Genomic DNA, 57,671 nt, shown 5'->3' on the forward strand with positions numbered 1-57,671 from the left:
CGACGACGCACAGCGCGAGTTCGACGACTTCAACCCGTTCTAGAACGTTCAGCAGCCGCATTTCCAGTAAATCGAGGCGATATCGCCGGACGGGTCTGTTCCGTTATCCGTCCGGCGGCCCGAAAATGCTCTCGGTGTCAACCGTTCGGCGAAGCCGCACCCGCTCAAGGGTGATTCACGCCGCTCAACCGTGTGGTTTCGGTCACCCGTCCGCGGGGTGTCAATTCCGGTATTCGCCCTGGTCGCAGGGGAACGCGAGGTTTCCATACGGCATGCTGCGGCCGACGTCCACCTTGCGAGACGATAACGGAGAGTGCAACCATCGCTTTATCTCCCAGCCCCCCGCAAGGTAGGTCGTCCGTGTCTGCTCAGCACATAGCGAAAGCCCGAACCACGGCAGTCGTGCTCGCCGGCGGTACCGGCCAGCGCGTGGGTCTGTCCATCCCCAAGCAGCTGCTGAAGATCGCAGGCAAGGCTGTCATCGAGCACACGCTGTCGATCTTCCAGCAGGCCGACTCCATCGACGACATCATCGTGCTGATGGCTCCGGGCTACGTGCCTGATGTGGAGAAGGTCGTCACCAAGGCCGGACTCACCAAGGTCACCAAGGTGATCGAGGGCGGATCCACCCGTAACGAGACCACCGAGCGCGCCATCGCGGCCCTCGGCGAGGGCCTGGCCGAGGGCGAGGACCGCAACGTCCTGTTCCACGACGCCGTGCGACCGTTGCTGTCGCAGCGCGTCATCAAGGACTGCGTCGACGCCCTGGACCGCTACCAGGCGGTCGACGTCGCCATCCCGTCCGCGGACACGATCATCGTGACCCGCACCCACGGCGGCGACGGCGAGTTCATCACCGATGTGCCCGACCGCTCCCGGCTGCGCCGCGGCCAGACGCCGCAGGCCTTCAAGCTCTCCACGATCCGCCGGGCGTACGAGGTCGCCGCGGGTGACCCGAACTTCCAGGCCACCGACGACTGCTCGGTCGTTCTGAAGTACCTCCCCGATGTGCCGATCTACGTCGTCGCGGGCGACGAGTACAACATGAAGGTCACTCAGCCCGTCGACGTCTTCATTGCGGACAAGCTCTTCCAGCTGGCCTCCACGGCCGTCCCGCAGCCGACCGACGACGCCGCGTACCGCGAACTGCTCACCGGCAAGACCCTCGTCGTCTTCGGTGGCTCGTACGGCATCGGCGCGGACATCGCGACCCTCGCCGAGTCCTACGGCGCCACCGTCTACGCCCTGGGCCGCTCCACCACCGGTACGCACGTGGAGAACCCGGAGCACGTCGACGACGCGCTCTCCAAGGCGTACGCGGACACCGGCCGCGTCGACTACGTGATCAACACCGCGGGCGTGCTCCGCATCGGCAAGCTGGCCGAGACGGACAACACGACCATCCAGGAAGCGCTGAACGTCAACTACCTGGCGCCGGTGCAGATCGCCCGTGCCTCGTACAAGTACCTCGCCCAGACCAAGGGGCAGCTGCTGCTCTACACCTCCAGCAGCTACACCCGGGGCCGCGCGGAGTACAGCCTCTACTCGTCCACCAAGGCCGCCATGGTGAATCTCACCCAGGCGCTCTCGGACGAGTGGGCGAGCGACGGCGTGCGGGTGAACTGCGTGAATCCCGAGCGCACCGCCACGCCGATGCGCACCAAGGCGTTCGGGGACGAGCCCGCGGGTACGCTGCTGTCCTCCGAGGCGGTTGCCAGAACCTCCCTCGACGTCCTGCTGTCCGAGATGACCGGCCATGTCATCGACGTACGCCAGCAGGACCCGACCCGTGGAGCTTCCGAGGCGTCGGGCTTCGAACAGGCCCTGGCCGCTGTCCTTGACCGACAGACCGATGTGTAATACTGCTTGACAATCGACTATTCGGACCCCTGTAGACGCCCGCGAGCGAACTGCAGGGGTCCGAATTCGTGAAGCTCCGGCTTCACATTTCCCTCGCAAGGTAATCAGTCGGCACCCTCGGGAGCGGTACTTCGTGATTTCGAAAGCCATTCGAATGGCTCGTGTGGGCAGCGGTTCGGAGCTGGCCGCCGCTCTTCTCATGGCCCTGGGGTTCCCGTGCGTCATGCTCGCGGCGATAATCCCCAATCTCTGGTTCTTCGCCGGCGCCGCCGCGGTGACATATCTGGCCGACCAGTATCTGCATCACTGCGGCAGTTATCTGCTCAACCGGCTTGCCGCGGTCCGTGCAGGGCTCTCGATCCGCTTCCTGGTCCGCCAGCTGCTGCTGATCCTGCTGCTCTCCCGCATGGGGTACGGAGAGCAGACGCTGTTCTATGTGACGGTCGCCTGTCTGCTGGCTTTCTATGGTCTCCAGGCACCGCAGAGCGCGGCGGTCACCCTCATCAGGCTCCGGCGCAAGCTCCCGGTGATCACGCGCAACGTCGACCTGGAGCAGGTGCGGATCCCGGACGCCCCGCCGTCGCTGTTGGTGAACCGCCCCGCGGAGAAGATGCTCCATCTGGACATCTTCGCGATGGTGGGTGTGCTGGTCGCGGTCGAGACCGATACGAACGGCTTCGCCTACGCCGGCCTGGCCATCACATTGGTTCTCGCGGCCTGCTACCTGGCGGCGCTCCTGCCGTACATCCGCCCGAAGCGGCTCGTGGCGCCCGAGGCCGAGGTGCTGCGCGCGGTGGACACCTGGCTGGGGGAGTACAAGCCGACCGTGGCGCTCTACTTCTCCGGCTCCAAGGACTCGGCCTACCAGGTCAATATGTGGCTGGAGACCATGGCGCAGCTCGACGGGCGTCCGCTCATCCTGCTGCGCGAGCGCGCGATACTTCCTCAGCTGAACACGACGTCGGTGCCGGTGCTCTGCGTGCCCGGCGGTGTGCACCTGATGAACCTGAACCTCTCGTCGGTAAGGGTCGCGCTCTACGCGGCCAACGTCGGCAAGAACATCCACCTGCTCCGGGTGCCGACCATGAAGCATGTCTTCATCGGCCACGGCGACAGCGACAAGCTCGCCAGCGTCAACCCGTACAGCAAGGCCTACGACGAGGTGTGGACCGCGGGCCGGGCCGGCCGTGACCGTTACGCGCTGGCCGATGTCGGTGTGCGCGACGAGGACATTGTCGAGGTGGGCCGCCCGCAGCTGGCCACCATCCAGTCGTGGACCGGCACGCCGAAGAACCCGATCCCGACCGTGCTGTACGCCCCCACCTGGGAGGGCTGGGACGACAATCCGGGCAACACCTCGCTGCTGCTGGCCGGCGAGAACATCGTCAAGCGGCTGCTGAATTCCGAGAAGCCGGTCCGGCTGCTCTACAAGCCGCACCCCTTCACGGGCACCCGCAGTGCCAAGGCCAAGGCCGTGCACCAGCGGATCACCGCGATGATCGAGAAGGCCGCAGTCGAGCGCGCGGCCGACCCCCGCTGGGCGAAGGAATTGGCGGCGCTCCAGGCGGTGCGGACCGAGGCGCGGGCCGAGCTGGCCCGTATCGAGGCGCGGCTCGCGGTGCTGTCGAGCGGCGGCCACGCGGCGGGGGACGAGGCCGAGATGTCTCGCGACTCGCTGGCCGACCCGGCGCGCGAGGCCGAGATCGCGCGGCTCAAGGACGAGTGGAACGCCGCTTCCTGGCGCGCGCTGGACTGGTGGGAGCACAAGGTCATCACGGGCGCCCGGATGCGGCTGTACGACTGCTTCAACGAGTCGGACGCCATGGTCTCGGACATCTCCAGCGTGGTGTCGGACTTCATCGCGAGCGGCAAGCCGTACGCGGTCACCGATTCGGCGGGGCTAGGCGAGGACGAATTCCGTCGGCAGAACACCGCGGTCCGTGCCGCGATCGTCCTGTCCAATGCCGCGACCGAGCTGGACGCCCTGCTCACGGCGGTGGTGGAACCTGCCGCGGACACCATGGCGGCAGACCGGCGCGAACTGAAGGAGTACCTCCTCGGCCCGGACGAGCCCACCTCGATCGTGCAGTTCGACCTGGCCGTGAAGGCGCTCGCAGCCAAGTCGGAGGCCAGGAACGAAGGTCTGGCGAGAAACCTCGGCGAACCCGTGAACAGCTGAGGAACCGCCTGATTCGTATACATGATCCAACTGGCCCGGCGTAACCCCCAAAGGGTTGCGCCGGGCCTTTTGTGATGAAGGTCACTCTTTGGGGGTGCAGTGCCGGGCAACCAACGCCCGAGGGCGACTGTCTTCTGTTGATGTGAACGAGATGCCAATTCCTGACGTAACCGTGATCATTGGCGCATATGAGGCAATGCCCTATCTCAAGCGCTGCCTCGAATCGGTCGAGACGCAGACCATCGGTGCCCAACGGATCGAGATCGTGGCGGTCGATGACGGTTCGACCGATGGCACCGGTGAGTACCTGGAGGAGTTCGCGGCCCGCTCCGCGGTTCCGACCCGGGTGGTCAGGCAGGAGAACTCCGGCGGCCCCAGTGGGCCGCGCAACGTGGGTCTCGGCATGGCGAGGGGGCGCTATGTGTTCTTCCTCGACGCGGACGACTACTTCGGCGACGAGGCCCTGGAGCGGATGGTCGCCATGGCCGACCGGGCGCACACCGACGTGGTGCTCGGCAAGGTGGTCGGGGTCAATCGCGGGGCGCCCCGGTCGATGTGGACAGCCACCAAGGAGCGGGTCAACGTATACAACTCCAAGGTCATTTACACGCTGAGTGCGCAGAAACTCTTCCGGCGTGAACTGCTGGAGCGAATCGATCTGAGATTCGATGAGAAGCTCAAGACCGGCGAGGACGCGCTCTTCACCATGGAGACGTATCTGCGAGGTTCCGGAGTCTCCGTCATATCGAATTACACCTGCTATCACCTGGTCGGCCGGGACGACGGAAAGCACGTCACCAAGAGCGGTACCTATGAATGGCGCTTCGACTCCATGAGGGCCATGATGGCGCTCATTCACCGGCTCGAACCCGCCGGGCCGAAGCGGGACTTCCTGATGGTCCGTCCCTTTACGGTCGGGATGCTGCAGCAGTTCGGTCCTGTCTTCCTCCGGGACTCCGAAGAGGTCCGACGCCACAAGATGGCGCTCGCGGCGCCGCTCATGGAAACGTACTGGAACGACGGGGTGGCCCGCCTGATCAAGGTCGCCGAGAGGCTGCGACTCGCCGCTGTCGCGGCGGGCCGGGCCGACGTGCTGGTGGACATACTGACGTATCTGCAGGCGAAGACTGTTCCAGATGTGGTCGGTTCACGAAAGGGGGACAAGCTCTTCCTTGCGTACCCGCACTTCCGGCGCCGTTCGAGCGGTCTCTCGGCGTCCGATTTCGAGGTCACCGTGCCCGACTGGCACGACGGCAAGCGCATCGAGAAACCCAAGGTCGTGGCCCGCAAAGCGTCACTGTCGCGGCGTGTCGCCCGGCGTATGCGGCGGGACGTACGACGCTGGAAGTCGAGGCTCAGCATGGGCTGAGCGGACCCGACCCGCCTGACTCCGTATGTGCGTTCCGATCTCGCTCGCGAGTTGACGCATGACGAATTGCGCAGTAATTCTCAGTAAAGTCGCCTCGCAGGTCGCAGCCGCGACAAGACCGATATCTCAACCATGAGGACTGGTCACGTGAAGGCTCTCGTACTGTCCGGGGGGGCGGGCACCCGCCTGCGTCCCATTACCCACACCTCGGCCAAGCAACTGGTGCCGGTGGCGAACAAGCCCGTGCTGTTCTACGGCCTGGAGGCCATCGCGGAAGCGGGCATCACCGAAGTCGGCATCATCGTGGGCGACACCGCCCAGGAGATCCGTGAGGCGGTCGGCGACGGTTCACGGCTCGGCATCGAGGTCACGTACATCCCGCAGGACGAGCCGCTCGGTCTTGCCCACGCGGTACTGATCGCACGTGACTTCCTGGGGGACGACGACTTCGTCATGTACCTCGGTGACAATTTCATCGTCGGCGGGATCACCGGTCTGGTGGAGCAGTTCCGCACGGACAAGCCCGATGCGCAGATCCTGCTGACCCAGGTGCCCAACCCGACCTCCTTCGGAGTCGCGGAGCTCGACGCCGACGGCCGGGTGGCGGCCCTGGAGGAGAAACCGAAGGAGCCCAAGAGCGATCTGGCGCTCGTCGGGGTCTACCTCTTCACCCCCGCCATCCACAAGGCCGTCCGCTCGATCGAGCCCTCCTGGCGCGGTGAGCTGGAGATCACCCACGCCATCCAGTGGCTGATCGACCAGAAGCGGGACGTCCGCTCCACCACGATCCGCGGGTACTGGAAGGACACCGGCAACGTCACCGACATGCTGGAGGTCAACCGGACCGTCCTGGAGACCATCGAGCCGTCCCACGAGGAAGCCGAGGTCGACGAGGAGAGCGAGATCATCGGCCGGGTGCGGATCGAGGCGGGCGCCAAGGTCAGCGGCAGCCGCATCGTCGGGCCCGCGATCATCGGCTCCCGGTCGGTGATCAGCGGTGCGTACGTCGGCCCGTTCACCTCGGTCTCGGAGGACTGCCGGATCGAGGACAGTGAGATCGAGTACTCCATCGTTCTGCGGGGCGCGTCCGTCGCCGGTGTCCGACGCGTGGAGGCGTCGCTCATCGGCCGTGATGTCGAAGTGACCCCCGCACCCCGTTCCCCCTCCGCCCACCGGCTTGTGCTCGGCGACCACAGCAAGGTGCAGATCTCTTCATGACCACGAACATCCTGGTGACCGGCGGCGCCGGCTTCATCGGCTCGCACTACGTCCGCACGGTGCTCGGCCCCGAGGGCCCCGGTGACATCGCCGTCACCGTGCTCGACAAGCTCACCTACGCGGGGAACCCGGCCAACCTCGACGAGGTGCGCGACCACCCCGGCTTCGCGTTCGTGCAGGGCGACATCTGCGACACCGAGCTGGTTGCCGAGCTGATGGCCGAGCACGACCAGGTCGTGCACTTCGCCGCCGAGTCCCATGTGGACCGCTCCATCGACGGCGGCGCCGAATTCGTCCGTACGAACGTCGTGGGCACCCACACCCTGATCCACGCCGCGTACCTGGCCGGAGTCAAGACCTTCGTGCACATCTCCACCGACGAGGTCTACGGCTCCATCGACGAGGGCTCCTGGCCCGAGACCGATCCGCTCGCGCCCAACTCGCCGTACTCCGCGGCCAAGGCGTCCAGCGACCTGATCGCGCTGTCGTACCACCGCACCCACGGCCTCGACGTGCGGGTGACCCGCTGCTCCAACAACTACGGGCACCACCACTTCCCCGAGAAGGTCATCCCGCTCTTCGTCACCAACCTGCTGGACGGCAAGACGGTCCCGCTGTACGGCGACGGCGCCAACGTCCGCGACTGGCTCCATATCGACGACCACGTCCAGGGCATCGAACTGGTCCGCACGAAGGGCCGGGCCGGCGAGGTCTACAACATCGGCGGCGGCACCGAGCTCTCCAACAAGGAGCTCACGGGCCTGCTGCTGGACGCCTGCGCAGCCGACTGGGACACCAGCGTCACCCACGTCGAGGACCGCAAGGGCCACGACCGCCGCTACTCCGTCGACTGCACCAAGATCCGCGAGGAGCTCGGCTACGAGCCCCGCAAGGACTTCCGCACCGGCCTCGCCGAGACCGTGCAGTGGTACCGCGACAACCGCGCCTGGTGGGAGCCGCTGAAGGACAGGGCCGCGCTGTGAGCGCCCTCTGGCTGGTCACCGGAGCCGCCGGGATACTGGGGCGGGATGTCCTGGCCCGGCTCGCCGGTGAGGACGTCAGGGCGGTCGCCGCGGACCGGGCGGCCATGGACATCGCCGACCCCGGATCGGTGTGGGCCGGCTTCGAGAAGTACCGCCCCGCCGTCGTGGTGAACTGCGCCGCCTGGACCGCTGTCGACGACGCCGAGTCCCAGGAGGAGGCCGCGCTGCGGGTCAACGGCACGGGCCCCGGGGTCCTCGCCGCGGCCTGCCGCGAACACGGCGCCGTCCTCCTCCAGGTCTCCACCGACTACGTCTTCGCCGGGGACGGCCGGAAGCCCTACGCCGAGGACGGCCCCACCGCACCGCGCAGCGCCTACGGCCGCACCAAACTGGTCGGCGAGCGAGCGGTGCAGGACACCCTGCCGGACACGGGGTACGTGGTGCGTACAGCCTGGTTGTACGGCGCGGGCGGCGGAAACTTCGTCCGTACGATGATCAAGCTGGAGGGCGTCAAGGAGACCCTCGACGTGGTGGACGACCAGCGCGGACAGCCCACCTGGACCGTCGATCTTGCGGACCGCCTGGTCCGGCTCGGACAGGCCGCCCTCGCGGGCACCGCCCCCGCGGGCGTCTACCACGGCACCAGCGGCGGCGAGACGACCTGGTTCGGCTTCACCCGGGAGATCTTCCGGCTGCTCGGCACCGATCCGGCGCGCGTCCGCCCCACGACCAGCGAGGCCTTCGTACGGCCGGCTCCCCGGCCCGCGTTCAGTGTGCTGGGACACGACCGCTGGGCAGTGGCCGGAATCGAACCGATCCGGGATTGGCGGGCGGCGCTGCAAGAGGCATTTCCGGCACTCCTCGCAGCAGAGCGGTCGTGATCGTCGAATGATCGTATCGACAGTCAAGTCCGCAGAATTCCAAAACTCTGAACAATGAAGGTTCACCTAGGGGAGAATGCTTACATCACCGTGCGGTCATGAGGTAACTTCGCCGGGGACCAGACCAGTTGGTTTCCTCCGAAGGGCTGCTCCACGTGAACCGCCATGACTTTCTGCGTCATTTGCATCGTGTCTACCGTCCTCGGAACTATTTGGAGATCGGGGTCAACGACGGAAGAAGCCTGGCTCTCTCGCGAGTGCCGTCCGTCGCCATCGACCCCGCATTCCGTGTGGTGACGGACATCAGCTGCGACGTGCACCTGGTCAAGGCGACGAGCGACGATTTCTTCGCCCGCAAGGACCCGCTGCTGCACCTGCGCAACGGCCGCAACCCGTTCCGCGCCCTGGCCCGTCGTGATCCGCTCAATGTGATCGGCGGGGACCCGAAACTGGAGCTCGCCTTCATCGACGGCATGCACCTTTTCGAGTACGCCCTGCGTGACTTCATGAATGTCGAGAAGCACGCCCGCTGGTCGAGTGTGATCGTGCTGGACGACATGCTGCCGCGCGATGTCGACGAGGCGGCCCGCGACCGGCACACCAAGTTCTGGGCCGGCGATGTGTACAAGGTGGTGCAGGTGCTGCGCCGCTACCGTCCCGACCTGCTGGTCGTCGAGGTGGACACGGCACCGACCGGTGTGGTCGCCGTGTTCGGCGCCAACCCGGAGAGCAACATCCTGAAGCACGCGTACGACAAGATCATCGAGGAGTACGTCGTTCCCGATCCGCAGGACGTACCCGACGAAGTGCTGGTACGGAAGAACGCCGTCCAGCCCGAGGCGCTGCTCGGCGCCGATTTCTGGCCGGCCCTCTCCCGCGCCCGCAACCTGCGCCGCCCGCGCTCGGCGTTCGCGCCCCTGCGTAAGCGCATCGAGGCCGTGACGGGCTGACAGGCGACCGGGTCGTCCGTCCGAGATCAGGCTGCCCTCTCCGAGGCCTGACCGGTCCGAGACCAGTACGAAGCCCCCGTGATCCGTAGGGACCAAGGGGGCTTCGGCGTTCCCGCCCGGGCGCTCAGCCGCGGGCGCGCAGCTCGGCGTAGTACGCCTGGCAGGCCTCGTACGACGGCAGCAGGCCCTGCTTCTCGGCCTCGGCCAGTGAGGGGGCCGCGGCGTCCTTGTCGGACAGTAGCGGGGTGATCCCCTCCGGCCACTCGATGCCCAGCTCGGGATCGAGCGGGTTGATGCCGTGCTCGCGGCCGGGCGCGTAGCCCTCGGAGCACAGATAGACGACCGACGCGTCGTCCGTCAGGGCCATGAAGGCGTGGCCGAGGCCCTCGTCGAGATAGACGGCGTGGTGATCCGCGTCGTCGAGCCGGACGGCCTCCCACCGCTTGTACGTGGGGGAGCCAACCCGGATGTCCACGATGACGTCGAGCACCGCGCCGCGTACACACTTGACGTACTTGGCCTGACCCGGCGGCACATCGGCGAAGTGGACACCGCGCAGGGTGCCCCGGCTGGAGAGGGAGAAGTTGGCCTGTGCGAGCCGCAGCGTGTGTCCGACGGCCTCGCTGAGTTCCGATGCCTTGAACAACTCGTGGAAGCTGCCGCGGCTGTCCGGGAAGACCTTGGGCTCATACACCCAGGCGCCTGGGATGGAGAGCTGCCGCATGCGATCACGTCCTTGTTCGGTGTGTTTGGTGCTGGTGCTGGTGCTGGTGTTGTTGGTAGTGGGCCGCCTCGTCGGGGGAGACGGTGGATCTTGCGGGTATGGATCAGCCGATGAGCCGGCCGGCGAGGCGGCGGGCCCGCTTACGACCCTGCGGGGGGAGCCTGCGCACGATCGGGCTGCCGACGGTGCGCAGCACCCGGCGCAGAGTCGCCTTACGGCGTTGCGCGACCAGACCGGCCGTGATCGTGTGCGCGGCCTCGGGCAGCGCCGGATCCAGCTGGATCCGGCCGCCCCCGCCGACGGTGACGTCGCAGAGGCTCAGCGCTGGGCTCTTCTCGCCGTCCAGCCGGACGGAGAGCTTCCAGGCGCCCGCTGCGACGCCGGGGGCGCGGCTCGGCACCCTGAGATGGGCCCGGCCCACTGCCGGGTGCAGCACCGTACGCACCGTGTGCACGGCCGAGCCGGTTCCCCCGGCCGGACTCAGGACCAGCTGGACGTCGGATGCGGCGGTGGTGCTGGTCGTGAAGAGGTCCAGCCGGAGTTCGGGCCGACGGCCCGCCGTCCGCAGCACGGGGCGGCCGTCCAGGTAGGTGGCAAGCTTCTTGCTGCGGCGGCCCACATCGAGCGTGAGGTTGCCGTGCGGTTCGGTGAAGTACGGGATGACGCCACGGGCCGGCGAGCCGAGCGACGCGGGCAGGCAGGCGGCGTCCACCTCGGGGGCGCGGTCGGCTCCCAGCCTCGCCTTGCGGACCAGGCCCAGGCCGCGCAGCGGCACCCAGACGTCCCAGAAGCCGCGGGAGACCCGGCCGCGGCCCTTGACCGCCTCCGAGGTCACGTGACCGCTGCCGCGCAGGACGATCTCGCAGGCTCCGTCGCCGAGGTCATCGGTCTGCGCGGTGAACTTCGCGGGGCAGGGCCACTCGACGGCCGTCTCGCGGTTGCGCAGCGACAGTTCGGCGGAGAAACCGTCGATGTCATCGGTGACGTCCAGGAGTTCGTCCTGGGCCAGCAGCCCGCCGCCGGTGTCCGGGTGCAGGAAGTAGCGGCCGTCGCGGCGCAGCAGCTTCACCGGCTCCTCGTCGTCGCCCTGGACCAGCCGGGCGGTCACGGTGAGAGCGACGCGGCCGTCCGGCTGCCAGGCGAACTCCTCCAGACGGGCCGACGCCTTGACGGACCCGGCGAACCGGGCGATCCGTAGCAGCCCCTCCCGGTCGTCCCTGCGCAGGAGCGTGGAGCGGATCCGCAGCAGTGGGCCGAGGCCGTCGTGCACCCCGTCGCCCATGAAGTCGATGGCCAGCGGCCTGATCGCGTCGCACATCTCCTGGAAGAACTCGGGCTGGTACTTCATCACCGCGGGCTCGCTGAGCCGGCTCAGCATCTCGACGCGGTAGAAGCGGCGGAGCAGCAGATCCCGGAACTCGCCCGGCTCGGTGTTCTCCATCACGACGTCCAGGACTTCACGGAGGTTCCCGTAGTACTGAGCCGGGACGATCCTGGTGGATCCCGCGTTCTTGCCGTCGTCGCGCCGGGAGTAGTAGTAGCAGGTGTAGTTGCCGAGGATCGAAACGACCTCGGCGGGGAAGTACGCCTGCATCATGTAGAGCTGGTCCTCGAGCCGGCGCTTGCCCTCGGGGTAGGCGATGCCGTTCTCGCGGAGGAACTCCGTACGGAACATCTTGTGCGGTGTGAGGCTGTCGTACAGCGGCGCGTCGCGCAGGTTGCACTTCTCGCGGTTCTTCTTGAACACGCCGTGCGGGACACCGCGGAAGTTGCTGGCCACCTTGCCGATGACGATGTCGGAGCCGTTGCGGTGGCCCATCTCGTACAGCCGGCGCAGGGCGTCGGAGGCGAGATGGTCGTCCTGGTCGACGAACTGGACGTACTCGCCCTTCGCCTCGGCCACACCGATGTTGCGGGGCTTTCCGGGCCATCCGGAGTTGGGGATGGTGATCACCCGGAAATGAGGGTGTTCCACCGCCAGCTTTTCGAGCCGTTCGGGAGTGTCGTCCGTGGAACCATCGTTCACGAAGAGAACTTCGAACTCCGCTGCGGGGAGAGACTGCTTCAGAAGCGACTCGATGCAGGGGTCGATGTACTTGCCCGGGTTGTATACCGGAATGACGACACTTACTTTGACTGGCATCGCTGCTGTCCCATGTCTGGTAGGTCCCTGAAGATGACGGGGGATGCGGGGCCGACACTGCTACTGCCGAAAATGGGGGGAGGGGCCGCCGCCACGCACCCTATCGGCTGTTAGATGAGTGAGACGTTCCGATGGTTGCATCAGCCGGCGGGCACGGGTTTTCTCCACGACTTCGCCCGGTGCGGATGCGCGTCGCCAAGAAGTCAATCATTCGATATGAGTAATGAATGTGAACGCTGACGCGGCGGTCGATCTTATTTACGGGGACACCCGGCCGGAGAGGCCGTGTGCGGGGCCGTCGGCGGACACGCAGGGTGCGGACGGGCCGCGGAGCCGCCCATGCGTCCACGGGGCGGAACGCACAGGCGCCCGTCCGGCCGCTCGCGTAGATTGCGAGGACCGGGCGGAGGCCGAATCATTGGGGAAATACGTGTCAGGGGCAAGGCAGGGCGTCGCAGAGGCCCGCAGGATCGTGGTCAAGGTCGGTTCCTCATCCCTCACCACCGCGGCCGGCGGCCTCGACGCGGATCGCGTCGACGCGCTCGTCGACGTACTCGCCAGGGTGAGGAGCGGTGGGGAGCGCGAGATCGTGCTCGTCTCCAGCGGCGCCATCGCGGCCGGGCTCGCCCCGCTCGGGCTGCTCCGCCGGCCCAAGGACCTGGCCAGGCAGCAGGCCGCGGCCAGCGTCGGCCAGGGGCTGCTCGTCGCCCGTTACACCGCCTCCTTCGCCCGGTACGGCGTGCGCGTCGGCCAGGTGCTGCTCACCAGCAACGACACCAGCCGCCGCGCCCACTACCGCAACGCCTACCGCACCCTCGACCAGCTCCTGGACATGGGCGCGCTCCCGGTCGTCAACGAGAACGACACCGTCGCCACCGACGAGATCCGGTTCGGCGACAACGACCGCCTCGCGGCGCTCGTCGCCCATCTCGTCCGCGCCGATCTCCTGGTCCTCCTCTCCGACGTGGACGGGCTGTACGACGGCGACCCGAGCAGTCCGGGCAGCTCGCGGGTCGCCGAAGTGGCCGGGCCCGAGGACCTCGCGGGCGTCACCATCGGCAGCGCGGGGAAGGCGGGCGTCGGCACCGGGGGCATGGTCACCAAGGTCGAGGCCGCCCGGATCGCCACGGCCGCCGGAGTCCCCGTCGTCCTCACCTCGGCGAGCCGGGCCGCCGACGCCCTGGCCGGACGCGACACCGGTACGTACTTCCACCGCACCGGACGACGGTCGGCGGACCGGCTGCTCTGGCTCGCCCACGCCTCCACGCCGCAGGGCTCGCTGACCCTGGACGACGGGGCCGTACAGGCGGTCGTCGAACGGCACAGCTCGCTGCTGCCCGCCGGAATCGCCGCGGTCGAGGGCGAGTTCACCGCGGGCGACCCGGTGGAACTGCGTGACCTCGAAGGCCGCCCCCTGGCCCGCGGACTCGTCAACTTCGACGCCAAGGAGATCCCGCAGCTGCTCGGCCGCTCCACCCGCGACCTGGCACGCGAACTCGGTCCGGCATATGAGCGCGAGGTCGTACACAGGGACGATCTCGTCCTCCTGCACCCCTGACAGACGCCCTGAAACGGCTGAAAGTCCAGCCTCAGGGCGGAGACCTTCACGAAAACGGCCCCATCCTCGGCCGCGGACTGGTCAACTTTGTCTCGGGGGCACAGCGGGGTACAGCACAGCAAACGCATTCACAGGAGGCCGCCGGTGAGACGAGCGCGCCCGGGGGCGCCGCCCCGAGGAACGGGTGGCCGGGCCCTGACCAGCGTCGGAGCAGGTATCGGCTTCGACGGGAGACGGTCCGACGAGAGACGGTCCATGGACCGTGCGGACGACCGGACCACGCGGTCCGAGCCGGCCGGGGCGGAGGAGGAACGCACTCCGTCGAGACTCTGGCACATCACGCTCAGCGTCTCGGGCACCGCGATTCCGCTGAAGGAGGTCAGACGCGGGCTCGAACAACTCGCGCACGACCACCCCTTCCTGCTGACCAGCCGGTACGCCAACGACCACGCGGAGATCCGCTACTGGGAAGAGGCCCGTGATCTGCACGACGCGGCGGCCGTCGCGCTGCGGCTCTGGGGAGAGCACCGCTCCACCGCCAAGCTTCCGCCCTGGGAGATCGTCGGCCTGGAGGTCATCGACCGCGAGACGTACCACCAGCGCGTCGCCGAGGGATACGGACCGCCCCCGGCCGCCCCGGTCGGCGTTCACCCGTACTGAGCATGGCGACGGTTCCGGGGCGGTCATCCTCGGGGTGGTTGTTTTCGGGACGGCTGGTTTTCGGGACGGCTGTCTTCGGGGTGGTCGTCGCGTGTCGCGGAGCAGTCCCGGGGGTCGTTCTGGAGCGGCCGTCCCGCATCCCGGAAGACGGGCTCGGGGGCAGTTGTCTCGCATCACGGAAACGGCCTCGGGGCAGTTGTCTCGCATCACGGAAACGGCCTCGGGGCAGTTGTCTCGCATCACGGGATACGTGAGGGATGCCCGCAGTGTGCGCACTACTCTGCGGGCATGACCACGTTCTCGCCGTACGACAACATGTCCCCGGTCGCCCAGGCCGCCTACCGGGCACGCTCCGCCGCCGCCGACCTCTCGCCGCTGCCGCGCGCGGCGAAGGACGATGCGCTGCTGGCGATCGCGGACGCGCTGGAGGTGCGGACGAGCGAGATCGTCGAGGCCAATGCCGAGGACGTCGCCCGCGCCCGCGAGGCCGGGACCAGCGAGTCGATCGTCGACCGGCTCACCCTCACCCCGGAGCGGATCCGCGCCATCGCCGCCGACGTGCGGGACGTGGCGGCGCTGCCCGACCCGGTCGGCGAGGTCGTCCGCGGCTCGACCCTGCCCAACGGCATCGATCTGCGACAGGTCCGGGTGCCGCTCGGCGTGGTCGGGATCATCTACGAGGCCCGGCCCAATGTGACGGTCGACGCCGCAGCCCTCTGCCTGAAGTCGGGCAATGCCGTCCTGCTGCGCGGCTCGTCCTCCGCGTACGCCTCGAATGTCGCGCTGGTACGGGTGCTGCGGGACGCCGTCGGCGGCTCCGGTCTCCCGGCCGACGCGGTGCAGTTGGTGCCGGGCGAGAACCGCGACTCGGTGCGGGAACTGATGCGGGCCCGCGGCCTCGTCGACGTCCTCATTCCGCGCGGCGGTGCCTCGCTGATCCGCACGGTGGTCGCGGAGTCCACCGTTCCGGTCATCGAGACCGGCACCGGCAACTGCCACGTGTATGTGGACGCGCAGACCGACCTCGACATGGCCGTCGACATCCTGATCAACTCCAAGGCGCAGCGTCCGAGCGTCTGCAACGCCGCCGAGACGCTCCTGGTCCACAAGGACGTCGCCGCGGACTTCCTGCCGCGCGCCCTGGAGGCGCTGGCCGACGCCGGGGTGACCGTGCACGGCGACGAGCGGGTCCTCGAATACGCCGAGGGGTCCAAGGCCACCGTGGTGGCGGCGACGCCGGAGGACTGGGAGACCGAGTACCTCTCCTACGACATCGCCGCGGCCGTCGTGGAGTCGCTGGACGCGGCCGTCGCCCACATCCGGCTCTGGTCCTCCGGCCACACCGAGGCGATCGTCACCACGTCGCAGGCTGCCGCCCGCCGGTTCACTCAACTGGTGGATTCCACGACGGTCGCCGTGAACGCGTCCACCCGCTTCACCGACGGCGGCCAGTTCGGCTTCGGAGCCGAGATCGGCATCTCCACCCAGAAGCTGCACGCCAGGGGCCCGATGGGGCTGCCGGAGCTCACCTCGACGAAGTACATCGTCACGGGTGACGGCCACGTACGGTGACCGTCCGCGTGCGGTGAATATTGTCGGCTCCCTGCCCAGAACGACCCGGCGGGTCTAGTCTGGAGTGGTGCCGGACGACGTGGGGGGCAGGCCGTTCCCGGACGGCTGGGAGCCCGACGACGACCGCGGGGGCGCGGACGAGGACTTCGCCTCCGTGGTGTTCGACGAGGACTTCGTACGGGCCGCCGAGATCCATGAACCCACCGCCGTCGAGCGGTTGCTGGCGGCTGCGCAGGCGCGCGCCGAGGCCGAGGCGTTCCGTGCGCGGGCCGGCGGTGGCCCGCTGGACGACGAACTCCCCGACGAGGGATACGGGCCGGGCGGCGCATACGCCCGAGGGAGCGCCTACGACGACCCCCTGGACCTTGATGACGACGCGTACGGCACCGGCCCCTACGGGCGCCACGGCGGTGCCCTGCGCCCCTATCGGGGTGCGGCACGCTGGCACCGGCCCGTGGCCTGGCTGCTGGCCGTGCTGATGGGCATCGGAATGGTCGCGCTGGCCTTCAGCGCCGTTTACCGCAACAGCTCGGGCAACCGCCAGGATCCCGCCCCACCGCCCGCCACCACGGGCGTGGACAGCTCCCCGGGACCCGCCCCCAGCGCCATCCCCTCGGCTTCGGCCGGTTACCCCCGCCCCATGGTCTCGGCGGTCCCCCGCACAGGCTGACCTGACGGCGGTTCTCCGGGCACCGGGGCAACTCTCCGGTGGTTCTCCCAGCGGCTCGGCGTTTACCTCGGTCGTAATCGACCTACCCTGAAGGTGTGACCCCTCTCTACGAGGGGGCTTCTCACTCGTCCGTACATGCGCAGTCATGCGACGTCATGCGAACTCATGACGGGCAGGCCCTGTCCGAAGCCACTCGGCCGAAGCAGAGCGATGCGTTTCGGCCCCGGTCGGTGACGTGGAGTCGGGAGAAGTCATGGCAGACCGTGGAGAACCACCAGAAGGTCCGCCCGAGAACGCACCGGGCGGCGGTGAGGACGAGTACCGGTCACTCGTTTTCGACGAGTCGTTCGTACGTGCTGCACGGCTGAAGGAATTCTCCGCCGAGGAACGCATGGGGGACCACGCCCGCGCCGTACGCAGCCTCCCGCCCCGGAGCCTCCGAGCCGGTTCCAGAGCCGCCATCGCCCTGGTCCTCCTGATCGCCCTGGCCTTCGCGACGGCCGTGTACATGGGCTTCCGTCATCCCTACCAGTCGCCCGTCGGCAGAAGGGCCGAGACCCTCAGATCGACCGTCGTACCCCTGGCCCCCGGGTCCGCCGTGCCTGGCGGAACACCCGCAGATCTCCTTGCGAAGAGCCCCGCCGCGCAGTTCGCAAAAGGTGCCGCAGGCATCAACCTCCCTGCGATCCGGGCAACGGACAACTTCTCGGACAGCCAGGTGGCGGCGGCCCTGAGCACGGTCAAGGACTACCTGGTGGCATCCTCGCTCGACCCCGACGTCCTCACCGGCCATGCGGTGCGGCCGGTGGAACTGCTGCTGGACCCGGACCAGACGGCCCAGTTCGACCGCAGTATGACCCGGCCGGACGACGACGGACAGCATGCCCCGACCGGCTGGCTGGTGCGGTTCGACCCGGCGAAGGTGGCGCTGGCCGGTCCGGACATCCGGGTCCGGGGCACCCTGAGCTACACCGAGGCGGGGTCGGACACCCTGGAAGTGGTGTCGGACCACACCTTCACCTACACGCTCCGCCCGGCCACCCCGGGACCCCAACGGGCGGACGGCGCCTCGCTCTTCACCGTACGGCGCGAGTCGGTCTTCCGCTTCGACCGCGAAGACCTGCGGCTGCACCGGCTGGAGGTTCGCACCAGCTATGTCCAGGCCGGACCGCAGGCATGCCCGACGGACACCACCGGTACGCTGCAGCCGCTGCTTGCCGGGCAGCGAGCCGTCTCCCACGGCCCTGCGGGCACCGACCCGTACGCCACGGGCCGGCCGACGGCGGCACTGTGCGGAACGCTGGCGGTCAGCTCCCCGCAGGCCCCGGCGCAGTCCCCGGCCCGTCAGGGTCCCCAGGCTCCTCCGGCCTCGCAGAGCCCGCGGAGCCGTCCGTAGCGCCGTCCTTGCCGGCCGTGCCCCCGCCCTGGCCGGTGAACTTGTCACGGAGCTTGCCACCCAGGTCTCCGGCACCGCCCGCTATGTCGCCGACCAGCTTCATCAGCGGGTCCTTGCTGCTGCGCACCGCGTCCGCGTAGTGCGTCGCGGACTCCCGGAACGAATCGGTCACCGAGGTGTCCTTGTCCTCGTCGCGCCGCGGGTAGTGGCCGTCCATGATCCGCTGGTAGTCGCGGGTCTCGGACCACTTCTTCAGCTCGGCCGCGCGCACCGTGGTGAAGGGGTGCGAACGGGGCAGCAGATTGAGGATCTTGAGCACCGAGTCGCGCAGATCGCCGCCCTTCTCGTACTCGTCGGCCTGGGCGAGGAAGGCGTCCACATTCATCTCGTGCAGATGATTGCCGCCCGCGATCTTCATCAGACCGCGCATCGATGCCTGCAGATCCTGGCCGACGAGCAGTCCTGCCCGGTCGGCCGACAGCTCCGACTTGCGGAACCACTCCCGCAGTGCCGTAACGATCGCCATGATCGCGACATTGCCGAGCGGGATCCAGGCGACCTTCAGCGCGATATTGGTGAGGAACAGCAGGACCGTGCGGTACACGGCGTGACCGGAGAGGGCGTGTCCTACCTCGTGGCCGATGACGGCCCGCATCTCCTCCTCGTCGAGCAGCTCCACCAGCCCCGTCGTCACCACGATGATCGGCTCGTCGAGACCGATGCACATGGCATTGGGCTGCGGGTCCTGGTTGACGTACATCGGCGGGACCTTCTCCAGGTCCAGGATGTAACAGGCGTCCCGCAGCATGTCGTTGAGATGGACGAACTGTGCGTCGCTCACCCGGACGGAGTCGGAGAGGAAGAGCAGTCGCAGGCTCCGCTCGGGCAGCAGACCGCTCAGCGTCTTGAAGACGGTGTCGAAACCGCTCAGCTTGCGCAGGGCCACCAGAGCCGAGCGGTCCGCCGGGTGTTCGTAGGCCCGGGACGAGATCCCTGCGAAGCGCCTGCGCTGCCTGCTCGGCACGTTCTCGCGGCTCTCGTGGCTACTTTCGGTCATGAATGGGCCCCCTGTTCGTACGAGACGTCGCTCGCCCCCTGACAGATCCCAGCGTAGGTGCTGGGGCTACGGTGTGCTGGGGGCTGTGGATAACTGAGGAGACGCCCGACATGCCGCAAACCGTTGCTCTGCTCGCCGCCGCATCCGAGGATCAGGGGCCCGGCAACACGCTCCGCATCGTGCTGCTCGCCTCGCTCGTCGGAGCCGGCCTGCTCGGCTGGTTCCTGCTCCGCGGATACCGCAACGACGACAACAACGACTGAGTCGGCGTGAGCGTGCCCGGGACGCCCGCATACGATGTGCGCGACGTCTTCCTTCCGACTCCCGATCGATAGGTCCTGCCGAAGATGAGCCTCACGAGCACCGCGCACCAGCTGGTCACCCTCGCCGCCGAGGGCGGCGAACACGGTGGCAACCACGAAAGCCTCAGCCCGTATCTCACCGGAGGCGGTGCGTTCGTCGTGCTGCTGCTCCTGCTGTGGATCACCACTCGTTTCAACCGCGACCGCTGAGGCGGAGGCGAACAGCTGTGCCAGTAGGCTCTGCACGCATGGGAGAGCAGGAAGTGCCTACCGGCCACAGAAAGCGCCGAATCGGCGTGATGGGCGGGACATTTGACCCGATTCATCATGGACACCTGGTGGCGGCCAGTGAAGTGGCCGCCCAGTTCCACCTCGACGAGGTGATCTTCGTTCCGACCGGGCAGCCGTGGCAGAAGAGCCACAAGAACGTCTCCCCGGCCGAGGACCGCTATCTGATGACGGTCATCGCGACGGCGTCCAACCCCCAGTTCTCGGTCAGCCGGAGCGACATCGACCGCAGCGGGCCCACGTACACCATCGATACGCTGCGGGATCTGCGCGCGGTCCACGGCGACGCGGACCTCTTCTTCATCACCGGCGCCGACGCGCTCGCCCAGATCCTCACCTGGCGGGACGCCGACGAACTCTTCTCGCTCTCCCACTTCATCGGTGTGACGCGACCGGGGCATGTGCTCACGGACCCCGGACTGCCGGAAGGCGGGGTCTCCCTCGTGGAGGTACCCGCGCTCGCGATCTCGTCCACGGACTGCCGTCAGAGGGTCGCGCAGGGGGAGCCGGTCTGGTACTTGGTGCCGGACGGCGTGGTCCGCTACATCGACAAGCGCCAGCTGTACCGCGGCGAATGAGCCACGCAGAGGGGCACCGGTGAACGACCGACAGAACCCGTACGACCCGTACTACCAGCAGCCGCAGATCGTCGGCTACGACGAGTACGGGCAGCCGGTGTACCAGCAGGCCGGACAGCAGGCGTACGACCCGTATGCGCCTCAACAGCCCGAGCGGCCCCAACAGCCGCAGCAGCAGCCGTATGAGGGCGGGCAGGGGTACGGATACGACCCGTACGCCCAGCCCCAGGCCCAGCAGCCGCAGGCGTACGACCCGTATGGCTCGCAGCCGCCCCAGCAGCCGCAGCCGCCCCAGCAATCGCAGTCGCCTCAGCAGCAGGCCTACGGCGGCTACGACGGTTACGGCTACGACACCGGCCGGCAGCCCGCCGCGGTCGACACAACCCAGCAGTGGAACATCCCGCAGCAGGCCTCCGCGCAGCCCCCGCCTCCGCCCGCACCGGCGCCGGGCACGCAGGAGCCCCGGCCGGAGCGCGACGCCGGGGCCGGGCCGGATGCAGCCGTTCCCGGGCAGCGCCGCGCCGACTACCGCACCGAGCAGTTCTCCTTCATCGAGGAGCCCGACGAGGACTCCGAAGACGTCATCGACTGGCTGAAGTTCACCGAGAGCCGCAGTGAGCGGCGCGAGGAGGCGCGGCGCCGCGGCCGCAACCGCATGGTCGCGCTGATAGTCGTGGTGGTCCTGGTGGTGGTCGGCGGTGTGGGCTACCTCTGGTCCGCCGGAAAGATCCCCGGCCTCTCCGGTTCGGAGAAGGACAACACGGCATCGACGGGCCCGCAGCAGCGGGACGTCATCGTGGTCCATCTGCGCAACACCAAGAAGGGCGGCACCTCCACCGCGCTGCTGGTCGACAATGTGACGACCAAACAGGGCACCACGGTCCTGCTCCCCAACTCGCTCGCGGTCTCCGACGACGAGGGCGTCACGACCACCCTCGGCAAGTCCGTCGAGGACGACGGCACCACCGGCACCCGCGATTCCATCGACACGCTGCTCGGCACGAGAATCAGCGGTACGTGGCGGCTCGACACCCCCTATCTGGAGACCCTCGTCGATCTGGTCGGCCACATCGAGGTCGACACCGACACCGAGGTGCCCGACACGAAGAAGGGCGCCTCCCCCCTGGTGAAGAAGGGCGAGGCACAGACCCTGAGCGGCCAGATGGCCGTCGCGTACGCCACCTACCGGGCGCCCGGCGAGGCCGAGACGAAACAGCTCACGCGGTTCGGGGAGGTGCTGCGGGGTGTTCTGCGGAAGATCTCGGACGATCCGAAGGCCGCCACGGTCACCGTGCAGACGCTGGCGCAGATCCTCGACCCGTCGCTTCCCGAGAAGGACCTGGGCGCCTCCCTCGCGAAGCTCGCCCAGCGCGCCAAGATCGGCGACTACAAGACGGCACTGCTGCCGGTGCAGGCCGACGGCACACTCACCGAAGCGGCCACCGAGAGTGTCGTCAAGGACATCCTGGGTGGCACGGTGAAGGCGCCGTCCGCCGACGCGCCGGTACGGGTCGGAGTCAAGAACGCCACCGGTGACAAGGACGCCACCGAGTCCGCCCAGATCAAGCTGGTCAACGGTGGCTATGCCTTCGTCGGCGGCGGCACGGCCGAGGCCGTGGCACTGTCCGAGGTCCTTTACAGGACCGCGGCGGACAAGGAAAAGGCGACGCAGGTCGCCAAGACCCTGGGGCTGCCGTCAAGTGCGGTGAAGCAGGGCAAGCCCGCCGCGAACGCGGATGTGTCCGTCGTGCTCGGCCAGAACTACAAGATCAAATGACCGGGGCCGCGTCGGCCGGATGATGTCGATGCGACCTTCGAACGTTCGCTGCGTGGGCTGTCGGCGGTCCGTGAGACCCTAGGGGTTGATCTGACCGCCGACGAAAGCCTGCTTGTGACCGCCACGGACCGCTCCATCGAGCTCATCAACGCCGCCGCTCAGGCGGCCGCCGACCGGCTCGCGCACGACATCATTGCGTACGACGTCAGCGATGTGCTGTCGATCACGGACGCCTTCCTGCTGGCCTCGGCCCCCAACGACCGCCAGGTCAAGTCGATCGTCGACGAGATCGAGGAGCGGCTCCAGAAGGAGCTCGGCGCCAAGCCGGTACGCCGTGAGGGCGACCGCGACGCGCGCTGGATCCTCCTCGACTACGTCGACATCGTCATCCACGTCCAGCACAGCGAGGAGCGTGTCTTCTACGCGCTGGAGCGCCTCTGGAAGGACTGCCCCGAGATCGCGCTCCCCGAGGACGCCGTCAAGACCCGCGGCAAGGCCGAGGAGCACGCTCAGCTCACCGGCAGCACGGAAGGTGAGCAGAGCTGAACGGCAGCGGAAGCGGCAGGGGCCGCAGGATCGTCCTCTGGCGACACGGTCAGACGGCATGGAATCTGGAGCGCCGGTTCCAGGGCTCCACGGACATCACGCTCACCGAGGCCGGCATCGGCCAGGCCCAGCGGGCCGCTCGGCTGCTCGCCTCGCTGAGGCCGGATGCGATCGTCGCCTCCGATCTGCAGCGGGCGGCGGCCACGGCCGCCGAGCTCGCCGCGATCACCGGCCTCGAAGTCGCGCACGACGCGGGGTTGCGGGAGACCTACGCCGGTGCCTGGCAGGGCCTGACCCACGAGGAGATCGTCGGGCAGTACGGCGATCAGTACGCCGCGTGGAAGCGCGGTGAGCCCGTGCGCCGCGGTGGTGGTGAGCTGGAGACCGAGGTCGCCGACCGGGCCGCCCCGGTCGTACTCGAACACGCCGACAAGCTGCCCGACAGCGGCACGCTCGTCGTCGTCAGCCACGGCGGCACCATCCGTACCACCATCGGTCGGCTGCTGGGCCTGGAGTCGTACCACTGGGAAGGGCTCGGCGGGCTCTCCAACTGCTGCTGGTCGGTGCTGGGCGAGGGCGCGCGCGGCTGGCGCCTGCTGGAGCACAACGCCGGCACGCTGCCCGAGCCGGTACTCGGCGACGACACGTAGCGGTGACGACGCCCAGCAGCGGCGTCATCCACCGGCGACGACACCGAGCAGTGCCCTCACCCGGCAGTGACGGCTCCTGCGACTGCCGGGAGCGGTGGAGTGGCGGCATGGCCGCGGGCTGCCCGTGGGGCAGGCCCGGACGGCGCTCGGAGGTCACCTCGGGGCGGCGTCGGCCGGATTTCACTTTCTGGCTGGTCACAGGCTAAAGTTCTTCTTGTTCGCAGCGCGGAAACGCGGGGAAACACAGCGAACAGCGGGGCTATAGCTCAGTTGGTAGAGCGCCTGCATGGCATGCAGGAGGTCAGGAGTTCAATTCTCCTTAGCTCCACAATCAGGATCCCGTCCCCGGCAGGGGGCGGGATCCTTGCGTTGCCCCTGACCGTTCTCGCTGACACGTTCTCCCCGACTGTCCCGGTTCCCCCGGCCGTTCCCCCGGCCGCCCCTCTGACCGTGCGTCCGCTCACGCCTCCCGGCGCCGCCGCAGCGCCCCCACCTGCTCCCCGCTCTCCTCGTCTGCCGGGGTGTAGACCACGATCCGGCACTCCGGCAGCCCATTGACGGACAGCGACACCGAAGTCATCCGTATCTCGGCGGCGGCCGCCCAGTGCCGGAAGGTCTTCACCCGCGGCCCCGGCGGGGCGACATCACCGCTGCGCCACAGCTCGGCGAAGTACGGGCTGGCGGCCGAGAGGCTTTCGATGAACGACTCCCAGGCGGGCTCGCCCGTATGCGGCCCGTAGGCTCCCCGCAGCGTCGCCACCATGATCGGCAGCTCCTGGGCCCGGTGGACGACGGGACAGGCGTCCTCGGGCACCGTGAACAGCGTCCACAGCGCATTGCGTATGCCCGGTCCCGCTATTTCGGGGATGTCGAACAGGTCGAGGTAGGCGGGGTTGGTGGCCAGGACGTCGTACCTCGTGTTGTAGACCACGGCGGGGTGCGGATCGAGCGCGTCGATGATGCCCTGGATTTCCGGCCCGATCTCGATCGCGTCGGTCTGTCTGCCGGGGGCGTAGGCCACCTCCGCCAGGTGGTAGAGGTGTTCGCGCTCCGGCGTGTCCAGCCGCAGGGTGCGCGCCACGGCGTCCAGGACCTGCGGTGACGCGTTGATCGGACGGCCCTGTTCCAGCCAGGTGTACCAGGTGACACCGATGCCGGAGAGCTGGGCGACCTCCTCGCGGCGCAGCCCCGGGGTGCGGCGGCGCAGCCCGGGCGCCATGCCCACATCGGCGGGCGTCACCCGCGCCCGGCGGTTGCGCAGGAAGGCCGCGAGCTCCGGACGCCTCCGGTGCCGGGCCGGCTGATCTGTCGTCACCGATGTCACACCCCCATAGTCGTTGCCTCGTACGGGAGTTGCCAGGTGCTGCCAGTACCAGTATCAGCGGGCTCTCGTTACCTGTATCCACCCGAAGCCAGGCTCGACGCCATGACGACGACCGCCGGGACAACTCCACTCCCCGTAACCAGTGAAGACGCCACCACTGACAAACGCCCCGGGAGAGTGCTCGCCCTGGTCCTCGCGGCTCAGTTCATGGCGCTGCTCGACACCTTCATCGTCAACGTCGCCGCCCCGACGATCCGGAGCGAACTCGGCGCCTCCGGAGCCGGGTTGCAGCTCGTCGTGGCCGGCTACACGATCACGTACGCCGTGCTGCTCATCATCGGCGCGAGGCTCGGCGGGCTGCTCGGACACGGCCGGGCCCATCTGGCCGGACTCGCCGTCTTCACCGCCGCCTCGCTGGCCTGCGGACTCGCGGTAGGAACAGGGCAGTTGATCGCCTTCCGGTTGATCCAGGGGGCGGGTGCGGCGGTGATGATTCCGCAGGTGCTCAGCCTCATTCAGCGACACTTCACCGGCGAGGCGCGGTTCCGGGCGCTCGGTGCCTACAGTGCGGTGCTCGCCACCGGCGCGGCCGCCGGGCAGGTGGTCGGCGGGGTGCTGGTCAGCGCCGATCTGTTCGGCGCGGGATGGCGGCCGGTATTCCTGGTGAATGTGCCGATCGGGCTGGTCCTGCTGGTGCTCGGCTTCCGTGTGCTGCCCGGCGAACCGCGTACAGGGGCTGCCAGGGTCCAGGCGCGGGCGCGCGGGCTCGATCTGCCGGGGCTGGTGCTGCTGGCCGCCGCCGTCACACTGCTGACCATCCCTCTGGTGCTCGGGCAGGAGCTGGACTGGCCGGCCTGGATCCGGGTCTGCCTGATTGCCTCCGTGGGGTTCTTCGCCGGGTTCGCCGGGTACGAGTCACGGCTTGCCGCGCGCGGTGGTGCGCCCCTGATCGCGCCCAGGGTGCTGCGCATCCCGGGCATCGCCCGGGCGGCGTTGCGCATTCTCGTGGTGATGGCGGTCAACGCGGGCTTCCTCTTCGCGATGACGCTGCACATCCAGGGCGGCCTGGGCTACTCGGCGCTGCGCACGGGGCTGATGTTCGCACCGACCGCGCTCGTATTCGGCGCGATCGGGCTGACCTGGCGCCGGTGGTCGACGCGGCTTCAACGCGCCCTGGTTCCGGGCGGGTTCGTTCTGGTGGCCATCGGCTCCGTGGCCATCGGGCTGTTGATGCGTGAGGGAGGTGACGGCGGTCTCTGGCTGTATGCGGCCTTTGCGGTCATGGGTGGCGGCATGGCGTTGGGCTTCAGCCCCACCCTTACGGGGGCGTTGGCGAACGTACGTCCGGAGGATGCGGCTGATGCGAGCGGTGTGCTGGTGACCGTCACCCAGCTCGGTCAACTGCTCGGTGTCGCGACATTCGGCACGTTCTATCTCAACCGCCTTGATACGTCAGGGATGCACGGGGTGGGGCACGCGGTGTGGGCATGCACTCTCGCGCTGTCGGCGGCGGCTCTGGCGGGCGTCTCGGCGGGTCTCGTACGGCGACGGCGAGCGACCGGATATCCGCCGGGCTGACCCCCTTGCGGGGTCATGGCAGAATCGGACCGCCGGAGGGGGCGACGGACCGAACGGGAGGGAGCGCGCGATGCCTGCGAGCCGCCACGAGGTCCCGGACCTGCTCCTTGTCCCCGAACGCCGTGCCAGGACCGGTCGCCTTGCCGGTGAATCGTTCCGCGCGGCCCACATGCTCGGCGAGAACGGCGGAATCTCCTGCGTGTGCACTGCCCGTGGCCAAAGCCGGAGCTGACTCATGGGTGCACACAGGCGTAAGTGCGACTGGTGCGGCAGCGGTACGCCCATCGTCAGGGACATGGATCCGATCAATCCGGAGTACCAGTACTGGTGCGAGGAGTGTGCGCGGGCGCTGATCATAAAGGGCGACCCGATCGAGACCTACCGGGAGCTCGAGGGGGAGCCGATCTACGGACGGCTGCTGGAGGAGCACTGCACCCTCAAGCGCTTCTACTCCTTCGCCACTGCGTGAGCCCTGTGCGTACCGTTGTGTGCACCTCCTGCGTGCGCCCCCGCGCCCCCGGGTTCCGCTCGCTTCGCCCCGTGATCGGGACGCCGCGAAATTGGGCAAATCCGGCCATGCGGGAAACGATTTGGTGGACCGGTGGGGTCACCGGTAATGTTCTCGATGTCGCCAGGGGGCAACGAATCCGGGCGGCGCACAGCACGGGGCTATAGCTCAGTTGGTAGAGCGCCTGCATGGCATGCAGGAGGTCAGGAGTTCAATTCTCCTTAGCTCCACAGTGAAGAAATGAGAAGCGGGTCACCCTTACGGGGTGACCCGCTTCTCGTGCGTGCGTGTCAACGCCAATTGCCGCGTGGCGACTGTGGTGCGGCATGCCGGGTCGCTCGCCACCGGCCAGTACGGACTTGATCGGTTGTCCCGGCACGGAACAGAGCGGTGTACGGAGTCCCGCTGCCAGGCTGCTCCGCCCGTGCGGTCCCTCCCACCGCCCTGTCCATGGATCGGTCGCGCCAGGACCGGCCCGGGGCCCGTGCGGTACCCTGACGCCATGCGTGCCGTACGCCTTCTGCTTAGCGAGCCGCGCTGATCAGTCCCGACCGGTGAGAATGCCTGGTCGGAATCGGCGCGGCGTCCCCTCCTGTGCGAGGGGATTTTTCGTTTCCGTAGACGCGTGTCCGTAGACGTGGGCGCCGGCAGATGACGATCGATGGAGCTTTGAGGATCATGAGCGAGACGAATTCCGCAGCCGAGACGGCTGCGCCGCACCGCTACACGGCGGCGATGGCCGCCGACATCGAGGCACGCTGGCAGGACTTCTGGGACGCCGAGGGTACGTACGAGGCGCCGAATCCGTCCGGTGAACTGGCGGGCGATCCGGAACTGGCCGCCAAGCCGAAGAAATTCATCATGGACATGTTCCCGTACCCCTCGGGTGCGGGACTGCACGTCGGTCACCCTCTGGGCTACATCGCCACCGATGTCTTCGCCCGCCACCAGCGGATGACCGGGCACAACGTGCTGCACACCCTGGGCTTCGACGCCTTCGGCCTGCCCGCGGAGCAGTACGCCGTGCAGACCGGTACGCACCCGCGGGTCTCCACCGAGGCCAACATCAAGAACATGACCGCCCAGCTGCGTCGGCTGGGCCTGGGTCACGACAAGCGCCGCTCGTTCGCCACGATCGAGTCGGAGTACTACAAGTGGACCCAGTGGATCTTCCTGCAGATCTTCAACTCCTGGTACGACACCGAGGCCGACCGGGCCCGCCCGATCGACGAGCTGGTCGCACAGTTCGAGAGCGGTTCGCGTCCTACTCCGGACGGTCGTGACTGGAACGCCCTGAGCGCCGTCGAGCGCGCGGACGTCCTGAGCGGGTACCGCCTGGCGTACGCCTCCGACGCCCCGGTCAACTGGTCACCGGGCCTGGGCACCGTACTGGCCAACGAAGAGGTGACGGCCGACGGCCGGTCCGAGCGCGGGAACTTCCCGGTCTTCAAGGCCAAGCTGCGCCAGTGGAACATGCGCATCACGGCCTATGCGGACCGGCTGCTGAACGACCTGGACGGGCTGGACTGGCCCGAAGCCATCAAGCTGCAGCAGCGCAACTGGATCGGGCGTTCCGAAGGCGCGCGCGTCGACTTCCCGGTCGACGGCGCGGGCGACATCACCGTCTTCACCACCCGCCAGGACACCCTGTTCGGTGCCACCTACATGGTGCTGGCACCCGAGCACGAGCTGGTCGAGCGGATCATTCCGGCCGCCTGGCCCGAGGGCACCCATCCGGTGTGGACCGGCGGACACGCGTCCCCGGCCGAGGCCGTCACCGCGTACCGCAAGCTGGCCGCCGCCAAGTCCGACGTCGAGCGGCAGGCCGAGGCCAAGGACAAGACCGGTGTCTTCACCGGTGCGTACGCGACCAACCCGGTCAGCGGCGAGAAGGTGCCGGTCTTCATCGCCGACTACGTACTGATGGGTTACGGCACCGGCGCGATCATGGCCGTACCGGCGCACGACGCGCGCGACTTCGCCTTCGCGCGCGCCTTCGAGCTGCCGATGCGCTGTGTGGTCCAGCCGTCGGACGACCGCGGCACGGACCCCTCGGCATGGGACGACGCCTTCTCCTCGTACGAAGCGAAGCTGGTCAACTCCGCCAATGACGAGATCTCGCTGAACGGTCTGGGCGTCGCCGACGCCAAGGCGAAGATCACCGAGTGGCTGAAGCAGCACGGCGTCGGTGAGGGCACCGTCAACTTCCGGCTGCGTGACTGGCTGTTCAGTCGCCAGCGGTACTGGGGCGAGCCCTTCCCGATCGTCTACGACGAGGACGGCATCGCCCACCCGCTGCCCGAGTCGATGCTGCCCCTGGAGCTGCCGGAGGTCGACGACTACTCGCCGCGCACCTTCGACCCCGAGGACGCCGACACCCAGCCCGAGACCCCGCTGTCCCGGAACGCCGACTGGGTCAACGTCACTCTTGACCTGGGCGACGGCAACGGCCCGAGGAAGTACCGCCGCGAGACCAACACCATGCCCAACTGGGCGGGCTCCTGCTGGTACGAGCTGCGCTACCTGGACCCGCGCAACGGCGAGAAGCTGGTCGACCCGGCGATCGAGCAGTACTGGATGGGCCCGCGCGAGGGGCAGCCGACCGGTGGCGTCGACCTGTACGTCGGCGGCGCCGAGCACGCCGTACTGCACCTGCTGTACGCGCGCTTCTGGTCCAAGGTGTTGCACGACCTGGGGCAGATCTCGTCCGCCGAGCCGTTCCACAAGCTGTACAACCAGGGCATGATCCAGGCATTCGTCTACCGCGACAGCCGCGGCATCGCGGTCCCGGCGGCCGAGGTCGAGGAGCGGGACGGAAAGTTCTACTACCAGGGCGAGAAGGTCAGCCGTGTCCTGGGCAAGATGGGCAAGTCCCTGAAGAACGCCGTCACGCCGGACGAGATCTGCGCCGAGTACGGTGCGGACACACTGCGCCTGTACGAGATGGCGATGGGCCCCCTGGACGTGTCGCGGCCGTGGGACACGCGCGCCGTCGTCGGCCAGTATCGGCTGCTGCAGCGGCTGTGGCGCAACGTCGTCGACGAGGAGACCGGCGAGGTCACCGTCGTCGACACCGAGCCGGGCGAGGAGACGCTGCGGGCGCTGCACAAGGCGATCGACGGGGCCGGCCAGGACATGGCCGGGATGCGCTTCAACACCGCCATCGCCAAGGTCACCGAGCTGAACAACCACCTGACCAAGGCGGGCGGCCCGCTGTCCCGGAGCGTCGCCGAGTCGCTGGTGCTGCTGGTGGCGCCGCTGGCACCGCACATCGCCGAGGAGCTGTGGCACCGGCTGGGCCACAGCGAGTCGGTTGTGCACCAGGACTTCCCGGTCGCCGATCCGGCGTACGTCGTGGACGAGACCGTGACCTGCGTCGTGCAGGTCAAGGGCAAGGTCAAGGCGCGTCTGGAGATCTCCCCGTCGATCATGGACGAGGAGCTGGAAGCGCTGGCCCTGGCCGATCCGGCCGTGATCGCGGCGCTGGACGGCGCGGGGATCCGCAAGGTGATCGTGCGGGCGCCGAAGCTGGTCAATATCGTCCCGGCGTGATGGCGGTCGTCGTCCCCGCGTGACGGTCGTCGAGTATCGGCCGGTTTTGTACCGCGGTGTGGGGGCGTTCCCCTACGGGCAGGTTGGGGGTTCCGAAGGAACCCTCGGCCTGCCCTTTCCGTTTACGGTGGAGGGGCCGGCACCCGGCAGCCGAAACGACATGCGAGGGACGCTCATGGAAGCCGTGATCCTCATCCTGGGGTTGCTCTTTTTCGCGTTCGTGGTCCTGGGCGTGTATGTGAGCGTCAAGGCCATCGGCATGGCGAAGCGTGGTGTGGACCGTACGATCACGCAGGCGCGCCGGACCGTCGAGGACACCACGCTGCGGGCCAAGAGCTACGGTCAGGCGGGCGTGGGCGCAGAGCTGGCGCAGCTGCGGCTCGCGTTGCGCACCTCCATGCGGGCCACGCAGGAGGCGTTGCAGACGGGAGTTGCCGAGGACACCTCGCTCTCGGAGTCGCTGGGTCTCTTCCAGCGGTTGAGTGCGCACGGGCGGGAGCTGGACGACGACCTGAAGAGACTGGAGCGCGAGCCCGACCGGGCGACGGTCGCGTCGATGCTGCCGGGCCTGAAGCAGCGTACGGAGCGGATCACACACTCCGCGGATTCGCTGCGATGGGCCGCGCGGGACCGGGCGCGACAGTTCGCCGACGACGATCTGGACGCGCTGAACGCGCAGATCGATGTGGAGGCCGGGGCGCTGCGGCACTGGACGGTGGAGCCGGACGAGCCGGTCCACGGCCAGGGGCAGGCGCCGGGCGGTGGTCATGATCAGGGACAGAGACAGGGGCGGGGGACGGGGCAAGGGCAGACGAGCCGGCCAGGGCAGGAACGAGGTCAGGAACGAGGGCCGGCCGACGGTACGGCGCAGGCGATCACGGCTCCGGACCCGCAACGACGGACCGAGTACCCGTGGCGGAAGGCAGCTCGGCCCGAAACGACGAACTGAGACGTTCGACGACCGGCGGTGACCCGATGCGGTCCGAAGCGGTCCGGTGCGATCATTCGGTCGGGGTCGGACTGCCGAGCCGAGGACTCGCCAGGTAACCTCCCGCTCATGTCCCGCCATGTCGCGATCGTCACCGATTCCACGGCCTACCTGCCGCCCGAGGCGATGGGGCGGCACGGCATCACCGCGGTGCCGCTGACCGTCGTCCTCGGTGATCAGGCGCTGGAGGACGGCACCGAGATCTCGGCCCGCTCCCTCGCACTGGCACTCCAGAAGCGTCGCCCCGTGACGACCTCCCGGCCCAGCCCGGAGGTCTTCGCAGCCGCGTACCGGGCGGCGGCCGAGGCCGGAGCCGGCGGCATCGTCTCGCTGCACCTCTCGGCCGAGATCTCGGGCACATACGATGCCGCTCTGCTCGCGGCGAAGGACGCATCGGTTCCGGTACGGGTGGTGGACACCGGGATGGTCGCCATGGCCCTGGGGTTCTGCGCCCTGGCGGCGGCGGAGACGGCGGAGGCGGGCGGGAGTCTCGACGAGGCCGTCGCAGCTGCGGAGAAGCGGGCTGCGGGCACCTCCGCGTACTTCTACGTCGACACGCTGGACTATCTGCGCCGCGGCGGTCGTATCGGTGCGGCGCAGGCGCTGCTGGGATCGGCACTCGCCGTGAAGCCGCTCCTCCAACTGGACGGTGGCCGCATCGAACTGCTGGAGAAAGTGCGGACGGCGTCGAAGGCCATCGCGCGTCTGGAGGAGATCGTCGCGGAACGCTCTGGCGGTGACCGGGTGGACATTGCCGTGCATCACCTGGCGGCACCCGAGCGGGCCGAGCGGCTCGCCGAGCGGTTGCGCGAGCGGGTGCCGGGCCTGGTCGATCTGCATGTCAGCGAGGTGGGCGCGGTGATCGGTGCGCACACGGGGCCCGGACTGCTGGGGGCCGTGGTCTCGCCGCGCTGAGGCCGGTTCGTGGCCCCGCTCCTTGGAGATCGGCCTTCGGATCTCACTCGTCAGGGTGGCCGAGATATTCACAACTGCTCGGTTGTCCACCGACATCAGGTCTGCTCAGCGGGTTCGGACGGATGTGCCTACCGTCGTGAGGTATGGCTTCCCGATCACATCGTGCAACCAGCGGCAGCGGCCCCGGCCGAGCCCGCAGCGGTCCCGGCCTCGGACCCGGACGACGACGGCCCTCGCGCGGGCGCGCGGACGTCGTGGCGGCGGCTTCGCGGCAGCGGGCGGACGCCCTCATGGGAGGGGCGCACAGCGGACGGGTCGCGCGGCCGGCGCTCGGGGTGGCAGTGGCTCCGTCGCCCATTCCCGCTTCGGCCGCCGTTCCGGTCTCGAATCCGGTTCCGGTCTCGAATCCTGCTTCGGCGTTGGCTCCTGCTCCTGCTCCTGCTCCTGCCTCTGCTTCTGCTCCGGCTCCGGCGCCGAGCCCTGCACCAAGTCCCGCTCCTGGTAGAGCTACGACCACGGCTACGGCGTCTGCGTCGGCTTCGACGTCGGTTTTCGAGTCGGCCTCGACACCGGCTTCTGCGTCGGCTCCGGGGTTGCGGGCGAGGGTCGTACCCGTGTTACGGGAGCGGATTCCGGTGTGGCTTCGGCTCAGATGCGGTTTGGAGCCAAGGACCCTTGCCGCGCTGGCTGTTGTCCTGATCGCAACCGCGGTTTTCGCCGCGGTGCATTTCTGGTCCGCACGCCCCCATTCCGTACGAGCTCCTGATCCGGTCAACGAAGCTGCGCGCGCCGGGACTCCGGAGCCGATGCCGGGGGTGGCGGCAGCGCCGGAGCCGTCACCGGGGCCGCCACCCATGACGGGGCCGGGCGGGCACATCGTCGTCGACGTGAGCGGGAAGGTGCGACTGCCGGGGATCCATCAACTGCCGTCCGGTGCACGGGTTGCCGACGCGATCAGGGCCGCGGGCGGAGCCCGACCCGGTGTCGACCTCGCCGGGCTCAACCGGGCGCGGGTGCTCATGGACGGGGAGCAGATCGTGGTGGGCGCCCCACCGGGCCCTCCGGTCATGGGCGGGACGGGAGGAACCACGACGGGCGGCACCGGAAGCGGCGGCACCACAACGGGGCCGATCAGCCTCAATCAGGCGACCGTCGAACAGCTCGACTCCCTGCCCGGCGTCGGTCCGGTTCTCGCTCAGCGCATCGTCGACTACCGCACCCAGCACGGCGGTTTCCGTTCCGTCGACGAGCTCCGCGAAGTCAACGGGATCGGCGATCGTCGGTTCGCCGACCTCCAACCTCTGGTGGTGCCATGAACCACTCGGAGAACCAATCGGACGTCCATGCGGCCTCGGGTCGGCGGCTGGGTGTCTCCGACCCGAGGCAGGAAGGCCCACTCGACCTTCGGCTGGTCCCGCCGGCCTTGGCGGCCTGGGCCGGGGCGGCGCTCGCGCTCGGTGTGCCGGGGCGGTGGACCACGGCGGGCGTGGTGCTCTGCGTCGGCGCGGCCATGGTGCTACTGACGACGTTGGGAATGTCGGCGACTCGTGCGATGCGAGGGCTGTCGGCCGGTATCGGGGGAGGGGCGGCAGAGGGCGAGACCGCGGTACGCAACCGGCGCCGGCCGCGCACCACCGCGACTGCAACCGCTGCGGCGCTGCTCTGCGCAGCGGCCGGGGCCGCGTCGGCCGGCTGGCACAGCGCTGACGTACGGCAGGGGCCGGTCCACGAGCTGGCCCGGCGGTTCGCGAGAGTGGACGCGGAGGTGACGGTGACGTCCGATGCCCGGCAGACCGTGCCCCGGGTGCGTGGTGACCACAGCACGCCCGTCTCGCTCCTCGTGGATGCCGAGATCACACGGCTGACCGGGCCCGACGGTGCGGTCACCCGGCTGCGTACGCCGGTACTGCTGATCGTCCCGCCCGGCGGATCGATGGCCCGGTGGCAGGAGTTGCTCCCCTCCACACGGCTGCGCGTCGGAGGCCGACTGGCGCCACCCCTGCACGAAGGGGAACGCAACGCCGGCGTACTGCGACTGGAGGGCAAGGGTCCGCCGCACGTCACCGGGCCCCCTTCCGCGGTCCAGCGCATGGCGGGCGCTCTGCGCAGTGGTCTGCGGGAGGCGACGGAGCGGCTCGATCCAGATGCGCGGGCGCTTCTGCCCGGCCTGGTGGTCGGTGACACCTCACGGGTCACGCCGGAACTGCACGATGCCTTCCAGGCGGCCGACCTCACCCATCTGATGGCGGTCTCCGGTGCCAACCTGGCGATCCTGCTCGTTCTCCTGATCGGGCCGCCGGGCATGGCAGTGCGTGTCGAACGCCGCGGTCTGGCACCCCGGTTGGGAATTTCGCTGCGGATGACTGCCTTGCTCGGCGGCGGGCTCACGCTCGCCTTCGTCATCGTCTGCCGGCCGGAGCCGAGCGTGCTGCGGGCCGCGGCCTGCGGGCTGATCACCCTGCTCGCCATCGGCACGGGGCGCCGCAGATCGCTGATCCCCGCGTTGTCCGCAGCGGTCCTTCTGCTGGTTCTGTACGACCCGTGGATGGCCCGCAGTTACGGCTTCGTCCTCTCCGTTCTGGCCACCGGTGCCCTGCTCACCATCGCCCCGAAGTGGAGCGAAGCGCTGCAGCGGCGCCGGGTTCCGTCCCGGCTCGCCGAGGCGCTGGCCGCGGCCGCCGCGGCGCAGGCCGTGTGTGCGCCGGTCGTCGTGCTCCTTGCCTCCCGGGTCAGTCTGGTGGCGATCCCGTGCAATCTGCTGGCCGAGTTCGCGGTGGCACCGGCCACGATCCTCGGATTCGCCGCGCTCGCCCTGGCGCCGGTGGCCATACCAGTGGCGGAGCTGCTCGCCCGGCTCGCGGGGTGGCCGGCCGGGTGGATCGCTTCGGTGGCCCGCACCGGGGCGGCACTGCCAGGGGCGGAGATCGACTGGCCCGACGGCGGGAAGGGTGCGCTACTGCTCGCCGTGCTGACGGCAGTGGTGGTGCTGTCCGCCCGTCGTATCGTGCGCCATCCCTGGGTCTGCTCGGCCGCCGCGCTCCTGCTGATCGTCGCGGTGCTGCGCCCGGTTCCGCTCACCCGTGTGCTGACCGGATGGCCCCCGCCCGGCTGGGCGTTCGTGATGTGCGACGTCTTCCCTATTGAATCACCGTGTTGCGGCAGTTCGTGTTGCGGACGGAGAGGGACGTGTTGAGCAAGACCTGGCAAGTGCACTGGGTGACGAGGCGGCATGCCGATGCGGTGAGTGATCACCCTGCGTTTCGGGGGTGGGCCGACATTGATGCACGGGAGGAGGCCAGCCGGATCGACCCGGGGGACGTGTTCTTCACGGACCCGAACTACCGGGTGGACCCGAAGCTGACGCTGTACACGACGCGCTCGGCGTTCGCGCACTTGGCCAGGGAGACGCGGCGGAATTACGCGGGGGACTGCTGCCTGTTCTTCAACTTCCTGTGGCAGCGGGACAAGAACTGGTGCGATGCCGAGGCAGAGGACCTGCTCGACTTCGAGGACTGGCGGCGCTGGTCGCCGCGCAACCCGCAGCGGATCGGCGGATCGAAGTGGAACCGTGAACTCGCCGCGCTGACCAGGCTCTACAAGTGGGCAACGGCCAAGAAGTACGTCGCGGCCAACCCGGTCCTGGAGCGCGAGGTGCTGGGTCGCCATGGCGAGATGGTGAGTGTTCCAGCCCAGCGGGCCAAGGGCGCGCGGTCGAGCAACGTGAAGTGGCTGACCCCTCGGGCCTACCGGATGTGGCGGGACGTGGGCCTGCGCGGCTACACCGCCGACGGTCGGCGGGACCCCTCGTTCCGGGGCCGCAACGACGACCGCAATGCCGCCTACTCCGACCTGCTGTTCTCCTCCGGGATGCGGTTGTCGGAGGGCGGTTCGCTACTGACCTTCGAGGTCCCGGCCTTGGAGGAGAATATGAAGCGCTACTTCGACGGGCGCCTGGGGAAGGCGGCCACCAAGAGCCGGCGTGAGCGGACGTTCTACGTCGCGGTCGAGGACCTGCGGTCGGTCATCGCCTACGAGCGCACGACGCGGCGGGCGGCGATCCGCCGGGCCCAGGCCAAGGGCCGCTACGAGGCGATGGACGATATCTGGATCGTGGAGAGACGTTCTGGCTGGGAGGAGTCGACCATCCACTTCCGGGATGAGAAGGGACGGCTGGTCGAGCGGCACCTGACGTCGTTGGATGTCGAGGAACGCCAGCGGCTGTTCATCGAGGGCGACGGCGGCCTGGAGCCGTTGTGGCTGTGGTTGTCGGAGGACGGCAGCCCGTTCCAGCCGCACTCGTGGGAGGCGGTATACCGGGCCGCGTCGGTGCGGTGCCGCACGGTGCTGAAGGGCAAGATCGCCAAGGTCCCTTACTTCACGCCCCACATGGCCCGGCACTCGTTCGCGCTGAAGATGCTGGCCGCGCTGATGTACATCCTCGACAAGCGGTTCGGGCTCTCCCCGGAGGAGAGGCGGGACTTTCGCCTGCTCTACGGGGATGCCTGGCGCATGGTCAAGGACCTCCTTGATCACGCGAGCGAGGAAACCACCCGGAAGATCTATCTCGCTCCTGTCTCGGACCTGCAGATCCGGTCCCTGCTGTTGGACGAGGCCGACCCGGGCACCAACGAGCTCCTGGCCCGGATCGCTAAGTTGTCGGAGCGCGTCCTGGACAGCGAGGCTCTGGTATGAGCACACGAGGACGACGGGCTTCCCTGCCCGGTGACGGCGGGCATCGCCGTCGGCCGCCGCTGGAGCCCGGTGACCTGGTGGTCCTGCACACGGCCGAGGACGGCGTGAAGAAGGCCAGCTACGACTTTGGGCAGCTGGCGGTCGGCCTGCGGCTGCAGCGGGAACTCGCGGAGGTCTTCGCCGTCCAGTGCGGCCCTGCGGGGGCCTGGAAGACGATCCCGTCCAGCCGGGAGTCCTGGCTGATCCTGCTCTACTTCAGCCGCTTCCTGGCAGAGCTGGATCACATGCCCGAGTCGCTGGGCGAGTTGGTGCCGGAGGCGTGGGCGGCCTGGCGGCTGAGCCGCACGCCGAACTCCACCGGCGGCCAGCAGATCCGCAAGGTGGCTCGCCTGTTGAAGGACCATCCCCGCGTGCCTGAGGCGACACGGAGCCTGATGAAGAAGCGGGTGCCGAGGCCGAAGGCGCCCGAGGAGACCGCCTACAGCAACGAGGAGTTCGACCAGATCAAGCTGGCCGCGACCCAGAAGTTCCGTCCCGCTCTGCACCGCATCCGCGCTAACTGGCAGCACATGGAGGACTGGAGGGCTGGCCGTTTCGAGAAGGGTACGGACGAGTGGCTGGTGGGTGAGGCCCTGGACCATCTGGTCCGCACCGGCGAGACGCCGTTCTACATCGGCTTGCACGGCCGCCAGCGGGCCGATTCGCGCTACACCGAGGCCCTGGGCAGTGACCGGGCCGAGCACACGTGGATGCGGCTGTTTCTGACCACGCAGGAGGCATGCGCGCTGATGACCTTGATGATCGCCGCCTATGGGTGGAACGCGACCCCGGTCATGGAGTTGAAGGTCCCTGACGCGAGCCCGGACGCGGGAAACGAGGGGCAGGTCATCTACCGGGTCGAGCTGGAGAAGCGGCGCCGGAGCCAGGCGGCGCGCCATGAGACACGGAATCTCGCAGACTGGGGGGCGAACTCTCCCGGACGGCTGATCACGCACGCGATCAAGGCCACGGCCCCGGCCAGGGAGACGCTGAAGAACCTGGGGGAGCCCACTGACCGGCTGATCGTCTGGCGTCTGTCCCAGCGGCGGGAAGTCTACGGAGAGAGTCCCGCCGGACTGTTCAAGGGCAACGATTTCCTGCCCGATGTCTGGCGCAACTGGCGCGACGACCTGGGCGGCGGCGTCTCGCTGAACCTGCGGCGGCTGCGGAAGACCGTGGTGATCGCGCACCAGCGTCAGCCCACCCAGCACAGCCAGGACACCCACGACGAGGTCTACGTCCTGCCGGACCCGCGCACCCACACCGCCGCCCAGCCAGTGATCGCCGAGGGGATCGCGGAGGCGATCGAGACGGCCCGCGCGTCCTTCAAGGCCCAGCTCAGCCGGGCCGACACGGACGCCGGCCAGGACACCCCGACTACCAGTTGCAGCGACTACACGCACAGTCCGTTCGGGGAACAGGGGGTCCCGTGCCGGGCGTCGTTCCTGCTCTGCACGGCCTGCCCGAACGCCGTGATCACTCCACGCCATCTGCCGCGGCTGTCCTATCTGCTGCACGTGCTGGAGGAGCTGAAGGCTGTCCTCGCGCCGGAGGTGTGGGACCAGGACTGGCGCGACCCCTTTGCCCGGCTGCGGGAGCTCCGCAGAGCCCCGGACTTCACCGACACCGAATGGAAGGACGCTTTGGACGCCGTGACCGCCCGCGACCGGGAGATCATCGACCAGCTGCTGAAGCGGGGGTTCGACGCATGAGTCTGGCCCTGAACCCCCTGTTCCTGCCGCCCGCGCTCGACGACTTCGTGTTCGACCCGGCGCTGGTTCCCGAGGCCCGCCGTCAGTTCGTTCCCCGCTACGGGGATCCGGGCTGGTCGGTGCTCGCGCTGACGCAGAACCCGTCGGCGACCAACGACATCATCTACTGGCGGTGGTTCCCGGAGGTCTTCCGCGAGCCATTCCGCTTCGCGTCCTGGTCCTTGATCAACCACCCGCTGCCGGACGAGAACGTCGCCCGGCACGGCGCCGCCATGCGGTCCAAGCTGAGCGCGGGCCGGATCCTGAAGACGGTCAACCAGTGGTCGCAGTTCGCCGAGTGGCTGCACGAACGCGGGATCACCCGGCTGTCACAGGTGGTGACGGAGGACCTGGCGGACTTCGCCCTGCAGCTGGACAAGAAGCGGGGCCTGGCCCGCAACACGGCCGTCGGCTACTTGGTCGGGCTGTCGAGGCTGCACTACTACGGCCGGTATCTGCCGCCGGACGACCGGCTGGTTGAGCCGCCCTGGGTGTCCGAGGGCATGGACGACTACCTGCCGGCGGCCTCGCCGGTGGGCGAGAACATCACCGAGCCGATCTCTCCGGCCACCATGGGCCCGCTGCTGGTCTGGGCCCTGCGGTTCGTCGAGGAGTACGCCGACGACATCCTGACCGCCTACGAGGAACACTGCCGTCTGGTGGCTGTCGCCGATGCCCTGGACGTGCCTCTCACACCGGGCTGTGGTGACGGACTGGTGTCCTTCCTTGAACAGTTGGAGGCTGAGGGCAAGCCGGTCCCGGTGACCGCCTGGAATCCGAAGAAGCCGCTGGCCGCCGCCGGGATCTTCCTGGCGGCTAGGACCGGGACGCCGCCGAAGAAGGTCCATGCGACCATGCGGCGGCCGCGCTGGAAGGCCTACACCCGCGACCACCACGGCCCCTGTTTGCTGGAGGCACCGGTCACTGCCCAGTTGGGCGGCGAACCCTGGCACGAGCCGTTCGAGTTCTACAGCATCACCACGCTGGTCAAGCACCTGGTCACTGCGTGCTTCATCGTCCTGGGCTATCTGACGGGTATGCGGACCGGGGAGGTTCTGGGCCTGGAAAACGGATGCTGCCCGGATCCGGAAGGGGAGAAGGAGGCGGCCCGGCGTCACCTGATCTATGGGCGGGTGTTCAAGGTCGCCCGGGATGAGGACGGCAACCATGACTCCGCCGGAATCGTCCGCGAGGCCCCGTGGGTCGCGGTCCCGCAGGCGGTGGCGACGGTGCGGGTCTTGGAACGGCTCAGCGGCGACGGTCTGTTGTTCGCCGCGGAGGTCCACGACCCGCGGCTGCCTGAGCGACGCACGGGGCGGTCGCTGGCGATCGCCACGATGAGTAACCGCATTGAGTCGTTCATCGAGTGGGCCAACGCACACGCCGAGGCGAGAGGACGGCAGGTGGAGGCGATCCCGCGGGACTCGCACGGCCGGGTTGGCACCGGTCGTTTCCGCCGGACTTTGGCCTGGCACATCGCCCGCCGTCCTGGCGGTCTGGTGGCGCTGGCGGTTCAGTACGGCCACATGCGCACGCTGATCAGTGAGGGCTACGGTTCACGCTCGCGCGGCGGCATCCACGACCTTCTGGACTTTGAGACGGCCCGCAATGTCGCCGAACACCTTAGCGAGGTCCACGAGGCCATCCAGGACGGCGAAGGCGTCTCCGGGCCGGCCGCGAAGCGTCTGATCAACGCAGCCGCCCAGGAACATCACCGCTTCGGCGGAATCATCGCTTCCGTCCGCCAGGCCCGCAGTCTGCTGGCCGATCCGACCCTGAACGTCTTCGAGAACAAGGAGGCCTTCCTGTTCTGCAACTACGACCGGGCCAAGGCACTTTGCCACCCCGGACGCGGCGGGAAGAACGACGTCCCGAGCCTGGACCGGTGCAAGGTCAACTGCGCGAACATCGCCCGCACCGACAGCCACGCACGCCAGCTGCGGGAGGCCGCCGATGGCCTGGGGCGGCAGGCTGCCTCCAGGCTGGTTCCCGAACCCCTGGCAGACCGGCTGCAGGGGCGGGCCCAGGTGCTGACCGAGCTTGCCGACCAGCACGACAACGACCGCGTCGTGGCGGGAACGGAGGTGACCGAGGCGTGAATCATGACAAGGAGAGGGAGAACATCCGGGCCGCGATGGACCGGCTGCTGGCTGGCACCCCGCTGCGGTCCGATGGGGCCCTGACCGTCCTTGCGCTGGCGGTCGAGGCAGATGTGAAACGGCACGTTCTCACCCACCGGCACACCGACCTCAAGGACGAGTTTTACGCGAGGGTCCGGGCTCAGGGGCAGGTCCCCGACAGCGAGCGCAAGTTGCGGGAGGAGCTGAGGAAGACCAAGGAACGGCTGGCCGAGGTGATCAAGGAGAACAAGCGGCAGCAGGCCGAGATCGAGATGTTCGCCCGGGTGGTGAACGTTCTCACGGTCGAGAACGACCAGCTTCGCGGCTCCAAGGGCCGCAAGCCGGCCCCGGTGGTGGCGTTGCGTCCGGCGCCCGAGCCGGACTCGTAGTCACAGCAGGCCAGTACATGCACCGCTGAGGGGGCGGGTCGCAGGTGGGAGTTCTCCGTGCATGAGCATCGGCTCCCGGCGCACCGTGGCCCTGTGCGAGCATCTACTGGTAGGCCATTGCCACCGTGGGGGTGGGGGCCATCAGCGTGGCAGGCATGGGGGGCAGAAGCAGATTGTCGGCACCCGACTATGACTTTAAGAGTCTTTCGCCGTACGACTTCGAGGTACTCGCGCGCGATCTGTTGTCTGCCCACGACGGTGTCACCTACTCCACATACCGGATAGGTGCCGACGGTGGGGTCGACCTTCAGGCCCACACTGAGGCCGGCGTGGTGATCGCTCAGTGCAAACACACTCCGGACGCCAGTAAGGCGACGCTCGTTCGTGTTGCAAGAGCTGAGAGGGAAAAGATAGATCGGCTCAGCCGCCGTCCCAAGCGATATTTATTTGTCACTTCCGCCGACATCAGCCCGAGTGACGAACAGGAAGTCGCCGAGACTCTGGATTCTGTGGCTGACACTGTTGAGGTACATGGGCGTGGGTGGTTGAACGCTGTCCTCAGTGATCATCAAAACTTGGAGCGACGACACTTCAAGCTCTGGCTGACTTCCACACAGGCTATCGCTGAGATGTTGAGAGGCGGAGTTTTCCTCCGGGGGGAATCTCGCGTCCGGCGCATCCAGCGGAACTATCTCCGATTCGTCCACCACGACATCTGCACACAGGCCGAGGCGGTACTCAGTTCAACTGGGTGCGTCCTGCTCGCGGGTGCACCGGGAGCTGGAAAGACAGCAATCGCTGAATACCTTCTGCTTCAGTGGTGGCATCGCGGCTACCGTATCATCGTGGACCCTCGGGAAGTTGATCGGTGGTGGGAGTGGCTGGAGGATGATACTCCCACAGTCTTTTTCTTCGATGACACATGGGGGCAGACCCGGTACGGCGACCACGGGTCGCGCCACTACGACAGCGACGTATACGAGTTTATCGAAACCATCCTTGAGAAACACACAGACGCCGTTCCGTCGAAGCTGCTCATTATGACCAGTCGTATCCAGGTGCTGCATGACACGGTCCGGCTCAGTGATGCGTCACGCCGAGCTCTGGAACTGATCGGTAAATCCCGTGTGAGTCTAGGAAGACTGCCTGCAGAAGTTTGCTCACGTATTCTCTTCAACCACATTCTTCACGGCGTCACGGATAGTGCGGCGCGTAGCAAGCTCGCCCAGGGTGGCTGGTGGCACGAGATCGTCCAACATCGCAATTACTCACCTCGCATCGTCGAATTGATCATCAAGCGCAATGATCACGGTGACGGTGAGGTACTCATTAATGATCTGATCCAGTCGCTCGACAACCCTCTGGAGGTATGGGGCAGCAGCTTCAAGGCGCTGCCAGATTATGACCAGCAACTTCTTCTGAGTTTGTCGGTCATGGACTCTCAGCGCGTCCCGTGGCGGAAGCTCGACCGCAGGCTGGAAAAAATCACAACGGCCGATTCAGGATTCGAGGCTGCGATAGAACGGCTCGACGGTTCCTGGGTTGCATGCGAGTACGTTGAGGGCATTCAATATTTTTCCCTAGTCGACCCCAGCCAACGAGACTACTTGACGAGATATCTGTCCATCAGCCCATCAGCGATGTCACGCCTCATCAAGAACACCGTAGAATTCGAGGATCTCGCCCCAATCTGCGCTCAGGGCGTAGCAATTGAGCTCGCCGGTCAGCAACGACTCTTTTCTCTCGGAGAGGACCTACTGCGCAACGTTCTTGACGCTTGCGCCGATACGCTACTCGCCCGCGTCAGGGAATTGTGGCAGCGCGAGGTAGATGCCAAAATGTCCATCTTCAATTCAGGTAAGGGTGACGGTGAACTCTTCGCGCTGTTGTTCGCTGGTCTCGTCCAGGTGGTGCATTACCATGCGGATCGCTACAAGGCCAAGCTCAGTGGACCTGTTCTGCCCGATGGCTGGTTCGCCCGGGAACTAAATGAACTGACTGTCGCCGGGCAGTTGGCTCAGGTAGGGACCGTCGGCGAGCTCGCTGATACGCTGACCCTGCTCGGCGACGCCTTCCATCACTTTTCAGAGCATCGGATCCATCCTGCTATCGCCAAGGCGACTGTTGAGCTTGAGGATTTGTGTCGATCTTTCTGGGACAGCCGCGATCCGCAGATGTCTAGGGTGACCGGTGATCGCAGTCAGGCGGAAGAACTGGCACAGGCCGTGGTGGAGAACGCGGAAGCCTTCGTGCAGTTCGTTGTGAATCCGAAGCTGCAGGGTATGTCAACCGAAAGTATCGACCAAGCGGTGGCGACCTATATCAGGCTATCGGGCGAACCAGAGGAGTTCATCGAACGCTTCGAAGTGATTGAGAGTGCGTTCGGTTTTCTTCTTCCTGAATCGAGGGAAGTGATCAACGGGCTGCTCGATTTCGTAGATTGGGAGCATTCGCCGTCTCATGGTGAGATGGTGAATGCATACTTTTCCCAATCAGTGCAGCCGAAAGCGGCAGTGTCCAGCGTCTTGCCTATCGATGCCCTGTTTCGTTCACTTGCTCCACTGGAAGAGCCCTAAATCGATCTCTCATGACGGTTCGACCTTCCCCGGGCTCTTCGCAGGGAACGCAGCCCCTGCACCAACAGGGGACCTGCCAACGGGAGACCTCAAGGCCGAAGGCTGAAGCTCGAAGGAATCCCTGGTTTCCTAGTCTCGTTGCTGCCTGATCGGGGCCTTGCGCAATAGGGGCAGCCATTGTGACGGGAGGGCTTTCTCGGTCTGGAAGATCTCGGCCAGCTCTGTTGCTGTGAGCGAAGAGATGATGCGGCCACGTGCTGAACGCCAGGCACGGAGAAGTCGATCAAATACATCCAAGACCTGCTCTGGGCCCACGAGGTAAAGGTGTTCCTCGGCAAGCGCGCGTGCTTCCGGCATCACGGCCGGCTTGGGCGACATGAGTAGAGAAACCGAGTCACTCGGTGCGGAAGTGCCCCGCTCGGATTCCGTAGTGCGCAGATGCGATCCAGCTTGACGTACGTCGTTAGGGCCCACCATACCTGTCGGCTGGGCTTCACTTTTTGCTTCCCACGTGACCCAGCGCGCGTCGTTGAACAGCCATACGGCGTCGGGGGCTGCCGGATTCTCGTCATCTTCGTTGCCGTAGCTTTCCGAAGCACCAGCGAGCGTACCGAGGGCGACGAGCGCTGCTTCGTAGGCCCGGAATTCCGTTCCCATAAGCCCGGTCCGGATGGTCGATACCGTTTCCTCGAATGCGCTTCCACTGCCCCCAAGCGCCTGGCTCCCAATGCTGCGCATCGCAGCCTCGTCCAGCTCGTCAAGCTGCGGAGCGGGCGGAGCAGTGGCCTTGTCGCTGGGCGAAGCAAGATGGGAGAGCCACGACGTCCCCGTGCTCATCCGCTGGGCATTGCGGAAGAACTCTGCGCTGGAGACGAGGTAGGTCTGGTCACTGGTCTGCTGGGCGAGGCGCTGTGTGATGCTGAAGCCGAGGTAATTCCAGAAGGCGGCGTAGCGGCGAGGGGTCCGCTCCCCCTGGAGCTTGTCGAGGACACTGCGGACTGCGGTCAGGGCCCAGTCCCACTGGTGGTTCCAGATCGCGTGCCACGCGTCGACTTCATGTTTGACGGACCGCTGTAGTTCCCGCGTGCTGGGGGCACTACTGCGGGCGTACTTTTGGCGTTCTCGGACGATGTCTCCATCGACCTCAGCCCACTCGTCTCCGTGTTGCAGGAAGACGCGAAGGTTTTCGGTCATGTTTGTGGAGTCGTGTCCTCGGCTGTTCTCCCAGCCGAACTCGAGCTCCGCATGCACCTCGGGATGCATGGCGGCCTGGGTATCGCGACCAGACAGATAGGACGTCAATGCTTGCCCAAGGACCATCACGGCGGCGAAGTCGCGTGTGTTGCGTGTAGCGCGGCCGGATCCTTGCAAAATACGGGCCCGGATGCGCTCTTGGAGCACCTCAACCGCGCCGAGGGATTCGTGGAGGAACCTCTCCTGCAGATCACCCCGTGCGGGGAGGCCGTCGAGGATGACGAGGCGGCAGCTCCCGTCTGGGAGGTCGATCCCGTCGTACCGGTTGGTCAGGACGAGTGCCGCGCTCCGCTTAGAAGTGAACGCTGACAAGTCGTCCTCGACATCGTCTGCTTTGAGGACGGGACAGTTGCTGGGGAGCATGGAGGCTATGAATGAGTTGGAGGTTCGGACATCAGGGGTCAGGACGATGGAACGCCCTGCTTCGGCAATGGTGCTGGAGACGAAGGAAGGCAGTTGGTCGGGATCAGCCGCGAGGTCTGTAGCCAACTCCGGGAAGATGAAGAAGCGGCGACCGGTTCCCTGTTCTTCCCAGCCGTCTGGCACCGGGATACGTTCGATCTTCCTGCGGCCAAATGCCCGTTCAAGCTCACCGCCAGCGCCGAGCGTGGCACTCATGTAGATCCGGCGTGCAGGATCGCTGAAGGCCGGATGCTGCGCAGTAGGCGGGATGAAGGGACGCATAACAATCTGTCGGTGCGCGACATAGAACAAGCAGCGGTCTACGTGCCCTTGGAGGAACTTCCACACATGCCGAGCCTCTTTCGCTCGCTTCTCCTCCAGCTTGCCCCCGTTGATGGCTGAACCGATGACTTCCTCAAGTCGGCCTGCTCGGTCAGCGATTCCGATGGGTGACGCGAGGAACACGTACGACCAGTACGCGTTGTCGGTATCGTTCCTCTTAAGTCGGGGGACGACGAGCGGATCGAGTGCAGGTTCAAGCGCGGACAGCACATCCAGGTAGGCGCTCTCATCCTGACGGCTAATGGTCAGACGCCAGGGATTGGCTACGTAACCCTCTGCGGCGTGTGCGTCGTCCAGTACCAGGAGATTCGCATTGTCAAGCGCCGGGTTCGAGTTGAAAACGTGGCTGTAGACACTGACTGCAACTGCCTCGGCTGCTTCGTAACGCGCGCGATCAGCCCGATTCCAGGAAGACACGCGATCGATCAGCAAGGCATTGGGGATGCCGTAGTCATCGAAAGCAGCAGCGGTCTGCTGGGCAAGCTGCCGGGTTGGGCAGAGGTAGGTGACCCGCTCCTGAGCCGTGCGCCGGCGGAACTCGGCAATTAGGCCACCAACCAGGGTCTTGCCTGCGCCAGTAGGGAGCTCAACGGCTACGTCTGATGCTTCCGACTTGTCCTGGTGCCAGGAGCGCAGGACATCCTGCTGATGCCCCCATACAGCCGAAGGACCGCGGTTGGTAACCGCCAGCATCCGGTAGAGGTGCAACGGATCCTCAGGCAGGCTGATATCTGCGGACTTGCGTGTGAACGCCACGAGCGGCTCCATCCCCCGCTGAGCCTCCAACGACCCAGCTTCAACACTCCGTCAACGTGACCTTCAGCATATGGCCCAGAGCCATACCGTTCGAGTGTCTGAAGGCAGGCAGGTAGGAGGCGTACGAAGGCCAGCGTGGTCAAGAGGTTGACGAACCAGTGGTCTGACCGGCCGATTGCTAGCACAGGCCGATGACCGGTGCCAATTCATCGTCAGCTTCAAGGCTAGAGAAGTGCGGCCACCATGGTGCCGGGAGTAGGCGCGTCGGTGGACCGCTCCGGCCGGTGAGACCGTGACGACTACGGTGAGTGATGGCCATAGCCCGCACCGGCGGGGGTGGTGGGCGGGGTTCAAGCGGTGACGCAACACCTTCAGACTTGACAGGGAAGACGTCGGTCAGGGCGACTCCCTGGTGCTGGCCGCGGGGGAGGGGCGGGGCGTGGTCGTCGATGCCGGTCCCGACCCGCGGCTCGTCGACCGGTGTCTGCGCGACCTGGGTATCACCGAGGTGCCGCTTTTGGTGCTCACGCATTTTCACGCGGACCACGTGCGGGGGTTGCCCGGTGTGCTGCGAGGCAGAGCGGTCGGGGCGATCCAGACGACGACCCTCGACGAGCCTTTGGACCAGGTCGCGTTCGTACGGAGAACGGCCGCCGCGACGGGCGTCCCCCTGATGCGGGCGGTCCCCGGTGAACGCCGGCGGATCGGGCCCCTCGACTGGCGAGTCCTGTGGCCGACGGGAGGCACGGGGGCAGGCGGCGCACCAGTGCTCGGGGGAGCCACATCGGGGCCCGTACCGCAGGAGCCGAATGATGCCAGTGTCACCCTCTACGTCCGGACCGGCGGGCTGACCCTGCTGCTCCTGGGCGACCTCGAACCCCCGGCCCAGCAGGGGCTGTTGCGCAGGTATTCCGCGCTGCCGGCGGTGGACGTTCTCAAGGTCGCCCATCACGGCTCCGCCCATCAGGACCCTGCTCTGCTGCACAGCGCGCGCCCGAGACTCGCTCTGGTGAGCGTGGGCAGGGACAACCCGTACGGTCACCCGGCCCCGCGCACCGTCGACGCACTCCGAGCCGGCGGTGCGGTGGTGTTGCGCACAGACACGGACGGAGCGATCGCCGTGACGGGTGCCGGGGCGGGGCTGAGCGCGGTGGGCAGCTCATGAGTCCGAGCCCCACCTCGCCGGACAGGCGCCCTCGCGCGGCGGCTCTCGCCCAGCGGTTCCCGAACCGCGGCTCCGGACCCGGAGCTTTCGCTCAGCGGGGCGCACAAGCCGAGTGGCTAATTCGGACCATCGGTAACACCTCTACCCAAGCCCCTGCGAGCTGCTCTGTTTGCCTCGAACGCCACATTGGTGATCGAATGAATGCTCGTCGGTGGGCCGCTGCTCCGACGAGGACGTCCAGCCGTCAGGGCCCAAGGTGAATCGCCCCCGGGGGTAGGTAGAAGATGTTCGGCCGTTGGCTGGGAAGCAAGAGGACGACGGATACCGCGCGCGGCAACGCCCTTGCCGGCTTCGAGGTGCCACGCACAGCGGGAGTGCTCAGTTGCCGGGTGCTCGACCCCGTCAACGAGATCGTGCCGCAGGCCGAGTTCGTCGTCACGGACAGCGCGGGCCGCAAGGTCGTCGGCGGTGAGACGGACCCGTACGGCAGCGTCCTCGCCACTGTCCCGGCCGGTGAGTACCGACTGGCCGTCACGGCTGAGGGCTTCACCCCGTTCCACGGCGCGGCCACGGTCGTCGAGGGCGGCCACGCGAGCCTCGGTGATGTGACGCTGCAACTGTCCGCACCCCCGCAGCTGCCCGCCCCGGGCGAGTGGGAGGTCGAGCCGATGCACTCACAGATCGGCTTCACGGCCCGGCACATCGGTATGGCGCGCATTCATGGCCGGTTCAACACCTTCGCCGGTGCTGTCCGGATCGCCGACCGCATGGAGGACTCCGCCATGCACGTGATCATCGATGCCGCTTCGATCGACACGAACGTGCAGATGCGCGACGACCATCTGCGTTCCAGTGACTTCCTCGACGTCGGCCGCTACCCGACGTTGGAGTTCTACAGCGACCGCTTTGTCCACCGCGGCGGCACGCGCTGGGGCGTGACCGGCGCGCTCACACTGCACGGCGTCAGCCGTACGGTCACGCTGGACACTCAGTACCTCGGCCTGGGCAGCGGCCTGGAGGGCGAGACCCGCGCCGCCTGCCGGGCCACCACGGAACTGCACCGCGAGGACTTCACCCTCACCTGGCAGACCATGCTGGCCCGAGGCATCGCGGCTGTCGGCTCCAGCATCGCCATCGACATGGACATCCAGATCGTCCCCAAGAGCTGAGCCGGCAGGCGCCCAAGCTCCCCGCTAGGGCGCTTCGAGCCACCCGTCGTACTCCGCGGCGAACGCGTCGAGCGTCGCGGAGTCCAGTCGCGCCGCCGGGTCCTCCACGACCACCAGCCACTGGGCGTCCTCGGCGTCGTCCTCGCCGGCCAGCGCGTCGCGTACGAGCTGGGGCTCCTCGGTGACACCGAAGCGGTCGCCGAGCTCTCCGGCCACCTCCTCCGCGGCGTCGCGGTCGGGCAGCACCAGTACATGTCTCACATCGCTCACCTGCCCATTCTCCCGTACTGGTACATCGCGCGGTCCCGTCGGCACCGCCCCGCGGAGCCGGTGGCGTCGGGCGCCCGACGGCCGTTCATGTGCGTGACGCTCTCGGGATATCGGCTACCGGCGACCGCCGAAGGCGGCAGCGCCGCGTCAAGGCGTCGCAGGTCGTCCGGGCCGAGCGTGGGTGTCCGCACGAGGCGGGCGGGGAGTCCGGGCGACTGTCAGTGGCGCGTGGGATGCTGGACGGCGATGGCCACCAGAAGGAATTCCACCGACGACCCGCTCGCCCCCCTCACCCTCGCCGTGGGACAGGAGGACCTGCTCCTCGACCGCGCCGTGCAACAGGTGGTGGCGGCGGCCCGCGCCTCCGACCCCGACACGGACGTCCGCGACCTCACCTCGGACCAGCTCCAGCCCGGCACCCTCGCCGAGCTGACGAGCCCGTCGCTCTTCGCCGAGCGCAAGGTGGTGATCGTGCGCAATGCGCAGGACCTCTCCGCCGACACGGTCAAGGACGTCAAGGCGTACCTCGGCGATCCGGTCGAGGAGATCACCCTCGTTCTGCTGCACGCGGGCGGCGCCAAGGGCAAAGGGCTGCTGGACGCGGCGCGCAAGGCCGGGGCGCGCGAGGTCGCCTGTCCGAAGACGACGAAACCGGCCGAGCGGCTCTCGTTCGTACGGTCGGAGTTCCGGGCGCTGGGGCGCTCGGCGACCCCCGAGGCGTGTCAGGCGCTGGTCGACTCCATCGGCAGCGATCTGCGGGAACTGGCGAGCGCGGTCTCGCAACTCGTCGCGGATGTCGAGGGCACGATCGACGAGGCGGTCGTCGCCCGTTACTACACGGGTCGCGCCGAGGCGTCGAGCTTCACCGTCGCCGACCGCGCAGTGGAGGGACGGGCGGCGGAAGCGCTCGAGGCACTGCGCTGGTCGCTGTCGACCGGAGTGGCGCCCGTGCTGATCACCAGCGCGCTGGCGCAGGGTGTACGGGCGATCGGCAAGCTGTCCTCGGCCCGCGGAGGGCGCCCCGCGGACCTCGCCCGTGAGCTGGGCATGCCGCCGTGGAAGATCGACCGGGTGCGCCAGCAGATGCGCGGGTGGACGCCGGACGGCGTGGCCGTGGCGCTGCGGGCGGTCGCGGATGCGGACGCGGGGGTCAAGGGAGGCGGGGACGACCCGGAGTACGCGTTGGAGAAGGCCGTGGTCGCGGTGGCGCGGGCAGCGCGGTCCGGACGGTAGGAAAAGCGGCGGCCGGACCGCGAAGAGCGGTAAGGAAGGCGGCGGCGGCCCGCGAGAAGCGGTAGGAAAGCGGTAGCCGGGCCGCGAGAAGCGGTAGGAAAGCGGTAGCCGGACCGCGAAGACATCACGCGTGCCGGGCGCGGGCCGAGCAGGGCGTACGCCGAAGGCCCCGGCCTCGCTCTGGGGAGAGCGGAGGCCAGGGCCTTCGGATCACACTCGGTGCGCCGCACCCGCGTGGCGAACGCAGGTTCGGTGTGCGGCGCGGGGGCCGGTCAGGGGCGGGAGAGAGGGCCCGCTGGTCCGTTCCGGCGGTTACTCGGAAAGCTCAGCCCTGGAGGGAGGCAACCTTGGAGGCCAGCGCCGACTTCTTGTTGGCGGCGGCGTTCTTGTGGATGACACCCTTCGAGACGGCCTTGTCGAGCGCGCGGGAGGCGTCGCGAGCGGCCGTGGTGGCCTTCTCGACGTCACCGGCGGCGGCAGCCTCACGGGCCTTGCGGATAGCGGTCTTGAGCGAGGACTTGACGGCCTTGTTGCGCAGGCGCGCCTTCTCGTTCGTCTTGTTCCGCTTGATCTGGGACTTGATGTTCGCCACGAAAGAGCCTTTTCAGGTTCGTTGGATCTTCGATGTGCGCCGCACGGCCCGAGAGGGTCGCGAGGCACAGCTGTCAACGGTACCAGCCCGGCTCCGACCGGCCCAAACCGGTCTTCGCCCCGCAACCATGGGACGATGGAGGCTACGTATCGATCCGACCGAACCGACATCGACCCGAGACACGGCGTTCGGCGTCTCAAGAATCAGGACCCTGCGTGCCCGCGACTCCTACCCACGTGCCCGAGCCGAGCCGTACCGACCCGGCGCTGATCCGCAACTTCTGCATCATCGCGCACATCGACCACGGCAAGTCGACCCTTGCCGACCGGATGCTTCAGCTGACGGGCGTGGTCGACCAGCGGCAGATGCGCGCTCAGTACCTCGACCGGATGGACATCGAGCGCGAGCGCGGCATCACCATCAAGTCCCAGGCGGTGCGTCTGCCCTGGGCGCCCGAAACGGGTGAGGACCAGGGTCGCACCCATGTCCTCAACATGATCGACACCCCGGGCCACGTCGACTTCACCTACGAGGTCTCCCGTTCGCTCGCCGCCTGCGAGGGCACGGTCCTGCTGGTCGACGCCGCGCAGGGCATCGAGGCCCAGACGCTGGCCAACCTCTACCTGGCGATGGAGAACGACCTCACGATCGTCCCGGTCCTCAACAAGATCGACCTGCCGGCCGCGCAGCCGGAGAAGTTCTCCGAGGAACTGGCCAACCTCATCGGCTGCCAGCCGGAGGACGTGCTCAAGGTCTCGGCGAAGACCGGCCTCGGTGTGGAAGCGCTGCTCGACCGCGTGGTCAAGGACGTCCCGGCCCCGGTCGGCAAGGCCGACGCCCCCGCCCGCGCGATGATCTTCGACTCGGTCTACGACTCGTACCGCGGTGTCGTCACCTACGTCCGTGTCGTCGACGGCCAGCTCAACAAGCGCGAGCGCATCAGGATGATGTCCACCGGCGCCACCCACGAGCTGTTGGAGATCGGGGTCTCCTCGCCGGAGATGACCCCGGCCGACGGCCTCGGCGTGGGCGAGGTGGGCTACATCATCACCGGTGTGAAGGATGTCCGGCAGTCCAAGGTCGGTGACACCATCACCTCCCTGAACAAGGGCGCGACCGAGGCGCTGGGCGGCTACAAGGACCCCAAGCCGATGGTGTTCTCGGGCCTGTACCCGTTGGACGGTTCGGACTACCCGGACCTGCGCGAGGCGCTCGACAAGCTCCAGCTCAACGACGCCGCCCTGGTGTACGAGCCGGAGACCTCCGCCGCGCTCGGCTTCGGCTTCCGCGTCGGCTTCCTCGGCCTGCTCCACCTCGACGTGATCCGTGAGCGGCTGGAGCGCGAGTTCGGCCTGGAACTCATCGCCACCGCCCCCAACGTGGTCTACCGCGTCGAGATGGAGGACGGCACCGAGCACACCGTCACCAACCCGAGCGAATTCCCCGAGGGCAAGATCGACAAGGTGCACGAGCCCGTCGTGCGCGCCACGGTCCTGGCCCCCAGCGAGTTCATCGGCGCGATCATGGAGCTCTGCCAGAACCGGCGCGGCACCCTCCTCGGCATGGACTACCTCTCCGAGGACCGGGTCGAGATCCGCTACACCCTGCCGCTCGCCGAGATCGTCTTCGACTTCTTCGACCAGCTGAAGTCCAAGACCCGGGGCTATGCCTCCCTCGACTACGAGCCCACCGGCGAGCAGTCCGCCCAGCTCGTCAAGGTCGACATCCTGCTGCACGGCGACAAGGTCGACGCGTTCTCCGCGGTCACGCACAAGGACAAGGCGTACGCGTACGGCGTGCGGCTCGTCGCCAAGCTGCGCGAGCTGATCCCGCGGCAGAACTTCGAGGTGCCGATCCAGGCCGCCATCGGCTCCCGGGTCATCGCCCGTGAGACGGTCCGCGCCATCCGCAAGGACGTCCTCGCCAAGTGCTACGGCGGTGACATCTCCCGTAAGCGGAAGCTGCTGGAGAAGCAGAAGGAGGGCAAGAAGCGGATGAAGATGGTCGGCAATGTGGAGGTGCCGCAGGAGGCCTTCATCGCTGTGCTGTCGACGGACGAGTCGGGCGGGGAGAGCAAGGGCAAGAAGTAGCCCCGGCGGAGAGGCCGAGGGCCGGCTTGCGGTTCCGGCCCGCCCCCCGGCTCCGGCCCGCACCCCCGGCTTGCGGCTCCGGCCCGCACCCCGGCTCCCGGCTCGGGCCCGCACTCCCGGCTCCGGATCGGGTCTGCAGCCCGGCTCCGTCCCGTCTCTACTCGGTGGTAGCCCAACGGGCCCCTGTGTCGCAATGCACTGCGACGCAGGGGCCCGTTCGTTATGAAGCGGCGGCCCGTTGCCTCTTACGCGGCGGACGTGCGCGCTCTACCCTGATCACGGCTTCGTGGTTACTCGCCAGTTAAACAAGCGGGATCGAGCACCGCAGGCCAGGTGCCGCAGGACAGAAACGCAGAGTACGCAGGACACACACAGGAACAACAGGAACAAGCAGCAGTCAGCAGGAACAAGCAGCCGGTCGTGAAGCACTGCCGCAGGCCCGGAGGATGTCGTGAGCGACACACAGACCCTGATCGATAACCGACCGCCCTCCGTGGCGAACCTCTTCGTCGACCGCGTGGCGGCCACCCCGGACGGGGAGGCCTACCGCTATCCCGTCCCGTCGGCCGCCGGCGAGGGGCCCGACGAGTGGAAGTCGCTGAGCTGGGCACAGGCCGCCGAGCGCGTGTACGCCGTCGCGGCAGGGCTGATCGGTCTGGGCGTTCAGCCGGAGGAGCGGATCGCGCTCGCCGCCAGTACCCGGGTGGAATGGATCCTCGTCGACCTCGGTGTGATGTGCGCGGGCGCCGCCACCACCACGATCTACCCGTCGACCAACGCCGAGGAGTCGGCCTTCATCCTCTCCGACTCCGAGAGCCGGGTGCTGATCGCCGAGGACGCCGGCCAGCTGGCCAAGGCCCGCGAGCGCCGCGCGGAGCTGCCGAACCTCGCCCACGTCGTCGTCATCGACCCCGAGGACGCCGGACCTGCCGAGGGCGACCCCGAGGGCTGGGTGCTCACCCTCGCCGACCTGGAGGCCCGCGGCGTCGAGTACCTGGCGAAGAACCCCGACGCGGTCGAGGAGCGGGTGTCCGCGATCACGGCCGACCAACTGGCCACCCTGATCTACACCTCGGGCACCACCGGCCGCCCCAAGGGTGTGCGCCTGCCGCACGACAACTGGTCGTACATGGCCAAGGCCACCGTGGCGACCGGCATGATCACCAAGGAGGATGTCCAGTACCTCTGGCTGCCGCTCGCGCACGTCTTCGGCAAGGTCCTCACCTCCGGTCAGATCGAGGTCGGTCACGTCACCGCCGTCGATGGCCGGGTCGACAAGATCATCGAGAATCTGCCGGTGGTCCAGCCGACGTACATGGCCGCCGTTCCCCGCATCTTCGAGAAGGTCTACAACGGTGTCGCCGCGAAGGCGCGGGCCGGTGGCGGGGCCAAGTACAAGATCTTCCAGTGGGCGGCCGGGGTCGCCCGCGAGTACGCGACGGTCTCGCAGGACAACTTCCGGCGCACCGGCACGGCCTCCGTCCCGTTCGCACTCGGTGCCAAGCACAAGGTCGCCGACACCCTCGTCTTCGCCAAGATCCGGGAGGCCTTCGGCGGCCGGCTGCGTGCCTGCATCTCCGGCTCCGCGGCGCTCGCCCCCGACATCGGCTACTTCTTCGCGGGTGCCGGGATCCACATCCTGGAGGGTTACGGCCTCACCGAATCGAGCGCCGCCTCCTTCGTCAACCCGGGAGAGGCCTACCGCACCGGCACCGTCGGCAAGCCGCTCCCCGGCACCGAGGTGCGAATCGCCGACGACGGCGAGATCCTGCTGCGCGGCCCCGGCCTGATGCAGGGCTACCAGGGGCTGCCGGAGAAGACCGCCGAGGTGCTGGAGGCGGACGGCTGGTTCCACACCGGAGACATCGGAGAGCTGTCCGTGGACGGCTACCTCCGGATCACCGACCGCAAGAAGGACCTCATCAAGACGTCCGGCGGCAAGTACATCGCCCCGGCGGAGATCGAGGGACGGTTCAAGGCGGTCTGCCCGTTCGCCTCCAACATCCTGGTGCACGGCGCGGACCGTAACTTCTGCACCGCCCTGATCGCACTCGACGAGCCGACCATCCTCGGCTGGGCCGCAGAGAACGGTCTGGGCGGGAAGCCGTACGCGGACGTGGTGGCCGCCCCGCAGACCGTCGCGCTCATAGAGGGCTATGTGAAGCGGCTCAACGAGGGGCTGCAGCGTTGGCAGACCATCAAGAAGTTCCGGCTGCTGCCCCGCGATCTCGACATCGAGCACGGCGAGCTGACGCCCAGTCTCAAACTGAAGCGGCCGGTCGTCGAGCGGGAGTACAAGGGCCTCATCGACGACATGTACGCGGGGAGCCGCGAGGCGTAACGCAGGTCCTCGGGCGGCGGCCGCACGGTGCGGCCGCCCCTGTCCCGCTCCGCTCACTTTCTCCGCCCACTTCGGCAACTCGTCGCTTATGGGCATGGTCCATCTGTCACTCTGTCGGTGTCGTCAGCGGCGCCCAGTGAGAACAGACAGACAGAACGAGAACAGACAGAGCGCGAACAGGTCAGGAGCTGCACCGTGGGGCCCATTCCCTTGCAGCGGGACATCGTTCAAGGTCCCGGCAACACCGTCGGCCATGCGGATGCACGGCCCGTCGCCCGTACGTCCCTGCCCGGAAACCTCCTCGCACCCTCCGCCGGCCGCCGGTTCGTCGAGGCGGCGCTCACCGAATGGACCGGGCTCGGGCTGCCGGCGGCCGTGGGCTTCAGCGAGCGGCTGGCCGACGACGCGGCGGTCGTCGTCAGCGAGCTGGTCACCAACGCGGTCGTGCACGCCGGGACCAACGTCGAGCTGCTGTGCCGGCTGGAGGAGGCCACCGAGGACGAGGCCGCGGCCCTGGTGCTGGAGGTCTCCGACCACCACCCGGCCCGCGCCGTGCGCAGCGAACGTGCGGAGGACGGCGGCCCGGCCGACGCGGCGGAGAGCAGGGCCACCACCGGCTCCGCCGATCCCGCCGAGTACGGTCGCGGACTCCAGCTCGTCGGCACCCTCGCCGAGCGCTGGGGCATCACCTACCGCACCGGCCTCAAGACCGTCTGGGCCCGGCTCCCCGTCGACGACTGGAACCCGTTCCCCGAACCGTCCACCGAGCCCGGATTCCAGCAGGGACTGCGCGCCGCCGAACTGCTCGCCCCCAACGCCCGGCGGGCCCTGCGCGACGGCGCGGACTGGGCGGGCCGCGGCGCACTCTCGTTCCTCGCCGAAGCCTCGGACCTCCTCGCCGGCCAGCTCGACGAGGACATCGTGGCGGCGCTCGCCGGACAGTTACTGGTGCCCAGACTCGCCGACTGGTGCGCGATCTGGCTGGAACCCGAGAACGGCGGACCCGCGGCAGTGCCCCGGCTCGCCAGCGTCTGGCACCGCGACGAGGCCGAGACCGGGCAGCTGCGTACGCTGTTGGAGCAGGACCCGATCCGGCTGCCCGAGCGGGTGGGCACCGGGCCCGTCTCGCTGCCCTGGCCCGGGGGAGAGGAGGACGGCGAGAAGGCCGACGAGCGCCCCGAGTCCGCTCTCGCCTACCGGATCACCTCGGGCGGCCGAACCCTCGGCGCCGTACTCCTCGGCCGCGAGGGGACGGCACGCGTCCCCGACGAAGTGACCGCCCTGATCGAGGACTTCGTACGCCGTGTCGGCCTCGCCGTCGGCGCCGCCCGCGCCTACACCCGGCAGGCCACCATCAGCCGCATCCTGCAGCGCGCACTGCTGCCCAGCAAGGTCGCCGACATACCCGGCGTAACCAGCTCACTGGTGTACGAACCCAGCGACGACGGGGTCGTCGGCGGCGACTTCTACGACATCTTCCCGTGCCCCGGCGACCGCTGGTGCTTCGTCCTCGGCGACGTCCAGGGCAGCGGCCCCGAAGCCGCCGTCGTCACCGGTCTGGCCCGGCCCTGGCTGCGGCTGCTGGCCCGTGAGGGTTTCGGCGTCGGCGAGGTGCTGGACCGGCTCAACCGGCTGCTCCTCGACGATGCCATGGAGGCCGCCGAGGCGGCCGCGCTCATGGTGGCCGCGGCGGGCGGGCAGCAGACGGCGGACACCGGGCAGTCCCGCTTCCTCTCCCTGCTGTACGGGGAACTGGTGCCGCTGCCCGACGGCGGCGTGCGCTGCACCGTGGCCAGCGCCGGCCACCCGCTGCCGCTGCTGCTGCGGCCCGACGGCGAGGTGCGCCCGGCCGCCGATCCGCAGATGCTGCTCGGGATCTTCGACGACGTCGCATACGAGAGCCAGAGCTTCGACCTGGCACCGGGCGACAGCCTGCTGTGCGTCACGGACGGCGTGACGGAGCGGCGCTCCGGGACGCTGATGTTCGACGACGGGGACGGTCTGGCCCGTGCGCTGGCCGACTGCGCCGGGCTGTCGGCGGACGGGATCGCGGACCGCATCAAGCGGGCCGTGCACGAATTCGCCGAGCGGCCGCCCGACGACGATCTGGCGCTGCTGGTGCTGCAGGCGGGGTGAGGCCATGCGTCCCCGGACGGGCGGCCTCCGTGATCACGGACGTGGCCCGGGGTTCCCCGGCGGCGAGCGACAATGGGCGGTATGCCTTCCGTACTGCCCGATGGTGAACCCGTACCCGACGACGGGGC

The 57,671-nt window shown here is 68.1% G+C and carries 42 protein-coding genes, 2 tRNA genes and 2 pseudogenes (1 of these 46 running past the window's edge); 39 read left to right on the forward strand and 7 right to left on the reverse strand.

What is annotated here, in order from left to right; all coding sequences use genetic code 11:
• Positions 1–360: 360 nt before the first annotated feature.
• The 7 genes from ACFU8Q_RS04400 (at position 361) to ACFU8Q_RS04430 (ending at position 9,440) form a co-directional block, all read left to right on the forward strand.
• The gene (locus tag ACFU8Q_RS04400) at positions 361–1,860 is read left to right on the forward strand and encodes a D-ribitol-5-phosphate cytidylyltransferase (RefSeq protein ID WP_384447583.1); all 1,500 of its coding nucleotides are present in this window, start codon (positions 361–363) and stop codon (positions 1,858–1,860) included.
• Positions 1,861–2,014: 154 nt separating this feature from the next.
• The gene (locus tag ACFU8Q_RS04405; protein WP_384447586.1) at positions 2,015–4,039 is read left to right on the forward strand and encodes a hypothetical protein; all 2,025 of its coding nucleotides are present in this window, start codon (positions 2,015–2,017) and stop codon (positions 4,037–4,039) included.
• Positions 4,040–4,190: 151 nt separating this feature from the next.
• Positions 4,191–5,408: a glycosyltransferase family 2 protein gene (locus ACFU8Q_RS04410; protein WP_384447589.1), complete on the forward strand. Its 1,218-nt coding sequence runs from the start codon at positions 4,191–4,193 to the stop codon at positions 5,406–5,408.
• A 147-nt stretch (positions 5,409–5,555) separates the two neighbouring features.
• Positions 5,556–6,626: a glucose-1-phosphate thymidylyltransferase gene (locus tag ACFU8Q_RS04415; RefSeq protein WP_384447591.1), complete on the forward strand. Its 1,071-nt coding sequence runs from the start codon at positions 5,556–5,558 to the stop codon at positions 6,624–6,626.
• On the forward strand, positions 6,623–7,609 hold the full coding sequence (gene rfbB, locus ACFU8Q_RS04420; protein WP_384447594.1) for a dTDP-glucose 4,6-dehydratase: 987 nt from the start codon (positions 6,623–6,625) through the stop codon (positions 7,607–7,609). The genes ACFU8Q_RS04415 and rfbB overlap by 4 nt, the downstream gene beginning before the upstream one ends.
• Positions 7,606–8,490: a dTDP-4-dehydrorhamnose reductase gene (gene rfbD, locus ACFU8Q_RS04425; RefSeq protein WP_384447596.1), complete on the forward strand. Its 885-nt coding sequence runs from the start codon at positions 7,606–7,608 to the stop codon at positions 8,488–8,490. Before rfbB ends, rfbD begins: the two co-directional genes overlap by 4 nt.
• Before the next feature lie 155 nt (positions 8,491–8,645).
• A complete protein-coding gene (locus ACFU8Q_RS04430; protein ID WP_384447599.1) occupies positions 8,646–9,440 on the forward strand; it encodes a class I SAM-dependent methyltransferase in 795 nt (264 codons plus the stop codon).
• 124 nt (positions 9,441–9,564) lie between these two features.
• Here ACFU8Q_RS04430 and rfbC read toward each other — a convergent pair whose 3' ends face one another.
• Together rfbC and ACFU8Q_RS04440 are read right to left on the reverse strand one after the other, a co-directional pair.
• A complete protein-coding gene (rfbC, locus tag ACFU8Q_RS04435) occupies positions 9,565–10,164 on the reverse strand; it encodes a dTDP-4-dehydrorhamnose 3,5-epimerase (protein ID WP_384447602.1) in 600 nt (199 codons plus the stop codon).
• Positions 10,165–10,267: 103 nt separating this feature from the next.
• Complete coding sequence (locus ACFU8Q_RS04440) at positions 10,268–12,307, reverse strand: glycosyltransferase family 2 protein (RefSeq protein ID WP_384447605.1); 2,040 nt, start codon at positions 12,305–12,307, stop codon at positions 10,268–10,270.
• A gap of 472 nt (positions 12,308–12,779) precedes the next feature.
• On the opposite strand from ACFU8Q_RS04440, the gene proB reads away from it, so the two are divergent.
• From proB to ACFU8Q_RS04465, 5 genes are all read left to right on the forward strand, one after another.
• Positions 12,780–13,865, forward strand: a complete 1,086-nt coding sequence (gene proB / locus ACFU8Q_RS04445) for a glutamate 5-kinase (protein WP_384447680.1) — start codon at positions 12,780–12,782, stop codon at positions 13,863–13,865.
• Positions 13,866–14,009: 144 nt separating this feature from the next.
• On the forward strand, positions 14,010–14,525 hold the full coding sequence (locus ACFU8Q_RS04450) for a hypothetical protein (RefSeq protein WP_384447608.1): 516 nt from the start codon (positions 14,010–14,012) through the stop codon (positions 14,523–14,525).
• Positions 14,526–14,813: 288 nt separating this feature from the next.
• Positions 14,814–16,097: a glutamate-5-semialdehyde dehydrogenase gene (locus ACFU8Q_RS04455; RefSeq protein ID WP_384447611.1), complete on the forward strand. Its 1,284-nt coding sequence runs from the start codon at positions 14,814–14,816 to the stop codon at positions 16,095–16,097.
• A 67-nt stretch (positions 16,098–16,164) separates the two neighbouring features.
• Positions 16,165–16,767, forward strand: coding sequence for a hypothetical protein (locus tag ACFU8Q_RS04460; protein ID WP_384447614.1), 603 nt, complete (start codon positions 16,165–16,167; stop codon positions 16,765–16,767).
• A 253-nt stretch (positions 16,768–17,020) separates the two neighbouring features.
• Complete coding sequence (locus ACFU8Q_RS04465) at positions 17,021–18,163, forward strand: hypothetical protein (RefSeq protein WP_384447617.1); 1,143 nt, start codon at positions 17,021–17,023, stop codon at positions 18,161–18,163.
• Here the strand turns inward: ACFU8Q_RS04465 and ACFU8Q_RS04470 are convergent.
• Complete coding sequence (locus ACFU8Q_RS04470) at positions 18,075–19,220, reverse strand: M48 family metallopeptidase (RefSeq protein ID WP_384447620.1); 1,146 nt, start codon at positions 19,218–19,220, stop codon at positions 18,075–18,077. The two genes, ACFU8Q_RS04465 and ACFU8Q_RS04470, sit on opposite strands and share 89 nt — an antisense overlap.
• A 110-nt stretch (positions 19,221–19,330) precedes the next feature.
• On the opposite strand from ACFU8Q_RS04470, the gene ACFU8Q_RS04475 reads away from it, so the two are divergent.
• From ACFU8Q_RS04475 to ACFU8Q_RS04505, 7 genes are all read left to right on the forward strand, one after another.
• Positions 19,331–19,483, forward strand: coding sequence for a hypothetical protein (locus ACFU8Q_RS04475; protein WP_384447622.1), 153 nt, complete (start codon positions 19,331–19,333; stop codon positions 19,481–19,483).
• 84 nt (positions 19,484–19,567) lie between these two features.
• Positions 19,568–19,732, forward strand: a complete 165-nt coding sequence (locus tag ACFU8Q_RS04480) for a hypothetical protein (RefSeq protein WP_093897070.1) — start codon at positions 19,568–19,570, stop codon at positions 19,730–19,732.
• Positions 19,733–19,770: 38 nt separating this feature from the next.
• Positions 19,771–20,388: a nicotinate-nucleotide adenylyltransferase gene (nadD, locus tag ACFU8Q_RS04485; RefSeq protein ID WP_266746151.1), complete on the forward strand. Its 618-nt coding sequence runs from the start codon at positions 19,771–19,773 to the stop codon at positions 20,386–20,388.
• Between the two features lie 19 nt (positions 20,389–20,407).
• Positions 20,408–22,165: an LCP family protein gene (locus ACFU8Q_RS04490; RefSeq protein WP_384447626.1), complete on the forward strand. Its 1,758-nt coding sequence runs from the start codon at positions 20,408–20,410 to the stop codon at positions 22,163–22,165.
• Positions 22,166–22,279: 114 nt separating this feature from the next.
• A complete protein-coding gene (rsfS, locus tag ACFU8Q_RS04495; RefSeq protein WP_384447629.1) occupies positions 22,280–22,711 on the forward strand; it encodes a ribosome silencing factor in 432 nt (143 codons plus the stop codon).
• Positions 22,708–23,361 carry a histidine phosphatase family protein gene (locus tag ACFU8Q_RS04500; protein WP_384447683.1) on the forward strand — a complete coding sequence of 218 codons (654 nt, stop codon included), beginning with the start codon at positions 22,708–22,710 and terminating at the stop codon, positions 23,359–23,361. The genes rsfS and ACFU8Q_RS04500 overlap by 4 nt, the downstream gene beginning before the upstream one ends.
• 255 nt (positions 23,362–23,616) lie before the next feature.
• Positions 23,617–23,689, forward strand: a tRNA-Ala gene (locus ACFU8Q_RS04505).
• A 132-nt stretch (positions 23,690–23,821) separates the two neighbouring features.
• On the opposite strand, the gene ACFU8Q_RS04510 is transcribed toward ACFU8Q_RS04505, so the two are convergent.
• On the reverse strand, positions 23,822–24,685 hold the full coding sequence (locus ACFU8Q_RS04510) for a helix-turn-helix transcriptional regulator (RefSeq protein ID WP_384447632.1): 864 nt from the start codon (positions 24,683–24,685) through the stop codon (positions 23,822–23,824).
• A gap of 102 nt (positions 24,686–24,787) precedes the next feature.
• Here ACFU8Q_RS04510 and ACFU8Q_RS04515 point away from each other — a divergent pair, with 102 nt between their 5' ends.
• The 13 genes and pseudogenes from ACFU8Q_RS04515 (at position 24,788) to ACFU8Q_RS04575 (ending at position 43,793) form a co-directional block, all read left to right on the forward strand.
• Positions 24,788–26,263 carry an MFS transporter gene (locus ACFU8Q_RS04515; protein ID WP_384447635.1) on the forward strand — a complete coding sequence of 492 codons (1,476 nt, stop codon included), beginning with the start codon at positions 24,788–24,790 and terminating at the stop codon, positions 26,261–26,263.
• A gap of 235 nt (positions 26,264–26,498) precedes the next feature.
• Positions 26,499–26,732, forward strand: coding sequence for a hypothetical protein (locus ACFU8Q_RS04520; protein WP_015608461.1), 234 nt, complete (start codon positions 26,499–26,501; stop codon positions 26,730–26,732).
• Positions 26,733–26,928: 196 nt separating this feature from the next.
• Positions 26,929–27,001, forward strand: a tRNA-Ala gene (locus ACFU8Q_RS04525).
• A gap of 448 nt (positions 27,002–27,449) precedes the next feature.
• Positions 27,450–30,323 carry a leucine--tRNA ligase gene (leuS, locus tag ACFU8Q_RS04530; protein WP_384447638.1) on the forward strand — a complete coding sequence of 958 codons (2,874 nt, stop codon included), beginning with the start codon at positions 27,450–27,452 and terminating at the stop codon, positions 30,321–30,323.
• A gap of 175 nt (positions 30,324–30,498) precedes the next feature.
• Positions 30,499–31,272, forward strand: coding sequence for a hypothetical protein (locus ACFU8Q_RS04535; RefSeq protein WP_384447686.1), 774 nt, complete (start codon positions 30,499–30,501; stop codon positions 31,270–31,272).
• Positions 31,273–31,380: 108 nt separating this feature from the next.
• Positions 31,381–32,226, forward strand: coding sequence for a DegV family protein (locus tag ACFU8Q_RS04540; RefSeq protein ID WP_384447641.1), 846 nt, complete (start codon positions 31,381–31,383; stop codon positions 32,224–32,226).
• A gap of 887 nt (positions 32,227–33,113) precedes the next feature.
• Positions 33,114–33,542: a helix-hairpin-helix domain-containing protein gene (locus ACFU8Q_RS04545; protein WP_384447644.1), complete on the forward strand. Its 429-nt coding sequence runs from the start codon at positions 33,114–33,116 to the stop codon at positions 33,540–33,542.
• Positions 33,539–35,359: pseudogene (locus ACFU8Q_RS04550) on the forward strand (ComEC/Rec2 family competence protein); the annotation flags it as partial. The gene ACFU8Q_RS04545 and the pseudogene ACFU8Q_RS04550, both read left to right, overlap by 4 nt.
• Before the next feature lie 107 nt (positions 35,360–35,466).
• Entirely contained in the window at positions 35,467–36,918 is a 1,452-nt protein-coding gene (locus tag ACFU8Q_RS04555; RefSeq protein WP_384447647.1) for a site-specific integrase, read from the forward strand.
• Complete coding sequence (locus ACFU8Q_RS04560; protein WP_384447650.1) at positions 36,915–38,669, forward strand: hypothetical protein; 1,755 nt, start codon at positions 36,915–36,917, stop codon at positions 38,667–38,669. Before ACFU8Q_RS04555 ends, ACFU8Q_RS04560 begins: the two co-directional genes overlap by 4 nt.
• Entirely contained in the window at positions 38,666–40,807 is a 2,142-nt protein-coding gene (locus ACFU8Q_RS04565; protein WP_384447653.1) for an integrase, read from the forward strand. The genes ACFU8Q_RS04560 and ACFU8Q_RS04565 overlap by 4 nt, the downstream gene beginning before the upstream one ends.
• Entirely contained in the window at positions 40,804–41,217 is a 414-nt protein-coding gene (locus tag ACFU8Q_RS04570; RefSeq protein WP_384447655.1) for a hypothetical protein, read from the forward strand. The genes ACFU8Q_RS04565 and ACFU8Q_RS04570 overlap by 4 nt, the downstream gene beginning before the upstream one ends.
• Before the next feature lie 131 nt (positions 41,218–41,348).
• Positions 41,349–43,793 carry a restriction endonuclease gene (locus ACFU8Q_RS04575; protein ID WP_384447658.1) on the forward strand — a complete coding sequence of 815 codons (2,445 nt, stop codon included), beginning with the start codon at positions 41,349–41,351 and terminating at the stop codon, positions 43,791–43,793.
• Between the two features lie 129 nt (positions 43,794–43,922).
• On the opposite strand, the gene ACFU8Q_RS04580 is transcribed toward ACFU8Q_RS04575, so the two are convergent.
• On the reverse strand, positions 43,923–46,547 hold the full coding sequence (locus ACFU8Q_RS04580) for a DEAD/DEAH box helicase (protein ID WP_384447661.1): 2,625 nt from the start codon (positions 46,545–46,547) through the stop codon (positions 43,923–43,925).
• A 388-nt stretch (positions 46,548–46,935) separates the two neighbouring features.
• On the opposite strand from ACFU8Q_RS04580, the pseudogene ACFU8Q_RS04585 reads away from it, so the two are divergent.
• Together ACFU8Q_RS04585 and ACFU8Q_RS04590 are read left to right on the forward strand one after the other, a co-directional pair.
• Positions 46,936–47,712: pseudogene (locus ACFU8Q_RS04585) on the forward strand (ComEC/Rec2 family competence protein); the annotation flags it as partial.
• 284 nt (positions 47,713–47,996) lie between these two features.
• Complete coding sequence (locus tag ACFU8Q_RS04590; protein WP_384447664.1) at positions 47,997–48,881, forward strand: YceI family protein; 885 nt, start codon at positions 47,997–47,999, stop codon at positions 48,879–48,881.
• Between the two features lie 24 nt (positions 48,882–48,905).
• On the opposite strand, the gene ACFU8Q_RS04595 is transcribed toward ACFU8Q_RS04590, so the two are convergent.
• Positions 48,906–49,151, reverse strand: a complete 246-nt coding sequence (locus tag ACFU8Q_RS04595; RefSeq protein ID WP_384447667.1) for a hypothetical protein — start codon at positions 49,149–49,151, stop codon at positions 48,906–48,908.
• Between the two features lie 246 nt (positions 49,152–49,397).
• Between ACFU8Q_RS04595 and holA the strand changes: the two genes are divergently transcribed.
• Positions 49,398–50,384: a DNA polymerase III subunit delta gene (holA, locus tag ACFU8Q_RS04600; RefSeq protein ID WP_384447669.1), complete on the forward strand. Its 987-nt coding sequence runs from the start codon at positions 49,398–49,400 to the stop codon at positions 50,382–50,384.
• Between the two features lie 325 nt (positions 50,385–50,709).
• Here holA and rpsT read toward each other — a convergent pair whose 3' ends face one another.
• Complete coding sequence (gene rpsT, locus ACFU8Q_RS04605) at positions 50,710–50,976, reverse strand: 30S ribosomal protein S20 (RefSeq protein WP_124717766.1); 267 nt, start codon at positions 50,974–50,976, stop codon at positions 50,710–50,712.
• A gap of 215 nt (positions 50,977–51,191) precedes the next feature.
• On the opposite strand from rpsT, the gene lepA reads away from it, so the two are divergent.
• The 4 genes from lepA to hemW form a co-directional block, all read left to right on the forward strand.
• Positions 51,192–53,066, forward strand: coding sequence for a translation elongation factor 4 (gene lepA, locus ACFU8Q_RS04610; RefSeq protein ID WP_384447672.1), 1,875 nt, complete (start codon positions 51,192–51,194; stop codon positions 53,064–53,066).
• 451 nt (positions 53,067–53,517) lie between these two features.
• Complete coding sequence (locus ACFU8Q_RS04615; RefSeq protein WP_384447675.1) at positions 53,518–55,407, forward strand: AMP-dependent synthetase/ligase; 1,890 nt, start codon at positions 53,518–53,520, stop codon at positions 55,405–55,407.
• Between the two features lie 210 nt (positions 55,408–55,617).
• Positions 55,618–57,543 carry a SpoIIE family protein phosphatase gene (locus ACFU8Q_RS04620; RefSeq protein WP_384447688.1) on the forward strand — a complete coding sequence of 642 codons (1,926 nt, stop codon included), beginning with the start codon at positions 55,618–55,620 and terminating at the stop codon, positions 57,541–57,543.
• 72 nt (positions 57,544–57,615) lie between these two features.
• A protein-coding gene (hemW, locus tag ACFU8Q_RS04625; RefSeq protein WP_384447677.1) for a radical SAM family heme chaperone HemW crosses the window boundary here: on the forward strand, positions 57,616–57,671 show its 5' end (the start). 1,186 nt of this gene lie beyond the right edge of the window; only the first 56 of its 1,242 coding nucleotides appear in the window; it begins with the start codon at positions 57,616–57,618; its stop codon lies off the right edge, out of view.

The sequence above is a fragment of the Streptomyces sp. NPDC057543 genome (genome assembly GCF_042801895.1).
Lineage (GTDB): Bacteria > Actinomycetota > Actinomycetes > Streptomycetales > Streptomycetaceae > Streptomyces.

Excerpts from the sequence above, each read along its gene's own strand:
- ACFU8Q_RS04565 (WP_384447653.1), top strand. The coding sequence starts at position 38,666 with ATGAGTCTGGCCCTGAACCCCCTGTTCCTGCCGCCCGCGCTCGACGAC.
- nadD (WP_266746151.1), top strand. The coding sequence starts at position 19,771 with ATGGGAGAGCAGGAAGTGCCTACCGGCCACAGAAAGCGCCGAATCGGC.
- ACFU8Q_RS04590 (WP_384447664.1), top strand. The coding sequence starts at position 47,997 with ATGTTCGGCCGTTGGCTGGGAAGCAAGAGGACGACGGATACCGCGCGC.
- ACFU8Q_RS04405 (WP_384447586.1), top strand. The coding sequence starts at position 2,015 with ATGGCTCGTGTGGGCAGCGGTTCGGAGCTGGCCGCCGCTCTTCTCATG.
- ACFU8Q_RS04440 (WP_384447605.1), bottom strand. The coding sequence starts at position 12,307 with ATGCCAGTCAAAGTAAGTGTCGTCATTCCGGTATACAACCCGGGCAAG.
- leuS (WP_384447638.1), top strand. The coding sequence starts at position 27,450 with ATGAGCGAGACGAATTCCGCAGCCGAGACGGCTGCGCCGCACCGCTAC.
- ACFU8Q_RS04535 (WP_384447686.1), top strand. The coding sequence starts at position 30,499 with ATGGAAGCCGTGATCCTCATCCTGGGGTTGCTCTTTTTCGCGTTCGTG.
- ACFU8Q_RS04480 (WP_093897070.1), top strand. The coding sequence starts at position 19,568 with ATGAGCCTCACGAGCACCGCGCACCAGCTGGTCACCCTCGCCGCCGAG.
- rfbC (WP_384447602.1), bottom strand. The coding sequence starts at position 10,164 with ATGCGGCAGCTCTCCATCCCAGGCGCCTGGGTGTATGAGCCCAAGGTC.
- ACFU8Q_RS04515 (WP_384447635.1), top strand. The coding sequence starts at position 24,788 with ATGACGACGACCGCCGGGACAACTCCACTCCCCGTAACCAGTGAAGAC.
- ACFU8Q_RS04520 (WP_015608461.1), top strand. The coding sequence starts at position 26,499 with ATGGGTGCACACAGGCGTAAGTGCGACTGGTGCGGCAGCGGTACGCCC.
- ACFU8Q_RS04475 (WP_384447622.1), top strand. The coding sequence starts at position 19,331 with ATGCCGCAAACCGTTGCTCTGCTCGCCGCCGCATCCGAGGATCAGGGG.
- ACFU8Q_RS04465 (WP_384447617.1), top strand. The coding sequence starts at position 17,021 with ATGGCAGACCGTGGAGAACCACCAGAAGGTCCGCCCGAGAACGCACCG.
- ACFU8Q_RS04540 (WP_384447641.1), top strand. The coding sequence starts at position 31,381 with ATGTCCCGCCATGTCGCGATCGTCACCGATTCCACGGCCTACCTGCCG.
- ACFU8Q_RS04410 (WP_384447589.1), top strand. The coding sequence starts at position 4,191 with ATGCCAATTCCTGACGTAACCGTGATCATTGGCGCATATGAGGCAATG.
- ACFU8Q_RS04470 (WP_384447620.1), bottom strand. The coding sequence starts at position 19,220 with ATGACCGAAAGTAGCCACGAGAGCCGCGAGAACGTGCCGAGCAGGCAG.
- rfbB (WP_384447594.1), top strand. The coding sequence starts at position 6,623 with ATGACCACGAACATCCTGGTGACCGGCGGCGCCGGCTTCATCGGCTCG.
- ACFU8Q_RS04560 (WP_384447650.1), top strand. The coding sequence starts at position 36,915 with ATGAGCACACGAGGACGACGGGCTTCCCTGCCCGGTGACGGCGGGCAT.
- holA (WP_384447669.1), top strand. The coding sequence starts at position 49,398 with ATGGCCACCAGAAGGAATTCCACCGACGACCCGCTCGCCCCCCTCACC.
- ACFU8Q_RS04455 (WP_384447611.1), top strand. The coding sequence starts at position 14,814 with ATGACCACGTTCTCGCCGTACGACAACATGTCCCCGGTCGCCCAGGCC.